The 44179-nt window shown below is 65.2% G+C and carries 42 protein-coding genes; 12 read left to right on the top strand and 30 right to left on the bottom strand.

All coding sequences use genetic code 11. From position 1 onward, the window contains the following. Window positions 1-889, top strand: an 889-nt coding sequence (locus A8G15_RS06340; RefSeq protein ID WP_245687729.1) for an IS30 family transposase, incomplete at its 5' end; no start/stop codon positions are given. Window positions 890-1011: 122 nt separating this feature from the next. Here the strand turns inward: A8G15_RS06340 and A8G15_RS06345 are convergent. The 21 genes from A8G15_RS06345 to A8G15_RS06445 all read right to left on the bottom strand — a co-directional run bounded on the left by A8G15_RS06345 (window position 1012) and on the right by A8G15_RS06445 (window position 21475). Then, entirely contained in the window at window positions 1012-1359 is a 348-nt protein-coding gene (locus A8G15_RS06345) for a hypothetical protein (RefSeq protein WP_068156839.1), read from the bottom strand. Window positions 1360-2000: 641 nt separating this feature from the next. Continuing rightward, complete coding sequence (locus A8G15_RS32210; protein WP_281180601.1) at window positions 2001-2135, bottom strand: hypothetical protein; 135 nt, start codon at window positions 2133-2135, stop codon at window positions 2001-2003. Between the two features lie 90 nt (window positions 2136-2225). Then, the gene (locus A8G15_RS06355; protein ID WP_156665271.1) at window positions 2226-2627 is read right to left on the bottom strand and encodes a hypothetical protein; all 402 of its coding nucleotides are present in this window, start codon (window positions 2625-2627) and stop codon (window positions 2226-2228) included. Between the two features lie 28 nt (window positions 2628-2655). Continuing rightward, window positions 2656-3507 (bottom strand): DUF6884 domain-containing protein, encoded by an 852-nt coding sequence (locus tag A8G15_RS06360; protein WP_245687730.1) that lies wholly within the window; start codon window positions 3505-3507, stop codon window positions 2656-2658. Between the two features lie 415 nt (window positions 3508-3922). Then, window positions 3923-4078 carry a hypothetical protein gene (locus tag A8G15_RS30460; RefSeq protein WP_156665272.1) on the bottom strand — a complete coding sequence of 52 codons (156 nt, stop codon included), beginning with the start codon at window positions 4076-4078 and terminating at the stop codon, window positions 3923-3925. Further along, a complete protein-coding gene (locus tag A8G15_RS06365) occupies window positions 4075-4608 on the bottom strand; it encodes a hypothetical protein (protein ID WP_156665273.1) in 534 nt (177 codons plus the stop codon). The genes A8G15_RS30460 and A8G15_RS06365 overlap by 4 nt, the downstream gene beginning before the upstream one ends. A 351-nt stretch (window positions 4609-4959) precedes the next feature. After that, the gene (locus A8G15_RS30465; protein ID WP_156665274.1) at window positions 4960-5133 is read right to left on the bottom strand and encodes a hypothetical protein; all 174 of its coding nucleotides are present in this window, start codon (window positions 5131-5133) and stop codon (window positions 4960-4962) included. Window positions 5134-5256: 123 nt separating this feature from the next. Next, window positions 5257-5853, bottom strand: coding sequence for a hypothetical protein (locus tag A8G15_RS06370; protein WP_156665275.1), 597 nt, complete (start codon window positions 5851-5853; stop codon window positions 5257-5259). Window positions 5854-5955: 102 nt separating this feature from the next. Further along, the gene (locus A8G15_RS06375; protein WP_068156852.1) at window positions 5956-7047 is read right to left on the bottom strand and encodes an ADP-ribosylglycohydrolase family protein; all 1092 of its coding nucleotides are present in this window, start codon (window positions 7045-7047) and stop codon (window positions 5956-5958) included. After that, window positions 7044-7232: a helix-turn-helix domain-containing protein gene (locus A8G15_RS06380; protein ID WP_012476975.1), complete on the bottom strand. Its 189-nt coding sequence runs from the start codon at window positions 7230-7232 to the stop codon at window positions 7044-7046. The genes A8G15_RS06375 and A8G15_RS06380 overlap by 4 nt, the downstream gene beginning before the upstream one ends. A 54-nt stretch (window positions 7233-7286) precedes the next feature. Continuing rightward, window positions 7287-9290, bottom strand: coding sequence for an ADP-ribosyltransferase (locus A8G15_RS06385; RefSeq protein ID WP_342671553.1), 2004 nt, complete (start codon window positions 9288-9290; stop codon window positions 7287-7289). A 1007-nt stretch (window positions 9291-10297) separates the two neighbouring features. Beyond that, window positions 10298-12289, bottom strand: coding sequence for a cutinase family protein (locus A8G15_RS06390; protein ID WP_068156858.1), 1992 nt, complete (start codon window positions 12287-12289; stop codon window positions 10298-10300). Window positions 12290-12481: 192 nt separating this feature from the next. Beyond that, a complete protein-coding gene (locus A8G15_RS06395) occupies window positions 12482-13276 on the bottom strand; it encodes a hypothetical protein (RefSeq protein WP_068156861.1) in 795 nt (264 codons plus the stop codon). Then, on the bottom strand, window positions 13277-15070 hold the full coding sequence (locus tag A8G15_RS06400) for a hypothetical protein (protein WP_068156864.1): 1794 nt from the start codon (window positions 15068-15070) through the stop codon (window positions 13277-13279). It lies immediately after the preceding gene. After that, window positions 15070-16209: a DUF2637 domain-containing protein gene (locus A8G15_RS06405; protein WP_068156867.1), complete on the bottom strand. Its 1140-nt coding sequence runs from the start codon at window positions 16207-16209 to the stop codon at window positions 15070-15072. The genes A8G15_RS06400 and A8G15_RS06405 overlap by 1 nt, the downstream gene beginning before the upstream one ends. 186 nt (window positions 16210-16395) lie before the next feature. Further along, window positions 16396-16821 carry a hypothetical protein gene (locus tag A8G15_RS31685; protein ID WP_245687732.1) on the bottom strand — a complete coding sequence of 142 codons (426 nt, stop codon included), beginning with the start codon at window positions 16819-16821 and terminating at the stop codon, window positions 16396-16398. Next, window positions 16821-17609 (bottom strand): ParA family protein, encoded by a 789-nt coding sequence (locus tag A8G15_RS06415; protein ID WP_024100448.1) that lies wholly within the window; start codon window positions 17607-17609, stop codon window positions 16821-16823. Before A8G15_RS06415 ends, A8G15_RS31685 begins: the two co-directional genes overlap by 1 nt. Before the next feature lie 332 nt (window positions 17610-17941). After that, a complete protein-coding gene (locus A8G15_RS29695; RefSeq protein ID WP_082899698.1) occupies window positions 17942-18550 on the bottom strand; it encodes a hypothetical protein in 609 nt (202 codons plus the stop codon). A gap of 157 nt (window positions 18551-18707) precedes the next feature. Continuing rightward, the gene (locus A8G15_RS30470; RefSeq protein WP_156665276.1) at window positions 18708-20093 is read right to left on the bottom strand and encodes a replication protein; all 1386 of its coding nucleotides are present in this window, start codon (window positions 20091-20093) and stop codon (window positions 18708-18710) included. Between the two features lie 408 nt (window positions 20094-20501). Beyond that, window positions 20502-20825: a hypothetical protein gene (locus A8G15_RS06440; protein ID WP_068156879.1), complete on the bottom strand. Its 324-nt coding sequence runs from the start codon at window positions 20823-20825 to the stop codon at window positions 20502-20504. Then, window positions 20822-21475, bottom strand: a complete 654-nt coding sequence (locus A8G15_RS06445) for a hypothetical protein (RefSeq protein ID WP_245687733.1) — start codon at window positions 21473-21475, stop codon at window positions 20822-20824. Before A8G15_RS06445 ends, A8G15_RS06440 begins: the two co-directional genes overlap by 4 nt. 411 nt (window positions 21476-21886) lie before the next feature. Between A8G15_RS06445 and A8G15_RS06450 the strand changes: the two genes are divergently transcribed. From A8G15_RS06450 to fabG, 3 genes are all read left to right on the top strand, one after another. Next, on the top strand, window positions 21887-22318 hold the full coding sequence (locus A8G15_RS06450; RefSeq protein ID WP_068156929.1) for a helix-turn-helix transcriptional regulator: 432 nt from the start codon (window positions 21887-21889) through the stop codon (window positions 22316-22318). A gap of 299 nt (window positions 22319-22617) precedes the next feature. Beyond that, entirely contained in the window at window positions 22618-23577 is a 960-nt protein-coding gene (locus tag A8G15_RS06455) for a hypothetical protein (RefSeq protein ID WP_068156883.1), read from the top strand. 53 nt (window positions 23578-23630) lie between these two features. After that, complete coding sequence (fabG, locus tag A8G15_RS06460; protein ID WP_082899697.1) at window positions 23631-24329, top strand: 3-oxoacyl-ACP reductase FabG; 699 nt, start codon at window positions 23631-23633, stop codon at window positions 24327-24329. Window positions 24330-24505: 176 nt separating this feature from the next. On the opposite strand, the gene A8G15_RS06465 is transcribed toward fabG, so the two are convergent. The 8 genes from A8G15_RS06465 to A8G15_RS06500 all read right to left on the bottom strand — a co-directional run bounded on the left by A8G15_RS06465 (window position 24506) and on the right by A8G15_RS06500 (window position 34332). After that, the gene (locus A8G15_RS06465; RefSeq protein WP_068156889.1) at window positions 24506-25099 is read right to left on the bottom strand and encodes a hypothetical protein; all 594 of its coding nucleotides are present in this window, start codon (window positions 25097-25099) and stop codon (window positions 24506-24508) included. A 12-nt stretch (window positions 25100-25111) separates the two neighbouring features. Then, window positions 25112-25468, bottom strand: coding sequence for a hypothetical protein (locus A8G15_RS32345; protein ID WP_342671555.1), 357 nt, complete (start codon window positions 25466-25468; stop codon window positions 25112-25114). 456 nt (window positions 25469-25924) lie between these two features. Then, a complete protein-coding gene (locus A8G15_RS06475; RefSeq protein ID WP_068156894.1) occupies window positions 25925-27523 on the bottom strand; it encodes a peptidoglycan DD-metalloendopeptidase family protein in 1599 nt (532 codons plus the stop codon). Further along, window positions 27520-28362 carry a hypothetical protein gene (locus A8G15_RS06480; protein ID WP_068156897.1) on the bottom strand — a complete coding sequence of 281 codons (843 nt, stop codon included), beginning with the start codon at window positions 28360-28362 and terminating at the stop codon, window positions 27520-27522. The genes A8G15_RS06475 and A8G15_RS06480 overlap by 4 nt, the downstream gene beginning before the upstream one ends. Further along, window positions 28362-30422 carry a hypothetical protein gene (locus A8G15_RS06485; RefSeq protein WP_156665277.1) on the bottom strand — a complete coding sequence of 687 codons (2061 nt, stop codon included), beginning with the start codon at window positions 30420-30422 and terminating at the stop codon, window positions 28362-28364. Before A8G15_RS06485 ends, A8G15_RS06480 begins: the two co-directional genes overlap by 1 nt. 98 nt (window positions 30423-30520) lie before the next feature. Continuing rightward, window positions 30521-33586 carry an ATP-binding protein gene (locus tag A8G15_RS06490; RefSeq protein ID WP_068156902.1) on the bottom strand — a complete coding sequence of 1022 codons (3066 nt, stop codon included), beginning with the start codon at window positions 33584-33586 and terminating at the stop codon, window positions 30521-30523. Further along, complete coding sequence (locus A8G15_RS06495) at window positions 33583-33981, bottom strand: hypothetical protein (RefSeq protein ID WP_068156911.1); 399 nt, start codon at window positions 33979-33981, stop codon at window positions 33583-33585. Before A8G15_RS06495 ends, A8G15_RS06490 begins: the two co-directional genes overlap by 4 nt. Before the next feature lie 42 nt (window positions 33982-34023). Further along, a complete protein-coding gene (locus A8G15_RS06500) occupies window positions 34024-34332 on the bottom strand; it encodes a hypothetical protein (RefSeq protein WP_068156914.1) in 309 nt (102 codons plus the stop codon). A 1111-nt stretch (window positions 34333-35443) separates the two neighbouring features. On the opposite strand from A8G15_RS06500, the gene A8G15_RS06505 reads away from it, so the two are divergent. From A8G15_RS06505 to A8G15_RS06540, 8 genes are all read left to right on the top strand, one after another. Then, window positions 35444-37600, top strand: coding sequence for a type IV secretory system conjugative DNA transfer family protein (locus tag A8G15_RS06505; RefSeq protein ID WP_068156917.1), 2157 nt, complete (start codon window positions 35444-35446; stop codon window positions 37598-37600). 110 nt (window positions 37601-37710) lie between these two features. Then, window positions 37711-38058 (top strand): hypothetical protein, encoded by a 348-nt coding sequence (locus A8G15_RS06510; RefSeq protein ID WP_064257753.1) that lies wholly within the window; start codon window positions 37711-37713, stop codon window positions 38056-38058. A 2-nt stretch (window positions 38059-38060) separates the two neighbouring features. Next, window positions 38061-39449 carry a CpaE/TadZ family protein gene (locus A8G15_RS06515; RefSeq protein ID WP_064257752.1) on the top strand — a complete coding sequence of 463 codons (1389 nt, stop codon included), beginning with the start codon at window positions 38061-38063 and terminating at the stop codon, window positions 39447-39449. A gap of 61 nt (window positions 39450-39510) precedes the next feature. Then, window positions 39511-40812: a hypothetical protein gene (locus A8G15_RS06520; RefSeq protein WP_064257751.1), complete on the top strand. Its 1302-nt coding sequence runs from the start codon at window positions 39511-39513 to the stop codon at window positions 40810-40812. A 24-nt stretch (window positions 40813-40836) separates the two neighbouring features. Then, window positions 40837-41547, top strand: a complete 711-nt coding sequence (locus A8G15_RS06525) for a DUF8176 domain-containing protein (protein WP_064257750.1) — start codon at window positions 40837-40839, stop codon at window positions 41545-41547. A 48-nt stretch (window positions 41548-41595) separates the two neighbouring features. Beyond that, on the top strand, window positions 41596-42117 hold the full coding sequence (locus A8G15_RS06530) for a hypothetical protein (RefSeq protein ID WP_231912158.1): 522 nt from the start codon (window positions 41596-41598) through the stop codon (window positions 42115-42117). A gap of 151 nt (window positions 42118-42268) precedes the next feature. After that, the gene (locus tag A8G15_RS06535; protein WP_068156919.1) at window positions 42269-42742 is read left to right on the top strand and encodes a hypothetical protein; all 474 of its coding nucleotides are present in this window, start codon (window positions 42269-42271) and stop codon (window positions 42740-42742) included. A 3-nt stretch (window positions 42743-42745) separates the two neighbouring features. After that, a complete protein-coding gene (locus tag A8G15_RS06540; protein WP_064257748.1) occupies window positions 42746-43726 on the top strand; it encodes a zeta toxin family protein in 981 nt (326 codons plus the stop codon). Window positions 43727-43865: 139 nt separating this feature from the next. Here the strand turns inward: A8G15_RS06540 and A8G15_RS32460 are convergent, their stop codons facing one another. Continuing rightward, window positions 43866-44132 carry an abortive infection family protein gene (locus A8G15_RS32460; RefSeq protein ID WP_082899699.1) on the bottom strand — a complete coding sequence of 89 codons (267 nt, stop codon included), beginning with the start codon at window positions 44130-44132 and terminating at the stop codon, window positions 43866-43868. Window positions 44133-44179: the final 47 nt, after the last annotated feature.

The raw sequence follows: 44179 nt of genomic DNA on the forward strand, positions 1-44179 counted from the left end.
CACTCTCATCGAGGGAGCGACACGCCGCGGACCTGGCCGGATGCCCTCAGCCGATTCCCACCACTCCCCGGGACTTACCCCCGCAGCCCGGGCGCGGCCCAAGCAGTCCAAACTGGTTCGGAACACGGTCCTGAGGGAAGCGGTCGAGGAAGGCTTGTCCCGGAAGCTGTCGCCGGAGCAGATCTCGCATCGCTTGCGTCGGGACTTCCCCGACGACGAAAGCATGCGGGTGAGCCACGAAACGATCTACCAAGCACTGTATTTCCAGGCCCGTGGAGGATTGAAAAAGGAAGTGCAGCAAGCACTTCGAACCGGACGCGGCAGACGCAAGCAGCAGCGGAAACAGGACGAGCGCACCCACCGGTTCGTCGATCCGATGATCATGATCAGCGACCGTCCCGCCGAGGTCGCCGACCGGGCCGTGCCCGGGCACTGGGAAGGCGATTTGATCACCGGTGAGCTGAACAAGACCGCGATCGGCACCCTCGTCGAACGCAGCACCCGCTACACGATGCTGTTGCACCTGCCGAATGGGCACGACGCCGAATCGGTGCGGGACGCGCTCATCGCCACCATGAGGACCCTTCCGGAGCATCTGCGTGGGTCGCTGACCTGGGATCAGGGTGCCGAGATGGCCCGACACAAGCAGTTCAGCATGGCCACCGACATGGCCGTCTACTTCTGTGACCCGGCCAGCCCTTGGCAGCGGGGCAGCAACGAGAACACCAACGGGCTCCTGCGGCAGTACTTCCCGAAGGGCACCGACCTGAGTGTCTACGGTCCCGAGGATCTCGAGCATGTCGCTCAGGAGCTCAACGGTCGGCCACGCAAAACGCTCGGCTGGGATACCCCAGCCGAGCGTCTGCGTGATCTAATCACCACCAACTAACAGCGGTGTTGCGTCGACCCCTTGAAACCGCCAACTCGTGGGGCCTTCGCTGTGTCTGTATCAGCGGATGCTCTGGTCGCAATGGGCACAGCTGTGAGGCGGCAGGTGGCCCGAGCTAACAGTCAGCGTTTCGTCTGCTGGCCGAGGGCATCCAGGACTGCGTTCAGGTCCACTGCCACAACGAGGGTTGCCCCGTGCTGTCCTGTTACGACAGGAGTCGCGGGAGCGACTGCAACGTCGTCGACGTGAGCGCGGATGGAGACGACGCGATAGGCGCTCGTGTCGGTCAAGCGCGGAGTGATCGCCTCCGGGTGCTCGGCGTTCCACTCTGCCGCGCGTTCGATCGCACGGCGGATTCCACGACGCTCGGCCTGGTCGTAGCCCTTGGGGGCGTCGACAACGATGGTGAAGGTCTGGCTCTTGAACTCGTATCCGGTGCTGGCCTGGATCTCGACAGCGTAGGCGTTCATGCGCCCTCCTCAAGGTAGTCGGATGGATTGATCGGCAGTGTCTGCTCGCCAAGGTGTTTCGGATTCCGAGGCGTAGAACCTCGCGGTGTCGCACCGCCGAACACTCCACAACATTACAATAGGGTTTTGTATAGTTGCAACCCTCATCCAGATACGCACTCTGAACGACGAGTACGCCTTGCCTCCCGTCGCCCCACTTTCACCATTACCGCACCCCGAAAGGCGGCTATCGAAGAAGAACACCGGCGACCACCTGAAATGACCGCGCCCCTGTCATCTGTGGCGGGGTAGGCCAGACAACAGGGGCGACTTACTCACGTAGCCGGGGGGCGCTACGTGCGGTCGATATAGCACCACACGTACTGGGAATCGACCAACTGGGTGAACACTCCGGGGATATCACCGCGTTTCGGGTGTGCACAGATGGAGGACGAGCCAAACCACGGCAGCAACTGTCACGAGCGCGAATGAACCCGCTCCCATTGACAGTTGGTCAGATACTTGAGGAATCGATTCGATCACGAGCACAACAATCGCCAGCGTTGTGGAGGCACTCGCCGGGACGACCCAGGCGCGAAGCGGAGCCGCCAGGGTGTAGTAGTTGTGCCGGCCTTTCATGTGAGCGCGAGCGGCCAGATAGGTCAGCCCGGCAACAGCACGATGACGAGCAGAGCCAGACCGACAGCCAATCTGAGCTGTTCAATATGGCGGACGACGGCCCGCAGCGCGAGGAGCTGAATGAGGCCCGCGGCGGCACCGAGCGCGAAAGACCCCACCCGAATCCCTATGGATGACTCGTCTTCTGCGGCCAGCCACATCGTCACCGCGAATGCCGCGACCGCTACCGCCGTCAAGAGCCTGGAAGATCAGTGGTCGGCGGCGGTGGTGATGGTCACGACGGGCTCCCCCGTGTCGCCGGAGCCGATCTCGACGCCGAGGGTGAGCAGGTCTTCTCCGTCCAGGGCAGGCGCTGGGGTGAAGTTGAACAGCTGGAGTCCGGCGGCGCCGAGGCTCTGCGCGCGCAGGAGCGCTCGAGCGGCGTGGGCCAGGACGGTCCAGGCGCGGCCTGTTTCGCGGCGAAGCGCATCGTCGGCTTCCGGCCACGCGATGGCGTGCTTCCAGGCGCGATCGGTGATTGCGGTGGGCAGCAAGATCCCGAAGCGACGGGCTTCGGAGGTGACGTCACGCAAAGCACCACAGGCGAGAACGCCGGTTCTAGTGCCCTGGGTTGATTCGACTCCGTGGCTTTCTGGCAGCAGTTCGGTCATAGATCCTCCAAGTGTGTCGGTGTGGTGATCAGTGCAGCTGGCCGCATGCGGCGATCTCTGCGAGTCGCTTCTGCTGTTCGCCGATACCCTTCGTGCCTGCCAACGGTGTGTGTGCATGAGGCCAGACCTGCTGCGCGAGCGTGGTGTAGTCGCGACCACCGAACAGCACGACGTTGCGATGGTCGAGGAGCCCCTGGTCGGCGGCCTGCTCCCGGAGTCGTTCTGCTGTGATCGATCCGGGCTGGCCAAGGCGCAGGTTGTACGGCTCGATCAGGTGATGCAGCGGTACCAGACCGAAGCGCGCGGAGAGGATGCGTGTGGCATTCGGGCCCGCGAGCGCGGCGGCCGCACGCAGGCCGAGTCGGTGGTAGGTGCCCGTGTAGCGCTGCCCTGCCGGGATCTTGGAGGGGGTCGGGTCTTTCGTTGCTCCGCAAGGCACGATGACCAGGGGTTCGTCCGCGCGGGCGGCGGCAGCATCGTGTGCGAGATGGTCGGCGACAGTCCATCGCAGCCAGTCCCAGCCGGGACGGTCGGGCAGGTCGAAGCAGTTCTGCGAGTGGGCTGCGACGAGGAACGGGGTGCGCCACAGCCGAAGATCAGTGTTGGGCAACGTGGTTTCGACGCCGTCGTGAGGCCGGAGGAAGCGGGTGTGCAGGGGTCCGATCGAGATCGGGAATCCGATGTATCCGCCGCCGCTCTTCGGACCGATCCCCGGCAAAGACTCGACGAGTCCGATGTCCTCGATCAGGGCACGCCAGGGGCCGGCGGAGTCAGAGTCGGGTCGTCGTAGCGGAAAGTCGGGGTGTAGATCGGCGACATTACGTTGTGCGCTGCTTTCGTCGTTGGAGTTGGGGCGACCGCTCACCAACCAGACCAACATTACATTACATTACTTCTTTGTATTGTTTGGCTCGGGTTCGATTGCACTAGATGATAAGTGACATCAGAAATCGACCAAGGACGGACAGATGGTTCGACGAATCGTCGCCATGTCATCCGAGATCCCCACCGAAGGGACATGCCATCTGGGCGCTCATGGCTGTTGCGGGCGGGTGCGATGATCGCGCCTCGGCCTGATGATGCGATGCCTTTCGGGCAACTCGCCTACAGTTGCGCCCCTTCGCCCGCGGGGAACACGAAGACGGAATCCACCCACCACCACAGCTCGGCGCCGCTGCGGCCGCTGGAGGAGCGTACCGGAAGGCGCACCTGGGCGAGCCAGCGTCCGTCGCAGACCCTGATCCAGGCGTGCAGGGTCGCTCGCATTACCGATTCGAGCCGAATACCCCCGGCCCTCACACGCAGTGGCAGGCCATCGACACGAGTGAATCCTCTGCGGCAGGTAGAGCTCGGGAGACATCGACCATCACCTCGATGGGTTCGGGTGGCCGCCACAGGATCGGCATGCCTGGAAACTGCTCATCCCAGTCGTCGAGTCCGGGACCGGTCACTGCGCAACCTTCAGCATTTCTGGGGCTGCCGGTCGCGAAATCCATCTGAGACCGTCAGAGTGGCCGGTGAGCGTGATGTTCCCTCGTTGCGGCAGCCGTCCCCTGGCACGCGCCTCGACGGTCAGGTCCAGCCCTGTGATGCGGCCACCGTCTCCGCCGCCGAGACCCCGATAGCCGGCCACCCGAGCGTCGAGGTTCAGATCCACAGTCGGCCAACTTCCGTCGGCAACAACGAGTACCGCGCCGTTGTTGCGGGTGCGTGCGGAGACGGCACGTGCACGACTCGGAGGGATGCTGGCACCACCGAGCGAGAGAACAACCAGGTCGAGTCCGTCCAGGAGCACGGCGGCCACGGCGAGGGGGTCTGCACCAGGGTCGGGAACGAGGGCACATCGAGCGAGATCCGCTCCCATTTCCACGCCGGCGAGCAATCCGAGGCTGGGGCTTCCGATCACCCCTGCCCAGCCTCCCGAGCCGGTCACCGAGGCCAGGAGCCCGAGCCGAAGAGCCGTCGCGCCGGTGACGTGCACAGTTGACCCTCGGAGCAGTCCGCCGTGCGGAAGCAGGGGCGCGAGCGGTTCGGGGACAGGGAGGACTCCCCGTGCCGCTCCGAAGGCCGGCGGCCGGGCTGTTTCGGTGTGCGGCCCGCGCGCGGTCGACGACGGACGCAGACGTGGGTCATTCGGCCGGCCGGGAATCGCGGCAATCCGGTTTCGCAGGTGCGCGATCGTGTCGACCTTCGACTCCACAGCTGATCACCCCTTAACTCCGCCCCTTAGCGTAGAACACATGTTCGATAGATTGAGGCATATCCATATGGGAGCTAATACCCCATACGTCTTCGGGATGTGACGTCGCAGCAGGTCAAACACCTTTTCCGATCAGGGCGATGCCAACTCCGACGTGACCCAGCGCTCAGCACGGCGCCGTGCGCCTGGACCGAAGTACATCTGCTCGATCACCGATTGCGCACTGACATGGGCATAGGGAATCACGGCCAAGATCCGGCCGGACTGCACAACCCAGCGGCCGTACTCTGCGCGAGAGAGATTCACGGTTTTCTCCTGCCGCCCGGTTCGACCGCAGACGGTAAGTCTCATCCAGGGGACATCAGACGATCGTCGACACTGAAAGGGGACGTGCCATAACCGCAGTTCAGCGGTCCATTCTTGAGTGTGTCAGGAAACAGAAACCAGCAGCTCGGAGGGTTCGCTGCGCAGACGCCACCAGAGCCACAGCCCCAATGCCGCAGCTACCGGCACGAGAGCGAAGATTCCGGCGGTAATGGCGCTCGCGGCCGTCTGTGACGCCCTGTCGACTTCTTCCTGCGTCTGGAAGCCAAGCATGGCCGCGATCGCCGACGCCACCGCCATTCCGCCCACTACGACGACCAGACCTCCGAGCGCGGCAGTCCACCCGAAGATCGCCCACGGCGACCAGAAGTACCGCGGAGGGACTGCACCTCGGTTTCGGCAATCACGTTGCTGCTCCCGGAACTCCGCACGACGAGTGCGCACGCCTTGAACGAGGAACCACACGCCGGCAGCGAGACCGATGCTGATCACGACCGAACTGACTGCGTCCTGGACCCGCGCAGGCAACCCCAGAATCGAGACGACGGGCAGCGCCCCGAACGCGGCCAGGATCAGCAACCAGGCTCGCCCGTAGAAAACGGCTGCACTGCCGTATCGAGGAGCGACGCGGGGCGCCCAGACGAACCCGCACGCTCCGCCGACGATCATCATCGCGCCCGTTGCTACTGCTTCGACCTGCAATTCGCTCCCTTTCGCTGTGATGCCTCGGGCCCACTCGAACCAAAGAGGGGATGTGCCACCTTGGCAGGACGCAGCGCATTTCACCTACTGGGTGCGCTCAGGTCAGCGCACCACCGAATCCCCGGGAAGGCAGCAGGATGCCGACCCGATCGCAGCGGCGTAGCGCGGCTCGAATCTCGGGGCCAGCCCAGCGAGGCGCCAGTAATCCGGCGTCGTCTGCGCGGCACCGATAAGTGCGCCCGCAATGCAGGCGATCGAGTCCGAGTCCCCATTGCTGGTCGCCGCCCAGGCAAGCGCCTGCGGGCCACCCCAGTTATTCCCGGAGCTGATCTGTCGGTCTTCCGGCAGCGTGGCCAGGTCTGCGACGAGGAGTCCCAGTGCGATCGCGCTGGCTGACTCCCACCCTTCGCCGATGCCCGTGCACGGGTCGCCGTACTCGGTCGTGTCCACCAACGCGAGGCGGTCCAACGTCTCCGCGGCCGTGACGAGGATGTCCACAACATCATCGTTCAACCCCTCGACCAGCACTGATGACACGTCCCCTCGGTAGGGGGCAAGGACATCGGCGAGGTAGGGATCGGACAACCACTCGCTCACACCGTCGAAGATCCGCTCGGCCGCGGTCAGAGCGCGCTCGAGGAATCGGCCGCGGCGTTCGGGAGCGTGCCGGACCGCGTCAGCGAGCAGCAGTGCCGGCACGATCGCGCGAGGGTGCTTGTGGGTGATCACCGCCTGGAGAGCAGTCAGTCCCCGCCAGTACGGCTCGGGAGCGAACGCGGCCGGCACCAAGCGCATCACGGCCCCGCAGCCGGCAGATTCATGTGCACCGTCCTGGTCGTACCAGCGCGCGCCAGCACTCAGGTTCGACAGTGATCCCATGCAGGTGCGGCCTGGGGCGCGATTGTTGTCGGGGTCGAGCTTCCACAGAGTGAAGTGCCGGACGATGGCGGCGGTGACCGCCTCGATGTCGTCGAAGTCGGCGACCTCGGTGAGCGCATCGTGCAGGGCGAGGGTCATCTGGGTGTCGTCGCTGATGATCCACTCCCCCGCAGGCGCCGGCACCGGGTAGGCCGGCATCGAAGCGTAGGAGGAGAACTCGACCTGGTAGCCCCAGGCGTCGCCGGCAGCGAGACCGGTCAGTGCGTTGCTGTACCGCGCGAGCTGAACGGGACGATCGGCAGTAGGTGCGGTCAAGGCTTCTCCCCGTGTTGTTGGTTCTCGTGTTCGAGTTCGTTGGCCGCGGTGCGCACGTACTCGATCTCAATGAGATCGAGGTCGGCGACACGGCCGATGTAGTTTGCGATGTCGTCCGGGCTCATCCCCTGGGCGAGGTATTCACGGATGTCGTCGAGCTGTTCGTCGGTCAACTTCGAGTTCATGATGCCTTCTCTCACGAGGGGGGACGTGCCGTCATCCCAGTTCAATGATGGTTTTTACGCTACTGCCTTGAGCGGCGGATGCGTACCGCCATCGGCTTCGGCAACCAGGTCCTCAGCTACGAGCCACACCGTGGGCATGCCGTGGACACCGTGGTGATCGACGCGTACACAGCGCAGATCGGTGCCTGTGGGCACGATGACCTCGTCTTCGCCGCTGTGCAGCGAGATCGACTTGACCGGCAGCCCAGAGCGGGTACGGATGACCATCATGTACGGCGGATGTCCGGCGAATCCCTTTGCGGTTGCCTGTTTGGTCGTCGTACTGGTGACCTTGCCGATCTGCATCTTCGATCCGACCGTGAACGTGGCATCGATGTACTCGGCGGCTGTCCCCTTCCATCCGCTCGGCACACGGGTGCCCCGCATGACGGTCATCGGCTCGATGTTCGGGTTGTGCTCGTTGAACTTGTCGAACGCCGACTCGATCCCCGACACCGTGGTCTTCGTCGACCCGGAAGGGTTCGGATCACGGCCGGTGATTGCAGCGTTGATCGCGTGGTAACTGCCGCCGGTGTAGGTCGTCAGCGCGCTGCGTTCGGACTTGTCGAGCACCTTGTTCACGAACGTGGCATTGTGCGCCGTCAGTTTGGACAGGTCGGAGGTCTTCACCTTGTCGCCGCTGACCGAGAACCCCCACGCCTTCAGATCGCCGGCACGCTGATGGATCACCGCGTAGTCATCGGCGGTCTCTTTGCCGAAGGCCCTGATTCCACTGCGGTACAGACTCTTGTGCTTCTCCTCCCCCAGGCTCTCCGGCGGAATCTTGTGGTCGAAGTGGGGAACCACTCCGCCACCACGAGTTTCGGTGCCCAGCGCGCGGCGATGCGCACGGACGTATGCCTGCTTGGCCTGCGCCGTGGACTTGCCAGCAGCCAGCGCTTGGGCGTGGGCCTTCTCCCCCGCTGCGATCGCAGCCTGCTCCCGCAGCCGCTTGTTGTGCCGTTTGACGCCGGCGTAGATGTCGGCACGGACCGGGCCGGCTCCGACCGAGTCGGTCAACTTCTCGACAGCGCCGTTGTAGCCGTCGTTGATGATCTTCTGCTGGATCTCGGCGGTGGGGGCTTTGCCGGCGGCCGACTGGCGCGCGACGTTGAGCAGTACGTCGCCGCGAATGGCGTGTGCCTGCCGCTGCATGTCGGTTGCGCCCTCGGGCAACGCGCCGGGGTCGACGAGGATCGGGATGCGATTGGCCTTGGCCAGGGCATCTTGTTTTCCGTTCGCGGTGGCCACCGGGTAATACGCGTCGCCCTTGCGCTGAAGGACGACGAAGTCGCTGTATCCGCGGCGAACGATAGCGGTTCCTCCGTCGAGATAGCGGCCTTCGACCTGTTCAACACCCGATCCGGTTTCCATCGGAATGGTGCCGGCCTTGTAGATGTCGGTGTCACGCGCGACGCCGGTAGGTGCCAGAACCGGTCCCTCGGCGATGGCGGCCGTTGCTTCAGCGGCGTACTTACGGTTGTACGACCGAGTGATCGCGGCGACCTCGTCGCCGGTGAGGATTGCGTAGTACGCGTCGCGCTCTTCGTCGCTGCTCATGTCCTCCCGCATGCCGAACTTCGCGGCCGCCAGATCGTCGCGTGATTCGGCCTGCCGCCGTTGAGCATCGACATATGCGTCCTTGGCCTTATCGAGCAGTTTCTGCTGCTCGGCGACAGCTTCGGCGGTACCTGTTCCTGCCTCCAGCTCCTTCTTCGTTTTGCGGAGTCGGGTCCGGTAGCGGTTGACCGCCTTTCGCGCTTCGTTCTCATCATGATCGGCCGCGGCGACGTTCTCTTCGGCGGCATCGAGAGCAGCCTGAGCCGGGGTGATCTTCAGCGCCGCGAGCTTGTCCCGCTCGGCCTTTGCCTGTGCGATCAGTAGTTTCGCGCTGGGAGGGTTAGCGTGCGTGCTCGGCATGGGCGTCTTGCCCAGGATCTCCGGGTCGATTCCGAGCCCTTCCATGAACTCTTTCAGAACACTCGGCGGCGCAGCCAGAACGGCAGCTGCGGACTCCACCAACCCTTGTTCCTTCAGATGCTCGACGACCTTCCTGCGCGCCTCGCGTGCAAGTCGGCGATTTCCGTTGGCTTTCGCAGCAGCTTTATAGCTCCCGCAACCCGGGCATCGACGGCCTGATCCATGAGATTTAGAGCGGCACATAGCCGGATCGTACTGGGGAGACGGCACGTCCCCCCTACCGGCCTGCATGCGCATTCGGCCGCAGAGGACGGGCGGAAGCCCAGGGAGGAGACGAAGGTTCACCGCGGCACGTGCGCAGCCGGTCATATCGCTCACCTCCCTCCCGTTCGCACCGGCCTCTCGGCCCCGCACGCTTACATGACGTCGACCGATCCACCGGTCCAACTCAACCACAACATTACAATGATTATTTGCATTGTTACAACTCGGTACGCAGTCTTTGCGGGAGCGAAAACCCCTGCATCGGCAGGGCTACCCATCAATCAGACGCTCTATCGGGAAGGCCGCCGAGATCTGCCCCATCGGTCGCGAGCGGAACGGTAACAACCCACACCGGACTCTTGTTTGTGTCCGCATGCCGGCTAGCGGCAGGAGGGAGCTCGTCGACCTTAGTCAGACCCGCGATGAGATCGCCAACGGCCGGCGCGACCTCATTTGCTCCCGCCCCCACCGCTGCTGCATGCGTTGCTTCCGCGCGAGCGGGGGTGCCGACCAGGTCGCCGAGTCCCGCGAAGACCAATGCGCTCAACCCCACGAGCACACCAACGCCCACAGCCTTGGTCACAACGTCACACGCCCCGCCGCAGCGGCCCGCACCGCTTGGGTACGCAGCAAGTCACGGTCTATCTCCCCGCTGCTCAACGCATCAGGACGGTGCCCGACGTGGAAGAGACCATCAACGTGAGGGCACGCGAACACAGCCAGACCCTTCTCCCCCCGGTGACGCCTCCGGACCGCCCGCGCGTCACCGCGGGTGAGATATCCCCGGTGAGCGCATGTAGCGCACCAGGTCCAGCGGGCAGACGGATTGTGGGCACGGGAACTCATACGGCACGTCCGATCTGAAGATTGAGCCAGTCGGAGAGCCACTGGATGGCATTTCGCCCGGCGTTGTCGACCACGAGAGTGTTGTAGTTGGTGTGAGCGCCAGAGGTGAAGAAACTCGCAGCACTGAGCCCTTCACTGACCAACGCGGCGAGATCCTGAGCACCCTGGGATTGCGAGAGCGTGACCAGAGAGTCCGACAGCTGCGGAAGATCCAGGTTCGCGGCCTGGGTGGTGATACTCGTCGATACAGCGTTCGCCTGCTTGCCCAGCAGCTCCGGCGGGGTCTTGGTGGCCTTACCCGAGAGCATGTCAACCGCAACGGATGCCAGGTCCAGCCCCACCGGCAGCAGGCCGCTCATTGCAGCTCCCGCACCGACTGGATCAGGCGCGATTCCCGGCGGCGGGAAGAGTTTTTCGAGAGCTGCCCACGCGATCTCCTGAATCTGACCAACGATGTTGGCCAGTCTGATCACATCGACGTTCGACAAGATCGACGACACGAGGGCAGCGATCTGTGTCGCTCCGGATGGGTCCGGGATGACCGCAAGGATTTGCGAGACCCACCGCATGTCGACCTCCGCCGCCATCTTCACCAACGGCGAGAACTGGTTGTTCAACTCACCTGCGATCTGGTGGGCTTCTTGCGCGTCGAGCGCAGCGACCTTCTGCGGCAGCAGGGCCAGGTTGTTGAGAATGCCGGGCAGGTCCAAGGAAGTCACGCCGGTAGCGACGTTGAGGACCTGGTTGACCACCACGGTCGGTTTGAGCACCGACAGCACACTGGTGGCCGAACTGAGCGCATCAACAGGGGTGGAAACCAGCGGTGCGACCTGGCCGGTCAGCAGGTTCGCATCGTCGGCAAGCGTTTGAATCTCGGGCGCAGAGGACGGGAGACCGGCGGAGGCATCCCCGGTCAGGGTGCTCGCAGTGTCGGCGATCTTGAGGGCCGCACTGAAGGCGCTCTCGAGGTCGGATTGCCCCGCGCGGGTGAGGACTTCACTAGCATTGTGCTCGGCAGTCCCGACCGGTGCGGCGGCGAGCTGACCGTTCGCCGCGGGGCTCGCTGCACCGGAACTGAGGAGATCGGTCAGCGGAGCGAGGGTATTCGCGATGGATCGGGCGGTATCGGCCACCTGGTCGATATCAACAGTGGGTGCCGTCAGCTGCTGCCCGAGAGTGGCGACCTTGGTACCCAGGGCCGGCAGATCCGCATCAGAAAAGTCGGAGGTCAGAGCCGCGGCGAGCTGCGTGTTGCCCCCAGGCTCCGCAGTGGGGACATCACCGACGCTTGAGCTCTTGCTCAGGATCGACCCCAGTGAACCGAGCAACGGGCTCGATCCCTTCTCGATCGAGCAGTACAGATCCCCCGGGTCGCAGATCGAGGCGACGCGGCCGGACAAGGCCCCCATTCCCTGGGGTCGAGGATCAGCGATGCCTTGCCCGGAAGTGCGCGGACCTACAGTCGCTGACCCTTTCGTTCCTGCTCCAGGATCTGCCAACAGACCGACTGCGAGTACACGGCTGGCGTCGATGGGTCCTCTGCCGTTGCCGATGTCGGAGGCGATGTCGCCGGCAGCGTCCGCGCCCTGCGAGTAGCCGATCATCGTGAACTTCGTTCGGGGGCACGAGTTCGCGACGTCGGCGAGAACCTGCTTGGCCTTCGACACCGCGTCGGCCTTGCTGTCGGCGTAGGTATGACCGTTGTCGAAGGCTCTGGCCATGTACGGCAACGTGTAGACCTCGACAGCACTGCCGTGGGTGTTCTCGAGCGCGTCTGCAACCGGCTTGAGCATGCCCACCGGCTGACTGGGATCAGCGTTCTCGTCGGTCTCCCAGGTGCCGGGAATGAAGAGGTTGAATGTCGACGCGCAATGGGTCGGAGCCGCATGTGCAATCGCGGGCACAGTGAGTAGCACCCCCCCGCTTGCGACGGTCGCGGTGGCAACCAGCGCAACAGTGCGGCGGGACCTCCAACGTCTGACAGGCATGGGCACCTCTGATGGCCGAATGGGAATGTGCCTGCATACATTCACCCACAACCGGGATTTTCCCCAACGGGGTGAACCCTTCATCGGACCACATTTGTGCCTCTTGAACTGCGCAAATATCTAGCCTCAATGACATGCACAAAACCGCCGAGGGCCGCCTCGCATAGCGGAGCGGCCCTCGGTGACAGTGCCTCAGTGCCAGGTGACGTCGAGTTTGTCGATAGCATCGAAGTGGAAACCGAACTGATCACCGTAAGCGTCGAAACCCTTGTTCTCCGGATAGTCAAGGGTGGCATGGCGTTCGAGGATTGCCACGACACGCGCCTGATCGTCGTTGGCCAGTGCCGCAGCGAGAGCTTGAGACTCTTCGGCACTGAATGGGACGTCGGAGTTACCGAAGTCCAGCGTGCGGGTGCGGAAGTCGTATCCGGCTTCATCACCATTGCGAACATGCACGCGGCCGGTGACACGGATGGTGGCGATCTTCGGGGTTCCATCCGGCTTGAGAACGCCGGCCTGGTGCATGGTGACCTGAGCCTTTGCGGCCTTGAGCTTGGACTTTGCGTCGTTGCGCAACTCGTTGGTCTTTCCCGACATGTACTTGCGCACCGACGACGGGCTGCGACCGATCTTCTTCGCCACCTCGTTGACCCCGCCGAGCCGCGCGATTGCGGCGCGGCGCTGCGCGAGTTCGGCGATCGACGTGTGAGGAATGCGGTCCTGCTGCGCCCACCGGCGCAGAGTGCGGTCCGACGGAGGCTTAGCCCCGGCATCGATCGCGGCCTGGCGAAGACCGTCGTTGCCGATCTCGCTACGCATCTGTTTGATCGGGACCTTTGCGGTCAGGCCGGCCAGTCCACTACTGGATTCCTGTGCCTTGGCCACCCCCGCCGCCGCGGCCGCGGCGACCTTGACCTTCATGCCGTCGAGACCGACGGCCTTCTGCACCACGGACTTCGATCGGGGCTTGGGAAGATGCAGTGCCATCTAGTCCTCCTCGTCCTGGGAACCGTAGGCCGCAGCGATCGTGAGGCGAACATCGTGGGTGGTCTCGGCCGCGGCGAACGACAGGATCATCTCGTCGGTCAGCTCTACATGCTTCTCCAAAGTCATCTTGCCCAAGGCGTCACTGTCGTCGGCGATATCCTGCCCCTCCCCCACCAGGTAGACCCAGGAGTCGGTCATGGTGCGGATCGGCCAGCGTCCGGTCTCGCGGGCGATGCGCATCGCGACGCGGCGGCCACGCCAGCGGCAGTGCGCCATGATCGCCGCCCGCCACAGCGGTTGATGGTGGTGCTGCATACGGGTGGCGGTCCACATGTCCGGGTTGACCATCCGACCGACGTAGCCCTTGTAGCAGGCACCGAGGAAGCGCTTCATCGCCGCATCATTGGTGTCGACGGCCACCGCGCGGGCCTCGCGGAGCACCTTGGCCCACTTGTCGAGGGCACGGCCTTGTTCTTCGTAGACCCAGGCTTCGGTGATGTCGAGATCGTCGAGGTCCAGGCCCATCCCGCCGTCTGCGATCGGTGCGCACAGCCCGTCGAGGCTGACTGTGGTGATCCAGGTCTGCACGGGCTGGTCGTCGAGCATCGCCGGATGGGGCAGCGGCAGCTTTGTCGGCAATGCGTACTGCCCCGCGGCGGGCAGGGTCACGCGCCAGATCCCGAAGGGGGGCTTGTCGGCTGCGGCCGCGGCCGCGGCGTCGGCGCCGGTGAGGTTGCGAACCCGGCCGTAGCCGAAGGACAGCATGCCGGCGGAGGCCAGGTACGCGGCGCGCTGGTCGATGGTCACCAGTGCCGTGGCACCGTCGAGATCGTCGGTGTCGGGAATGCGGGACCAGCCCGCGGCCGGCTCGAAGTCCCCACGCGGTCCACCGTCGATCGGCGGGATCGGGCCGCCGGCGGTGACGACGATGCCCTTGCCGGTGTGGAGACGTTCGCGGCGGATCTTGTCCAGGACCGCAGCGCCGGTGCGAGCGGGAGTAGGCCCGGGCAGGGTGTCGAGGTGTTTGGCGGACCAGGCCAGGCGGCGGCCGAGCTCGCGGGCGGCGGGCAGGTCGTCGTCGGGCAGATAGGTGCCCACGGTGGGGTTGCCGAGGATGCCCATGTCTCCGACCCGATTGCCCCATCCGAAGTCCTTGTTCCAGTACGTCCACACGTACGGCTCGAGGATCAGGTCGACCATCTGGGTGGCGGTTCCGACCTTGCGGATCAGGTGCACAACGAATCCGGGCTCGCCCCGCAGCTCCCAGCCGGCAGCGATCAGCGGCGGCAGTGTCGCCGCGATGGCTTCGGTGAGTTCGGATGCGGCACGTTGACGGAGCTGTTCGAGGTCGTCGACATCGTCTTCGCTGCCAGGATCGATGGTCCACCCGAGCTGGGCGCAGGAATCGATCCCCACGAACCACACCTGTGCGGTGAGTCCGTGCGGGGTCAGCGCTGCCCAGTGCAGCAGCTTGTCCAGCTTCTCGATCGAGTCGACCGGACCGGTCAGTCGCGCACCGGAGGGGGTGTAGGTGGCTTCGGCAGTGACGATGATTGCGTGGCCGTCGGCATCGGTGGTTACCGGCAGCGATTCCCACGGTCGCGGATTGAGTTCTGGTGCCTCGACTGTGGTGCCGGCCTCTTGTTCCGTGCCGTCTGCGTCGGGCTCGGGGCTTTCTTCCGGCGCCACCGCAGGCTGCATCGTCTCGGGCTCGGGACTCTTGGGTTCTTCGTGATCCCCTTCGTCGGGGAATCCGAAGAGGGCGAACTGTTCTTCTCCCCTGCGGTCGGTCATCAGCTGGTCACCAGCTCGCGTTCTTCGACGTGTTCGCGACCGAGGGAACCTTCGCCCAAGTCAGGCAGCGGCGGCATGGCGAAGCCAGCCTTGAGCGCTGCCTCTTCTGCCTTCTTGTAGCGACGCAATGCGGTGCTGGTTGCGACACCACCGGTTTGCTCGGCGATCGCCGCGAACGTCAAGTCCGGAGTGCTGATCTTCATCCGCGCGGTCTCGCGTACTTCGTCAGAGAGGCCGGGAACCTGGTCGATGAACTCGAGGAGCACGCGGGTGCTCTGCTCAGGCGCCGGTGCTGTTTCGACGATCGCGGCCGTTGCGGTGTCATCCGCAACAACCATCTCGGGAGTCGGCGACGGCGTGCCTTCAGGTGCAACGGATGCAACGTGGTGCGCAACAGGTGCAACGTCGTGCGCAATGAGTGCAACGTCGTGCGCAACAGGCGTCCGCTCGGACGCAGCGGCGGCGTCGCTGCTCCACTCGTCGGTCTTCGTGACGGGTCCAGGTTCGGCGGGTTCCGTTGAAGTCCACGCAATGGTGGGGGCTGACGTTGCAGCGGCACGGGGATCGGCGCCGGAGATGTCGTCAGGTGCCGCAACGGACGTCGACGTTGCATCGGCAGCTTTGACCAGTTCGCTGTACTCGGTGAAGGCCGATCCGATGGCCTTGATGAGGATGCCGATGCCATGTGTGAAGGCCAAGACCAGCAACGGAGGGATCACCGCGATAATCGGCGCAACCGTCGGTGCAAGGGGGTTGAACCCCAGGATGGCGCCTCCAGCGATGGTCTGTGCAGCATCCTGCGCGGCCCGATAGGCGTGATACGCATTGCCTGCAACGCTCACGAACACCACGGCGATCAGAAGGCAGAGGAAGAAGTTGCGCCCCTTTGCGCTCCCGCTGATCTTGCTCAGGACGATCACAGCAATGGTTGCGCCGAGGATTCCGCCGTCAACGATCGCAGGGAAAATCCAGGCGTGCTCAGCGGGGAGCATGCCTTGCACAGCGAGGTCCTTCAGGACGGAGAACGAAAGAATGAATGCGCCGGTGGTGATCCCAGCGGCGAGCAGTGCCGCGAGGAGCACCGCTGCAAGAAGTCCGTACAGCTGAAGTCGCGCCGCGCGGAGATTAAAGTCGGTCATAGATCGGGGTTCCTTCCACGGTGGTCCCGGTCGCAGAGGCCCTGCCGGGTACCAGCCGGCGGGGTCTCATTGCATAGTGGCTGCTGGAGGATTCGGGGTTGCGCAATTGCGCAACGGCGCTGGTCGAGGTGTTGCACCACGTGCAACGCCCATACTTGTACCCATATCCCCTATGCCCCATATGGGCTATAGGTTGACTCCCTGCGCCGGAGGCGGGAATGCCTCGCCGTTGTTGAAGTCGGACTCCAGACGCTTGCACAGCTGCTCGATCGCAATGCGGATGAACTGCTGCTGGCTGGTGATGCCGGTGCGCGGGCGTGTGTGCTCCAGCGTTGCAACCATGCGCTCCTTCAGCTCCTCCGACACCGAAAGCAGGATGTCGGTGGTGGCGACCTTCCGCTTTTTCGGAGCGGGTGCTGCCGGTTGCGCAACGGAGGCCGGCGTTGCAGCAGCCTGTTGCGCAACGGGGGCCGGCGTTGCAGCAGCCTGTTGCGCAACGGGGGCCGGCGTTGCGGAGATTGCGTCGTCGGCCGCGAGGGATTCCCTGGCTTGTGCAAACGTGTTGCGCGCCCTGCGAGGCGTCGGTCGCGTGGGTTCTGGGATGCCACTCATCAGGAAGCCACCTTCTCGAGGATCTCGGTAAATGTCGCGTGGAGGTTGCGCGCCCAGGCCGGCGACTTGGGATGTTGATCGAATCCCATGCCGACGTTCGTGAGCTTGGAGATGTCGGCGAGTTGCGGGATGAGGTCGCCGAGAATCGCAATGCCGTCCTCGGCCGCGTACTGCTTGAGGTATTCGATCGACTTGGCATGGTCGCCGCGACGGCCGTCGACCCGGTTGACGACCACGCCTGCAAGCGGGAGCACTTTGTCCATGTACTCGGCGATGTCGTCGAGAGCGTCCCGGATTGCGTCGAATCCGTCGAGAGCATCCTGCTCGGGCTGCACGACGACCAGGACGTTGTCCGCGGCGTACAACGCACTGCGCGAGACCAGATCGATCGCAGGGCGGCAGTCGATCAAGATGTGGTCGTAGTCGCCGGAGATCTTCTTCAGCGCCCGAGCGAACGCCATCTCCCCGCCCGGCTTGGTGCCGAGCTGGTCGCTGACCGCCTGCAAATCGCCGAACCCGCTGGGAAGCACATGGATCGCTTCCCTGCGCGCAGGAATGATCGCCTCCCGGGCCGGAAGGTCCACATTGCGATCCAGAACATCAGCGAGCGATTTCGGTGAAGGTTCGGTCGCCGAGTACCCGGTGAGATGCTTCGTTGAGTTTCCTTGCATGTCCGCATCGATCAACAGACATGACTTTCCGGCCGCGGCCGCGGCGTGGGCCAACCCATTGGCGACGGTCGTCTTGCCCACCCCGCCCTTGAGGTTGGCGATCGCGGTGATCGTCATTCCCTCCCCTTTCGTTTCCCATATGGGTACTAATATTAGCTTATATATACTCTATGTACTACAGGATAGCTGAACTTGTCTTAGAGAACATGGTATGCCTCCAGCACAGCACAGATCACCTATCGGAAGTTTCTATCTGGTTCGCATAGGTATGGTGTGCTCAATTTATCTACCGAAGTCTGTCATTGCAGCAGCTCATGTGCGCTTTTATCTGCTCAGGCAACGTTTGATGAGGCATGATCCCCAGCACTCCCGATAGCGCCGGTGCGCCGATTGACTCCGCAGCTGACAGCCCGCTCCCCTATAGGGGAGCGGGCTGTCAGCGGGGCTGGCTACGTGAGTAGGCCAGAGGAAGCGACGTGAACGTTGGCGCGAGCGGGGCCTGTGACTTTCACGCCGCGCGCGACAGCGGCGCTGGCATCTCCAGAAAGACGCACGGAGGAAGAGTCGGCCGCGGTGACTCGAGCACGATCGCTGGCGTCCACCCGTGCATGGTCGTACGCAGCGATCTCGGTGTCGTCTACCGCAACGACGACGACCGAGTCGCAGGCACTGACTGCGGCGTAATTCCACGCGTGAACGGTGCATTGATCGAATGCGTGAACAGTGGCATGGGTGTAGGCATGCACTGTTACTCGTCCAGTGACCTCTACGAAGGATCTTCCGGTCGCAACGATCTGCGCGGTGGCCGGCAGGGGAGTGGAGAGGTGGATTCGGACCTTCGACGTGCCCACGATCCGCAGCGTCCACTCATGCTTCGCCCGCAGTTCCTTTTCGGACAGGTCGATGACCCGATCGCCACTGTCGACCACGATCAGCTGCGCGCCATTCCGAAGCCGTTCTCTCACTGAGTCCGCGTTGCGAGAGACCTTCCGCCTCTCGTCTACCGATCGGCTGACCAGGACACGGGGATGCGAACGGGGGGCCTGCTTACTGCTCATGGTCACTTCCGTCCTCCTGCTCGCTCCAGGCTCACGCGACTCGTTTCGTAGCCTATGCACTCGTTGCCTTCAGGCCAGCGCTTTTGGCCCGGCGTGGCCCATTTCCCGAACGCCGTGACGCGCTGAGCAGGTCCGATGGCACGTCCCCCTTGCGTAGTCATCCGACACGTACCGAGGCCATAGCGCGGGCCGCCTTCTTCGCTGCCAGGTCAGCTGTCAACTGCTCGCGAATCGCTCGTCGATGCTCGTCAGAGGCCGGAGGTGCCAGCTTTGCCGAGACGGCCGCGCGAGTCCGTCGGTGGGCCTTGACCAGGCGGTAGGCCGCCTCGGCCGGGCATTCTCCGGCCAGTTCGCGGCCGTGGATCTTGCGCTCGGTCAGGGACGGGCTGCTCCAGTCGAGCTGGGAGAGCCGGAACGCGAGCAACCTCAGCGGGGAAGTCATCGTCTCGGCTGCCGGCCACAGCCAGCCCCGGGCCGCACCATCGTGGTTCAGGGCCTGTGCGATGTCGGCACCTGTCCAGCGAGTTGTGTCGATTCCCGATTCGACGAGCAGGTCGCAGACCGATCCGATGTGGCCTCGACGCTTCCCGGTCGCCTCATCGAGGCCGACGACGGCACGCAGTGCTGGGACGCGTTCGACCAACTCCGCTGCTGCACGCTGGAGCGTCAGAGGACGAATCCTGGTCGGTGTTGAGTGTTCTTCGCCTGCGCGCTCGTGCGCTTGGTGATCTTTCCTAACGGAAAGACACACGAGAAAAGAACCCCTAGAAGATTGGGGTGCGGAACGCGGTGACCTGCGCGGGACCGACGAAACCGGGCGGAAAGTGGACGCTCCCGTCTTCCGTGCTCGCCGCGCCGATCGGCGCTGTGACCGCCTCTTGGGCTTCTCCGGGGCGGGCATAGCCTCCACTGCCCAGAGCGGCGCAGACAGCGCCCACACGCTCGCCGCGCCGCTCTGGAGCCGTGTCGGGGCCTGTCCGTGGGCCTGGGCGTAGAGACGCGCCGCAGCCTCTCGTTCGTGGCCGTTGAGCTTCTTCCCGCGGGCGAGTTCTACGCCGAGCTCGAGCGTCTTGAGGACACGGCGGCCGCGCTTGAGTTGGTCGGTCGACAGCTTCGACCGACTGGCAAGGGTGGCGAGGGTGGCTGCTACGTCACGGCCGGTGGGGGAGTCTGCGTACTCGGCATGAGCCGCGCAGACCTTCAGGAACGTCTTTGAGGCGATGCCGTGGTGCTTGAGAGCGGTCTTCCCGCGGTCGGTGTTGGCAGCGATCCACTCGCACAGCGTCAGCCAGTACCGGCGGCTGTGCCAGGTCGGGGTTCGAGCGCAGGCGCCTGCGGGAACAGGCAGCGTCAGTGCGGCGCGCGCGCCGGCTGGCTGGGCTTCGAGCAGGTCCTGGACGGCTGCCTCGGCAGGGTCGTCCTGGTCCTGAGCAGCTTCGATTGCAGCGACGTTCGCTACCGCGGCAGCAACGATCGCTTCCCATTCCTCGTCAGCGAAAGGCTGGGGGAGGGGGAAGTCGACATCACTGACTTCGGGCGACACGCCGGGGGTCGTAGAAAACTGAACGGTTGAGCCTGTTTCAGGGTGTGCGCTACCCTGAGACGTACCGGTCAAGGTAAGTCCCTTCGGGGAAGCAGTAACGAGTATCTGAAGCGCCAACTTCGGACACTCACCCAGAGCGTGATCGTCCTGCCAGACGATCTCCCTCAAGTGGTGAAGGATCTTCCAAATCCTTCGGCGGATCTCCTCCTGAAACCCACCCCCACCTGGGGGCTTCTCTTTTTTGGGCTATATCACTGCACTGTTTAGTTGCTGGGCCTTTCCGTTGGATCACTCAGTCATCGGTGTACCTCCTGTGTTTTCGACCCACTACAGCACCCCATATCTCACCATGCGCAGGACTCTCCGAAGCGGAGGCACGCATGGGATTGGTGAGACGCATGTAATCGGTCATGCGCTCTGTCGACCTTGCGGCAGGAGGATCGACTGAGCGAATACGGCGACCTGCCGGATCTGTTCGATCGAGGCTGTTTCCGGATCGGACGCCACGAGGCCGACAGTGTCGGCAATCGCAGCGAACCCGCCGGTGACAGTGAGCCGAGGAGAGGACAGGACCAACGGTCCGTGCATCTCCACCAGCTCGTCGAGGTCGCAGAGGATGGCAGCTGCGCCTTCTCGGGCGAGACGACCTTTCATCCGGCCATCAAGAGCGAAGAGCGTCCATTCACGGCCGTCTCGATCGACAGCAGCCTGATTGCTTGCCCCGGGCTTCATGCGGCAGCCGACCCGAAGAGCGTCAGCTGATCACTCGCAGCGGGCATCGGAGCAGTCGCCGTGCAACCAGCCGCGCGGCGCCGAGCACGGCTGTTCCGGCCCTTGGTCTTCACCCCGCGCCGGTCTGCGTACTTGTCGAACCCCTCGATATCGATCTCGGCGCCCTGAGTGGAGAACAGCCGGCCGGCCAGAATCTGGTCACTGATCTTCTCACCGTTGGAGAGCCTGCGTTCCAACTCCGTGGCGCACTGGGCCAGCAACGGGCACTGTGCACACGCGGCGACGGCCTGTCGCCACGGGGCGGACTCGTTGCCCGTGACAGTCCACGCAGTCCCTTTTCCGGAGCACAGGCCCTTGCCCGCCTTGATCTCACTGATGGGGGCTTTGAACCGGGTTTCGAGCTCCAGGGCGATACGGCGCGAGGTGGGGCACAGCCGCACGCTCGGGGTGTAGACGAAGCCACACCGGCGGCAGCGACCGGTGCCGCAGTGCTCTCGCTGCATCGAGCGGAGCTGGGTCGTCGAGTAGTTGCTGAGGGACTTGGTGGGCGCACTCGTCGCCATCTTGCGCAGTGCCTCGGCGACGGGCGGGCACAGCGGCTGTTCCTTGGAATAAACGAAGTGGCAGGTCGTGCACGCGGTCTCGGTCATGTTCGGCAGGTGCCGAGCAAGGATGTGGCGCGGATCTTTGCTGCTAGAAGGTGCGCTCCGGGTCCCTTGGCGAAGGGGGGCCGGGCGGGCCGTCACTAGGCGTAAGGGCCCAGTGCCAACTAACGTGTTCATCGCAGGCTCCATATCTGCAATCGAGGTCGCGGGGGGCTAACCCGCGTTCCTCTGGCTTGTCCGACTGCGTCAACAGTCGGCTTGCACTCTGAACGGTCCCTCAGCTGCGTCAACAGCTGGGGGACCGTTCCTTTTCTGTGTTCAATTCCACCACCCCGCTACCCTTATTCTATTCAGCCATAATTCTCTGCCCGTATGCGCACATCGTATCGAGAGGGTTGCACAGTGTCTAGCGATGACCACTTCACGAGGAGGACGCGCACGGTGAGCCGTCGAGTCATACGGGGGTTCAGCCCGGACGCATTGCGCCAAGCGCGGCTTGAGGCGGGTTTTGTGCAGACAGAAACTGCGCGACTGGCCAAGGTCGGCACCGAGACTCTTCGTCGCTGGGAGAGCGGTGCCGCTTCTCCCCAGGTGGACCTGCTCGCACGCGTTGTCGAGGTGCTGGGCGTGACGATCGCCGACGTCGTGTTGGTCCCGGAGGACGATCGCTACCCGGGAGACTTCCGCGTGCTGCTTGGCCTGACGCAGCCTCAGCTCGGCGCCAAGGCTGGCCTCCCCACTCAGACGGTGAGTTCGGTGGAGCGTGGCGTGGTTTCGCTCTCGGATTCTGCGGCGCAAAAACTGTCCGCAGCCCTCGGGATCTCGGAAGACGAGCTGCGTGCGGCCCATGAGCGTGCTCGGAATAGGCCGCCGGGAGCGCCTGCGTAATTGTCCTGCTCGTGAAGCCGTGGCGCGTCTCTCGATCCTGGTGCTCGCTCTGTGCATGCCGTCCTCCGATTCCTGGTAGCTGGAAGCAGGCCTCACGATTTTTCGTGGGCCTTCTGCTTCCAGACGGGAATCACTCACCGACTGGCGCGAGCACGAAGGAGACACTCCCCCGAGCAGAAGGGAACATACCCAGAGAAATTGGACAATGCAACATTGTGACATACATCACTGTAACGATCACCCGTATCAGATATATGGCGGCTGATAGGCCATATGGCGCGTCCCATAACCTGACCTGCATGGCACTTTCGGGGACATGGATTGCCGTCGACATCATCGGCAGCCAACTAGGTAACGACATCTTCGTGCACTCGGCCGCGGGGGAGCGCGTCGCTCGGCCCTTGCACAGGGCGAAATCGCTCGGCTTGGACAAGACCGGCGAAGCAGTAGTGAGGTCGGTCCTTTCCGCAGCCCTCGAAGGCCGTTCGATCCCACAAGTCGACGGCATGCACATCGAAACCCACCAGGTAGATGCCTCGGACGGAACACCGGTTGGCCTGATCGCCTGGATCGGGACCGACAAGCCCGGCCCGCGGCCGACCTACAACGCGTGGATTCTCGACATGGCAGCGATGACCACCCGGACCACTGGCGACAACCCATCGCTCATCGGCGATGGCCGCGAAGCCAACGAGGAACGCCACGTCCAGTACCTGTTCACCTACCTGAACCCAGAAGACGCCTGGAACATGGTCGGTGGCTACTACGACGCGCTGACCGGCGAAGACGGATTGCTCATCGATTCCTACTGGAGCCTGCGGCCCGGTGGCACCTGGGTGCACTTCTGGTCCAGCTGCCGGCTGCGAGTACGTGAGAACGACCAGCGCCTCCTCTACGGCCTCACCATGCAGCTCGACAAGCGAGAGATGCTCGAAGCGAACATTTCCTCGCTCGTCCGATACAGCAATGCGACGCTGCTGCTCGTGGAAGCCCGCCACACGATCCCGATCACCACCGTCGGAAGGCACGCCCCACTGGGAGAAAGTCGCATCTCTCAAGTCCTCGAGCAGGTCGACCTTGCCGAGCTGGCCAGGCCGGACGCTCCAGAAGATGCAGAGCAGAAGATCACGATCGACGGTGTTCCGTTCCTCGCGGCATCCTTTCCGCTGCATTCGACCCGTGAACGGCACGGCGACCCTGTGGCAATCATCCTCCTGGTCGAAGAACGGCACGCTGCTCTCGAAGAACAGCTCGCCTGACCTACCACCCACCAACCACCATCTACGAATCGTCAACTCGGAAGGAACTATCAGTGCGCGTTCTCGTCACCGGTGCAACACGCGGCATCGGCGCGGCCATCGCCAGCCAGCTCGTCAAGGAAGGACACACGGTATGGGGAACGCACCGCGGCTCATCCGTCCCTGACGGTGTACGCGCCATCGAATGCGATGTCACCGACGATGCATCGGTCGATGCGGCCTTCACGCACATCGAGACCGAAGACGGCCCCGTCGAAGGTCTGGTGGCCAACGCCGGTATCAACGACGACACCCTGCTGATGCGCATGAACACCGAGAACTTCTCGCGCGTTGTCGACACCAACCTGACCGGTGTCTTTCGCGTCGTGCAGCGCTCAACCCGAAACATGCTCAAGGCACGTTCCGGACGCATCGTGATCATCGGCTCGGTCAGCGGTCTGTCCGGATCGGCGGGTCAGGTCAACTACGCCGCCGCCAAGGCCGGTGTGGTCGGTATTGCGCGCTCGGTGGCCCGCGAACTCGGCTCCCGTTCGATCACCTGCAACGTCCTTGCACCCGGATTCACCGAGACCGACATGACCGACGCTCTCGGCGAGAAGAACATCGAGCTCGCCAAGCAGCACATCCCGTTGGGCCGATTCGGCAAGCCCGAAGAGATCGCAGCTACGGCGGCGTTCCTCTTCAGCCCGGGTGCCGCGTACATCACCGGAAGCGTCATCAACGTCGACGGCGGTATCGGCATGGGACATTGATGAATCGATTGGGGTCTTCTACCGGCTAGAACGCCGCGCCCCCTGCGATTCCGAACGAGGCCGGAACGGGAACGAGGTGCCGGGCCGGCCTCGTTTATGAGACGGGAGAGTAGCTGCCAGCCGCAGGGCGGCGACGAAAATGCCTCCTACCTGGGGTGACAGCACGTCCCCAACGTTTACTGCTCGCCGCGCAACTCTGCATACGCGGCCTCGGCGACAGGCTGTGCCTTGGCGTACTCCGAAATGGCAGTTTCGTCGTTCACGAAGAAACGCTCGTCTTCGATGTATCCGCGCTCATCGGACTGCTGTACCGCCAGCGCGTACGCTGCCGGGTCGCTCGGATCGGCCTTCACAGCTGCGGCGTTATCCAGGAACGTGTACGTCGCGACGCGCACCGCGTCCGTGGAATCGGCACCGATGTTGTACGTGAATCGCCATCCGTAGATGTCCGCGATTGCGGTCGCAGGCGGCGGCAGGGACAACCCGGACCTCCAGCCCGTTTCGGCCTGACCGGCAAGAAGAGCAGCTATGGCCTGTTCCGGCGTGCCTCCGCGTTCCTCCACCGCTTCGATGATCGCGACGGCGTTCCGCTGATGGATCTTGAAGAGGATGTCGGTGCTGTCTTCGCCGAAGACCGATACCGCCGGTGCTGCGGTCGTGCTCGGAACCTCAGTGCCGGCAGGAGCCTGCGGCTCGTCGCTGCCGCATGACACCAGAGCGGTCGCGAAAGCGGCGGTGATCAGGGCAGCAGCAAGGTTCTTCAGCTTCACAGGTCCTCCAGGTCAGTAGCGGATCTCGTCGATGAGCCAGCGGTCGCCTTCTCGCACGATCGTGACCCACACCGTGGTGTCGGGATCGACGGTATCGGTGCCGCTGCCGGACACCGCGGTCTGCTTGATGGTGGCCACGCGATGAACGACGGTGTCGGTGTCCTCGGGGCACCCGGAGCACTCGATACTGACGTCGGCGATGACCTTCGCTTGTTCCTCGGCCCACTGAGCCCACTGCACGCTGGGCCCACGCTCGGTGCTGGCGTCGACGATCATGCGCTCGGTAAGGGAATCGGTCAGCCAGTCCCTGGCCCGGCCGTAGGCATCGTTCTGGGTGCTGTCGGTGGCCGGATACCACGTGAACGCCACGGTCAGTCCCTGCTTGGCCGCATCCTCGGCTGCCCGAGCCGGGGGCGCTGGAGTCGTGATCTCCGCAGTTGTAGAAGGCCGGGGCGTCGTGCTGGGCATGGTGGGCGACGACGAACTGGTCGTTGAGCCGGCGCTCGCAGATCCCTCGACTTTGTTGGGGCGAGCCGTGCACGAATACGCGGCCCAGCCGATCACTGCGAGGACCAGCAACGCCACGACAAGTTTCCGTGCCTTCAAAAGGCCCTCCGATCCGGACAGAAAATGCAGATGAGCAGCATGAACGACACGTCCCCTTGCGCCGAATGGGTGAAACCCGCACCCATCAATCGCATGTCGCGGTGACGTTCATAGGTGTCGGGCGCCCAAGGGCGGAAGGGATTGCAGTTCCGGCCGGGGGCGCGAAGAACTTCTCCACTATCGAAAATAGGTCTCTGAGCAGCAAATATGGCACGTCCCCTACATCACTCGGCGGGCTTTCATTCCTGGTTTGAGCCGTGCTTCCGTGACGACATCGCCGGTAGTGGGTGCATGGACCATCTGGCCGTTGCCCGAGTAGATCCCTACATGGCCAGGCCCGGCCGGGCCCCAGCTGCCGAAGACGAGGTCACCCGGCTGCGCTTTCTCGATCGGCACCTCGACCCCGACGGTCCACTGCTGCTCGGACGTCCGGGGGAGCGAGACCTTGCCGGCACTGGCCGCATGGACCGCGAACGAGGTCAGGCCCGAGCAGTCGAACCCACCGCCGGAGGGCCCGCCAATGCCCCCGCCTCCCCAGACGTACGGCGTGCCCAAATACTCGCGCGCCGCCGCAACGACCTGCCCATTGCCGTCCGAGGCATTCGGCATGAACCGGCCCCGCGAGTTCGGGTTGGTGAAGGCCGCGCGCGCTGCGGTGATCTTGGCGACGTAGTTCTGTGTTTCCGCATAAGGCGGGATGCCTCGATGCAGCAGCACCGCTCCCGGCCCTGCGTTGTAGGCCGCCAGGGTCAGCTCGATCGGATCTCCCGGTACTTCGGAAATGTCCTGGTAGAGCGCGCACATGAAGTGTGCTTGCGAGATCACGGCATCACCGATCGAGTTCGGGTCCGCTGTTCCGTCACCATCGTGGTCCTTGCCCCAGGTAGCCCAGGTACCAGGCATGAACTGCGCCGGTCCCACCGCGCCGGCAGGTGAGACGGGAGCGTTCGGCCCGTGACGGAAGTTGTTCTCCTGCTGGAGCTGCGCGGCCAGGAGAGCCGAGTCGATCTCCGGGCACACCGCGCCTGCGCGACGCAGCCACGGCTCGAACTCGGCCGGTACGGCTCCGAAGGCGAGATTGCCGCCGCCGGCCATACCGAATCCCGAACAGTCGGCGGTCGAATGGGAGGCGGCGACGAGCTGCACGTCGCTGCTTCGCTCGCTGTCACTGGTGTGAGGGTCATCGGCGATCAGTGCAGCTCCGCCGTTTTGCTGCGCAATCTCGGGCAGCACGGTCACCGGGTCGATCGGTGTGCCGCCCTGCAACCGGCCGCCCTGCCAGTACTCGAAGTGCAGGTGTGGTCCGGTGCTGCTGCCAGCGTTTCCGATGTCGGCGATGTGCTCGCCCGCGGTAACTCGCTGGCCGGCGGTCACATGGATGCCATCGGCGAACATGTGCCCGTAGACAGTGCTCACGGGGGAGCCGTCGACGTTCGAGTCGATGATCACCCAGTTCTCGAAGCCGACCCCTGGCCCTTCCCCCGAGGACCCGGCGGCGACGACCACCCCGTCGAGTGCAGCGAGAATCGGCGTGCCAACCGGACCTGCCAGGTCATCGCCTTGATGCTGCCCACCCCAACGCGGACCGAATCCGGAGGTGTGAGTGGTTGTTCCGGGACGAACCGGCAACTGGATCGGGCCGGAGACCGGCACGGACGCGCCTGGTGCAGTCTCCGCGGAACCGCTGGTATCGGTCGGCAGGACCCGGCACGGATCGCGCGGGATCACCGGCGCACCCACCGAGCACGCGGACGTGCCAATGACTACGGCAGCCGCCCCACCGAGCAGCAGCGCCTTTCCTGCGCGGCGGACGCTCACAGCTGCCCCGGAATAGGAGTGTCGAGTTCCGGAATCGGAATCGGGCCCGGAACCGGTACGGGAGTGGGATCGACGGTGCGACTCGGTGTCACCTCGGAGTCGTCGCGATCGAGCGTCGGCTCAGAGGTCGTCGTCGGTGAGGGCGGAGAAGGTTTGGTCGTAGGGGTGGGCAGTGCAGATGCGTCGTCGTCCGTCGACGTCTGGGGCGTGGGGGTTGTCGTGGCCGGTCTTATGGCGTCTTCGACCTCGGACAGTTCCAACGTCGGCAGCGGAGTGGTGACCGCCCACTGCTGGGTGCTATCCGACAGTTCCTCGACGACGACCGAGACGAACAGATCTCCCGCCTGCGTCGGGACGCTCACCTGCGCGGCCGGAGCCTCTGTATCGCCGATCACCGAGGTGCTTGTCGTGGGGCCGGTGATGACGATCGGAGTCCGCGGCCGTGCGGCCACTGTGGCTGGACCGGGCGTATCCACGGTGTAGCGGCTCAGCGCGCGGGTCCACTCGGCGTCGGAAAGTGCCGTGTCGACGAAGACGTGCGCGTAGGCCATTGCGGTCGCGGGTGCGCTGGAAGCGATCCAGGACGCCGACTTGGCGACCACCACGGACTCGGTGACCTCGTCGAGGTTGTACTCGATTGCTGTCGTGGGCGGCGCGCTCTCAACAGCTTCTATCGCGGTGCTGTCTACGGACCGAGGCTGCGGATCTTCTCCGAAGATCATTCCGACCAGCCACAACACAGCGAGGCTAGAACCCACCGAGATCGCCAGGTTGGTACGTGAGTAGAGCACCCACCGTCGGATCGGTGCGAGCACGGGGTTGGGGCCGGACCTCGTCATCAGGCGTACCTATCCGTCGACTTGGGGCCGGACGGTGCAGGTGCATTCCGGACCCGTGCCCGGGAAGCGGTGGTCACCGTCGATCTGGCGGAGTTGAGTGCCAGGTGACGGGGGGGTCGACTCGGCTCGCGATTGCCGGTAGGGGTGTAGACCTTCATCGGTGCGATGGCCGAGCGATCCCCGCCGTCCCAGCGCTGCCCGACGCTCGCTGTCAGCATCTCCTTGCGAGCTTGCCGATCTCGGCGGCGGTTCTCGACCTCGTCCTTGTCCAGACGCTTCCACGCTGCGGCGCCGGATGCTGCGGCCCGCTCGGTGTCCTTGCGCTCCACGGGATTGTCTCCTCGGACCATGTCCCGGCTGGCGACAGCGGCGATGCTGGTGATACGTGCGTCGCGCTCGGCAATCCGATCGGTGCCCTGACCCAGACGTTCGATGCGGCTCTTTCGAGCGTCTGACCGTGCCTGTGTCAGTGCCTGCTGCCTGCGGTTGTTGAGGCCGCGGCCTTCGGGTCTGGCTACGAAGGCTGCCTTGGCCTCGCCGTCACCGGCGATGTCGTCTTCGTGAGCCCGTCGAGCGAAGCGTTCGCCGGCCTTGGCTGCGATTGCCCCACCGGGCCCGCCGATTGCTGCGCCTGCTGCGGCGAATGCCTTGGTCTTGAGGGAGCGTTTCGCCTCGCGGGCCTTGCGATTGACCATGCTCGTGTTGTTCTGGGTGAAGGTCTGGGTCATTCGCTTGAACGGACGCATGATCGCCCAGCACACAATGGTCAACAGGATCATGAACCACAGTCGCCAGGACCCGTCGACCTGACCGTTGTCGACGCCGTACAGCTGCACGAGGGCCATCAGGTACAGCGCGACGATGACCGCACCGGCTACGCCCCACATGTAGGCGGTGGCGAGCATCCGCATGATGCGGGCCAGCCAGCCACCGCCGGCAAGTGCGAGCGGCACCCACAGCGGCGCGAACAGGATGGCGAAGCGGATCGCGAGCAGTGCGGTGATTTTGAGCAGTGAGGCGCCGATCCAGAGCACTGACGGCATGGCCAGTTTGAGCATGCCGAGGAACCCGGTCGAGGTACGTCCGGAGTCTTTGCCCTGGAATTGGTAGTAGGACAACTGATGGTCGGATTCCAGCGATGCGACGATCTCGCGGAACTTGTCGGACTTTTGCTCGGCGAGCTCGGCCTGGGCGTCCGGATCGTTCTTGACGCGCTCCTGCTCTTCGTACGAGAAGGCCAGCGAATCGCGCAGCTTCGGCCCCAGTCCGGCAACGTCCGTCTGGTCGTAGTTGGTTCCGAACCAGCCTTTGCGCCAATCCTCAAGAAACACCCGATCGATCAGCACATTCTTCGGATCAGTCGGGCCACTCGTGAGGGTGCCACCGCCGGGGCCGTCGCCGAACTGGACCGAGAAGATCTGGTCCTGGGTCTCGGTGATTAGGGCGCCGAACGTCTCGTCGGCGACTTGGACCGCTTTCTGCGGTGCGCCGACGAACAGCGCTCCGAGCATCAGTCCGGCCGCGGCGATCGCCGAGGTCTTCGTGACGCCGGCGGCGTCGGCCTTGAGCGACTTCCACAGCACGGTCGCGGCGACGATGGTCAGCGCGATCATCAGCCACTCCACGTAGACGCCGCGCAGGCCATCCGAGATGGAATAGACGATGCGGTCGAACTGAGCCAGGGCGGGCTCAACACCTGCCTTGAGAGCGTCCTGCCCCGTGTTGGTTTGGTCGTCGAGCCAGAAGGCTGCGGCCGCGAGCGATTTGCCGATCGTCAGGAAGGTGTTGCCCAGCGTGGTGTCGGCGACCGCGCCGGGCGCCTTGACCAGATCCTCGCCGCAGCCGAGATCGTAGGTGTGCCACTTCAGTCCGGCCCACCCGTAACTCTCGTAGCCGGTGCCACCTCCCCCTTCCCGAGGTGCCCGGTGGGCGCTGGACGAGTCGAAGGTCGTCTCGATGACCTCGTTGGGGAACTCCGCGGTCGGCACCTCTGTGCAGTCGAATCCGCCCGCGACCGCTGCACCGGTGCCCGCTGCGACGAACGAGATGCCCGCGAGCATCAACACGGTCAGAAACCGCGCCAGCAGCCCCGTACGCCACCCGAAACGGCGCGGGGAAGGGCAACGGCCGGTCGAGTCGGCTCGGAACGGCTGCGGGCTCATGAGGCGCCGCCCATCGCCGCGCGGGTCGCCCGCGAGTCCAGCGCCTCGAACACGTGCGCCAGGTGGACGAAGTGGGTCCAGTCCGAGCGGATCAGTTCGATGTCGTCAGCCATCTTCACGATGAACCGGCGGGCCTGATCGAAGTGCTCGGTGTCGGTGTCCGGATCGAAGGTGTCCTCGCCGCCGCCTCCGAGGTCGGCCAGCAGTGCTTCGTAGCCTTCTCCGGACGGTAGGTTCAGCAATTTCAGAGCGCCGTCGATGGCGTGAGCGTTACCGCCGAGATCGCCGATGATCACCTCGTAGGTCAGAGCCGACTTGTCGTCGCTGCCGTCGACGCCGAGATAGTCATCGGGCAGCTGGGAGCACACGAGCGCGCGGACTTTGTACTTGCGCGAGTCACGCGCGATGCGCAGGTTCAGGGTGCGGCCGGCACCGGTCTGCTCAAGGTATTTGTTCTCGTCGAGGAACAGCACCTTGCGCTCGTAGCGCGGCAGTTCGTAGACGAGCCGGTTCGCCAGCCACGCGGCCATGTGCATCAGCGGGCCGGCCATGCGCTGCTGCGGGGTCCACTGCGACGGGTCGGTACCAGTGGGAGGCAGTTGCAGTCCGGGCATCGTCAGCACCGTCAACCGGATGTTGTCGTTGACGATGTCGTCCGCGTCTCCTGTGGTTCCGCGCTCGGGGAAGAGCACTCGGGCCTCGGCGAGATCGGCCATCATCGTCAGGTCCTGGTGCACGCTGCGCGCGCAGGTGCGCAGATCGACGTTCTCGTCGTCGTTACCGAGCGCGGCGATCGCGTCGAGGACTTCACGCAGGTTGTGGTGACGTTCGCCGCCGACGGTGTTTGCCGCGGTCTGCAGGACGGTTTCGGTCCACTCGTGTTCGAGGCGGGCGGGGGTCAACATCATCTTGAGTACCGACACCGCCACCGAGATCCGCTCGGCCTGCGCGGCGCGTACGTCGGCTTCGTACTGGGAGTGGGCGGCGGCGACAGGATCGGCGTCGTCGGCGTAATCCGGGTTGGCGGGGTCGTACTCGGGGTCGTCGCGGCGCGGGTCGACGATCACCCGGTACGGGTTCAGCGAACCGGGCCGGGAGGTGCGTCCGGTCAACGCTTGGACATCGGCGATACCCCGGAACTCGGGGAGCTGCGCGAGTTTCTTGAGCGGTCCGGACGGGTCGAGCACCACCCCGTAGGCCCCGGCGCGCACCGCTTGGTAGACGAGCATCCCGGCGAGGAAGGTCTTGCCCGAGCCGGGCACCGCGACGATCGGTGTCAGGCCGGACTTGTGCTTCTTCTCGTGCGCGGCGAACAGGTCCCACACCGCCGGCCGCGGGGCGATCGAGGCGGTCTCGCCGACCACCACACCGTTGCGGTCCCCGATACGGTCACCGACGGCGGCCATGCCGGCGGAGACGGCTTCGACACTCATGCGCCGGCAGTGCGCGATGTTGGCGAGCGGTTCGCCCGGGAGGAACTCGCGCAGCAATTGGTACTGCCCGTGCTCCTGCTCGAGGCGGATGCGCGGCGCATACATCTCCTGGAGCATCGAGACCTTTTCCTTCGCTTCGTCCGGGGTGGAGCCGACGACGAGCACCCGGTACCAGCCCTCGGTGCGCACCGACAGCCCGGAGTGGTCGTCTTCGATGTCGGAGATCACCCGCTGTGCGAGCGCGTGCTGTTCGGCGAGTTCCTGCGGCGGGACCTGGTCGTGTTCGACGGTGTAGTGGTCGAACTGTGCCTCGATGCGCGAGGTCAACCGGCGCAGCTGGTAGATGGACTGGCTCTTGGTCTTCAGACGGATGCGCTCGGACCATTCGAGCGGTTCACCGGACGAGTCACCGAGGACCTGCCAGGGCAGCATCTTCTCCGGGATCGGCAGCGGTGCCATGCGCCCGACCGTGAGGACGATGGCGTAGCCGGTGTAGTCGCGGCCGCCGACCTGACCGCGCACGGTGGTGTACCCGTCGCCGGGGGTCAGTTCGAGGTCGGTGAGGTCTTCGAGCGCAGCGACATCGGAGTGTTCCCAGTTACCGCCACCGGAGATCACACCTTCGGCATCGAGAGGCAATCCGAGCGAGGCCGAGCGCAGCAACAGATAGTCCATCAACGCACCCGTTGCGGGCTTGGCGCGCACCCCCTGCCCGGACAGGATGCGTTCGATCGTGGCGAGGTGATCGGCGAGCGCCTTCTGCTCGTTGAGGAACGCCGTGCGCGCCCAGGACCGGACCAGCTTCGCGACTCGGCCCAGTAGTGGCACATCGATCACAGGGAGCAGCCATTCGGAGACGGTGTCGAGTCCGACCGCCAGCGCGGGCCGCGGCGGTAGCTCCACGCCCCAGTAGCGGCCTTTCTGGGTCGAGTTGCCCCACAGCATCGCGTGCTGCTGACCGCGCAGATAGTCCGACCACGACAACGCACCGGGAACGTCGGGGATGGGTTCGGCCCACGCGTCGTGTGCTTGCGCCCATTGGCGCACGGGCCACGGGGTGCGCACCAGCCGGCGGTGCAGACCGGTGACGCCGGCGTCGGCGAGGTTCGCCAGCACCAGCGCTTCGTTTTGGATGTAGCGGCGCTGCCGGGCTACCGGGCGCATGTTCCACGGTCCGGGCTCTTGGATGAACCATGCGGTCGACTGGGTGCGGGTGCGGGTGATGTTGCCTTCCACGCCGACCAGTTGCAGGCGTACCGCTTTGCGGGCGCGATCGGCGCGCTTGGCGGCGGCCTTGGACTGGCGGGCGAACTCGGCGTCGGTGTCGGTCTTCTTGCCGCGCTTCGTGCGTCCACGCCTGCGCTTGCTGTCCGTCCGGTCCGCCTCGACAGTGATGGGTGGAACGCTCACATCCGCGGGGGAGGCGATGCTGCTGTCGGGGACCTGGGACCACGCCAATTCCGACTCTGCGACCCGCGCAGGTGCAGGCGGCGGGGGAGCGGTTCTACTCGCTGCCATCGCTGCGGCCCAGGACGGGGGCAGCGCGCCGGGCGGCACGACTGCCGGTTCGGGCTCGTCGAAGTTCGGATCGAACAGCGACGCGATGTCGTTGTCGGGCTGCAAAGTCATCGGGAGAGGTTCCCTTCGTTCGACACGGTGTCCTGCGCGCTACGCGGGGTGTGGAAGGCGGCAGGGATGCGGAGCACGACGGTCTGGCCGACCTTGGGCGGGCGTGGGGCGTTCAGGTCGTTCCATGCGGCTTTGAGCACCGACCGCAGTGGGCGATCGGCGTTGACGTATTTCGTGACCTTCGAGGTGAGCACGACACCGAGCGCGAGGATGATCACGATCGACTGGAAGTTGATCGGGACGTGCACGATCGCGCGGGCGATGATGAAGATCGCCACGGGGATGACGAAGCCGATTCCGACCGCTCCGTAGCGCACTCGGAACGGCAGTGTGAAGCCGGTCGGGCCGAGATAGTGCCGGTCCACGCGGTGCAGCATGTCGTCGTTGTCGATCACGGTCGTGCCCTTCAGTCGTCGGCCGGTGGTTGCAGGTAGCGGTCAGACCTGGATGCCGACCAGACCGAGGAGCCAGTTGCCGATCCCGGTCGCCGCGTTGGGGTTCGTCGCGACGCCCAGATACGCCATGCCTGCCAGCGACAGGCCGCCGACGGTGACGACCTTCGACAGGTTGCCGCGCAGGCCACCCATCAGCACCACGCACGCGATGAGAATGAGGATCGTGAAGACGATGTTGTCTTCGATCCATGCGCGCACCCCCGTGGTGCTGACCTCGGTGGTCTGGGCGAGTGCGTCGCCGGTGGGGATCGTTGTGATCGCCAGTTCGGCCAAGCTTGACGCGAGAGACATGAGCGCTCCATTGATGGTTCGGTCGATACACCCGAGTTGGGATGGGCGAGACCGTAAAACGGCGAGACGTTTTTCCCCAACAGGGTGACCGCACCTATCGCGTGTGTCCGCAGAGGTCGACAAGCAGATCGAACGAGACGGACACGCACCGCCGAGCGCCCCCGAAATGCGGTGCAGACATGACGCATCCGACGGTGGGCCGTAGCAGTGTCCACGAGCTCGCTCTCAGCGTCCACGCAACGATGCGCTCGTCGATGCCTATGGGGCGGTAGCAGTTATAGCTCTCATATGGGTACCCAGTACGCCTATCCCAGCGCCACTCTCGCGCGATGCGGCAGTGGTGGTCGCCCGGCGGTGATCGAGCACGGGAGAAGGGCGGCGCGGGTCAGACGTACGCGCACGGGGGGAAGAGCGCTCGTGTGAGCGCATGAAATCAGCGGTGGATTGGGGGATCGATTCGAGCGGTGGATTCGACCGCTCGAAAAAGCGCTCGTAGCGCCTACCTCTCCGGGGTCACTCCCCCCCGGCGTTCCTTGGGGGGGAGTGTAACTCAGAATTCCGCCGAGCGCCAACGCTATTCGCGACCGCCCATGTCGAACGCTATTTCAAGCGCTCGATGCACTGGTCGTACACACGCGCAGCGGCGGTGACGTCCAACGCTGTCGTGACCGCTCATCGGAGCGATCGTGAAGGCGGGGCGACTCGCACGATCGAGCACTCTTTCGCGCGGCGCGCGACCACTCCAGCGAGCGCTCGAAGAGCGCGACGCACGTGCATCGACGACCGCCATGTCGAGCGCTCGGCAAAGCGATGCGCACACAGGTTTTCGACCGCTGATTCGAGCGCTCCAAACAGCGGCGCCCAGCCGAGTGGAAGAGCGCTCGATGCAGCGATCGAACGAACAGGGGACGTACGCGCCTTAAGCGTCTGCCGAACATGTTGGAGAGCACGTCAATCGGCGGCCGGCGTCCCGATGCGACATGCCATCGCTCGAAAGGGCGGAAGGTGTCCACCCTGTTGGTGAAAACAGCACCCCTCTGTAACTCTGCTCGCACCCACCGAACAGCAGCCACATCGTCAGCGACGTCGACACGAGCGAAAGGCACAGGCAGTGAGCGGAACTCCAGACCCACTCAAAGACTGGTTGGTCGCTGTGTGGCGCGACACGGTCGGAGACAGTGGCGATGCTCGCGGCCCCCGGATCGGTGACGATGGCCGCCCCACCGGAGTCTCGCGCTTCGTGCCGTTCTCACCGTTCACTGCGGTACCTGCCGCAACGGCCTTCGCCAGCTCCCATCTCATTGCCTCCGCAGCCGGCAACCAGGCTGCGATCGACGTGCTGACTCAGCTGCACGACTACCGGTGGCCGCTGGCGGTAGCGACCGCACCGCTGATCGGTCTCGACCTTGTCCGTCACCGTGCCCGCCGGTGGTCGCAGATGCTCGAATCGATGGTCCGGCAGAGCACCGGTCACCTGCCCACGAAGGTGACTGTTCCGCTGTCCGCTGGTCGGCGCACGATGCGCCGCGCGACGATCAAGCTGCCGCGTGGTGCGGTGATCCGACCCAAGCAGTTCGAGGAATTCTCCCAAGCGGTCGAGTCGGCATTCGGTGGCAACGACTCGTGGGCGATGACGGTGCGGCACGACGCGCACCGCGACCGACTCGTCCTCACCCGCACATCGATCGCCCCGGACACCCGCAGCGAACGGCAGAAGGCTCTTCAGGACGCGCTCGATGCGGCGTCGATCTTCTCCGACCCCAAGGTCACCGTTGAAACGATCGATGAGAACGGCATCGAGACCGGCTATCGGATCACCTTCGACAAGTCGATGAATACCGGCTCGCCCGGCTTCCAAATGAAAGTCGAGGAAGCGCTCGCCTCGTTGGCGGGGGAGCACGAGTCAGGCCGCAATTGGACCACTGATTGGTATCCGAGCAGAGGATTCCTCGTGATGCGTTTGGTCACTGCCATGCCCACGCGTGTGGACCACCCCCTCGAATTGGTCGACGAGAACCTGCGGCACCTGCCCTATGCGACCGGTGCCGCGGACCGGATCATGTTCTGGGATGTGTCCACCAGCTCGAACAAGCCGCACTGCCTGATCGTCGGCCCCACCGGCGGTGGCAAGACCTCCGTGATCCGCACGCTGCTCACCGAAGCGGCGCGGCGCGGGATCCCGTTCGTCGGGGTCGATCCGAAGATGATCGAACTCGACGGCCTCGAGGGCTACCCGGGGTGCGGGGCGATCATCTACGACGCGCTGCGCGCGGCGATGTTCGTGCGCGCCCTGCACACCGAAATGATGGCGCGCAACGCCTACATCCATCAGATGAAGATCGAAGGCTCGCAGCTGCCGCTGATGATCGCGGTGCTCGACGAGTTCTTCATCCTCTCCGGCAAGTGGCAGCGCCTGGCCAAGACCGGCGACGACGAAACCAAGACGCAGCTCAAGGAACTCGATCCGCTCGGCGCGTGGGCGGATCTGGCGGTGCTCGCGCGCTCGGCCGGCATCCGACTGTTGCTCGGGGTGCAGCGCCCGGATGCGTCCCTGTTCGGCGGCGCCTCGGGTAATGCGCGCGACAACTTCGGCACCCGCATTTCCCTCGGCAATCTCTCGCAGGACGGCGCGCTGATGATGTGGGGCGACTCCACCGTCGGGCGGGAGGTCGACACCTCGGTCAAAGGCCGCGGGATCGCCCTCGGCGACGACGGTAATCCGGTCGATGCGCAGATGTGGTGGACCCCGAACGTCGACAAGCACCCGAACAAGTGGAACCAGCTCTCGGAGAGCGAGAAGGCGATCATCGACGGGTTGGTGCCGGCGGAGGCGCCGCAGTTCACCTGTTACTCGTCGGAGTTGGCCGAATTCATCGAATCCGAGCGGGCGCTGGCGAAGCGGGCCCGCAGCCACGGCAGCGTGCCCGAGCCGGTCGTCATCGGGGCGGGTCGTTCCGACGATGCCGCGGTGTCGATGGTCAAGGCAGAGCCCGAGTCGGCCTCGGAACCGGAGGTGGAAGACGACGACTTCGCCGATGCCATTCCGGCGTCGAGTGTGCAGGCCGGTCAGACGGTGCTTCTCGACGACTCCGGCGGCGAGCTGGTGCCGGTCACCGTCGACGACGTCGAGGTGCGCCGCAACAAGAAGGGCGAGGTCAGCTCGACCGTTCTGATCGTGGGCACCGGCCGCGTCAAGACCCGCATCACCTTCGATGCGACCGGCGTCGTAGCCCTGCCCGATCCCGACTCCGTAGGAGCGCCCGTATGACCTTGTGACCGTGCCGCATCGCACCGATGGGCCGACCTTGATCAGTGGCTCTCGTGCCGAGAGTCCATCCGCTACCGCAACACCGGAAAAACACCCTCGAAAGGATCACCATGACCCGCCGTATCTCCCAGTCGATCACCCCCACCACCGAGGACGTCGTCGCGCTGCGCGGACCGTTCATCTCCAAGGGCGCCAACGATCCGGTCATCGCCGCGCTGCGTGAATACTTCAAGGCATCGGTGCCTGCGTGGCTGCCCAAGCTCGACGAGAAGCAGGAACTGACCCGCGAACGTCTCGCCGAGATCCGCGACGCTTCGACCAAACGCCGCGCGGTCATCGAGGCGTTGCCCGAGGGCAAGGCCCGCGAGCAGGCGTTGGCCGAGTTGGAGCAGACCGAGGCCGTCGTCGAGGACATGGACACCGCGCTGGCCGGCGCCGGTGCCTTCGGCGGGAACTGACGATGACGCCGACCGTAGAAATCGAGGCGACCTCTGCGACGACAGCGCGCGCACAGCTCGCCGGTGCCGACGTGCCGCCGATGGAACTGGCTGCGACCGAGTTCAAGAATCTGGCAGCTGTCGTGCACGAGTTCGTGCGCACCATCGCGGTGGAGCAACAGGCGGCGGTCGAAGTCGTCTATCGGACGGGCAAAGACACTCGTTTTCTCACGGTCGGCCCTGACGGTAAGCTCACCGAGAACGCCCCGAGCGTGCCCATCCCGGTCGTGGCGACCGATCCGGAACCGGCGGCCGCGGAGCCTGCCTCCCCGCCGCCGGCCGGACCGGTGACCGTGGCCGCCGAATCGATCCCGTACGAGGCGCCCGCTCAGCCTGTCGAGCCGCCCGTGCGGCCCGCGCACACGGCTGCACCCACCGCGGGGCTTGTCCGGCCCGTAGACGCGGCCACAGGCCCGATCGGGGTGGTGCCGGCACTGTCGGCACCGGGCGTGAATCCCGCGGCGAGCCTGCCCGCCCGGATCGGTATGCGGGGCCGTCTCAATGCGATGCTCGGCCTGGCCTTGGCCCCGAAGGCGGACTCGCTCGAGATGCGGCTGCGCGAGGCACAGGCAGCGATCGCGGGCCCGCTGCCGGAGGGCGCGGTGATCACCTTCGCCAACCTCAAAGGTGGCGTCGGCAAAACGCCGATGTCGATCGCCCTGGCCGAGACGATTGCCGAGTACCGCGGCCCCGCCACGGCCGCGTGCTTGGACCTCGGGGAAATCGGCGGCAGTTTCGCCGACCGGGTCGCGGTCCCCCCGGCAGCAGGACACGATGCGGTCAGCGTCCTCGCGGACCTCGGCCAGACGCCACACCAGGTACGCCCGTCCACCCTGGCGCGCTATCTGACCCGCCAGCCGAACGGCTCCTACGCCCTGGCAGGACCGGCTGGAGCCGAAGCGCCACTGAGCTTCGACGATGCCGCCACACTCGGGACGATCCTCGAACGGCACTACGACCTGCTGCTCGCGGACACCGGAAACTCGAGTCACTCGGGCAGCTGGCAGTGGGCGATCACCGCCGCGAACACCGTGGTGGTGCCCGTTCCGCTGCGCCGCGACGCCGCGGTGGCCGCGCAGCGCACCCTCACTGCGATCTCCGCGGTCCGCCCGAATGTGCTTGCGCGCACCGTCGTCGTCATCACTGACGGACCGGGGGATGCGCCGATGGTCGAGACCGAGGCCGTCGAGGCGTTCACCGCGCTCGGGGTGTCGGTGTGCCGGATGCCGTTCGAGCCGGTCTTCGCGTCCGGGGAACGGATCGTGCTGTCACAACTGCGCCGCGAGACCTGCGATGCGCTGACCGTGCTCGCGGCGACCGTCACCCGGATCGGCAGTGATGCCGCTGGCTGAGTCGTTGCCCCCGCTGCGCGGTGGGCCCGTTTTCTTCACCTACTTTCACCGAGAGGTACAGATGAGCATCGACACCACTATCGGAAACCGCGCCGCGCGCCGCGCACAGGGACGGCATCGTCGTCGGTCGGCGAGAAGCACTGCGACGGCGCTGGCGGTGGCCTCCGCTGCGTTCGGGATGTCCGCGATGGTGGCAGGCCCGGCGTCGGCCGAACCGATTCAGGGCGGGGTGACCGGCGGCACCACGCAGGAAGGTGTGACCAGCGGCGCGCAGACCGGCGGCACCACCGCGGCCGAGACGCCTGCGCCGAGCGCCGCGGAGCCGAAGGCCGACAGCAGTTTCTGGGTCGCGCCGCCGGCACAGTACAACCAGGGCACGCGTGCCTACGACCCGCAGACCGGTGGCGGGGTGACCGTCGTGGACTACTCGACCGACTATTTGACCGACTACTCCGGTGGGGGTGGATACGGCGGCGACAGCGGTTACGGCCACTCGGGTGAGGCGACGCCGGCTGTGGACTGGAGCCAGCTGCGTGCCCCGACCCCGGTGATCGACCCGACCGTGCCGATCGAGGCACCCAAGGACACGATGCGCATGGGCCGCGTGGTGTTCGACCAGCCCAACTGGGTCTCCGACATCGACGCCGAACGCACCAACAACACCACCGCAGTGATCGAAGCTCAGGTCACCGATGCGTGGCGCTCGGTCGGCCTCGATACCACCGAAGCCGAACGTGTCGCCTCGGCGCAGGTCGCCGGCGCTGCGCTCGGTGCCGGTGCCGGTGCGGCTGCCGGGTGCGCAGCGGTCGGTGTCCCGGCCAGCCTCGTGGTCAGCACGGTCGCCGGTATCGGCGGCGCGATGGCCGGAACGATGGTGCCGCTTCCGATCCCCGGCGTTGCTCCGGTCACCAGCGGTGTGGCCGCGACAGCGGTCGGTGCGGCCGGCGGTCTGGGTGTCGGGTGCGCGATCGGCGGCGGTATCGGCGCTGCTGTCGGTGGTGCTGCCGGCCTTGCTGCCGGCACGGCCTACGGCGCCGGTGAGAACGCCACGCCGATCGAGGCTGAGGTTCCCGACGTCGAGGCCGAGACCGTCGGCGAGCAGGTCGACGCCACGCTCGAACAGTGGTCACAGGACCCGGTCGGTCAGGTCGTCGTCGACGCTGTGCAGACCTTCACCACCGACACGGCCCCGGCGATCGACACGCAGGCCCGCGATTTCGTGCAGGCACAGCCGGGCGGTGAGCAGATCATCGAACAGGTCGACCAGACCCTCGAGACGTTCTTCAACGACGCCACCCCGGGCCTGGCCGGAAACCTGATCACCAACGCCATCGGCGACGGAATCACCCAGTTCGGTATCTGAGTCGAGATGAAAGTGGGCAGCGTCATGAGGAAGCCGAACATCAAGCGGCGGACCCCTCGCCATCCCGCGGTGGTCGACCTTCTCGGTGGTGCACCCACCTCATCTGCGGCGACGCCGTCGACCCCGACCGCTTCGGCGGCACCGGGACCGGCGGCGTCGCCGCGCGCGGGTGGCCGTCGGCGAGTCGGCCGCACTGCCGCTGTCGTTGTGGTGGCCGCGGCCGTCGTGGCAGGCGCGATCGCCGTCGCCGGACAGTTCACCGCAGGTCACAGCGCCGCCGAATCAGCCGCGTCGACAGAGGCTTCGGACCCGGCATTCGCCCCGGTCGACGACAACGGTCTGCCGGTGCTCAATCTGCCAGAGGACACCGAGCCGGCCGCTGCCCCCGCCGATCCGGAGGTCAGCGATGAATGCCGCGCCGATCGCGGTGATCAGCGCAGTGGGCAGGGCGTGATCGCCGCGTTCAACTACGCGTACTACAACCGCCGCGATGGGGTCGCCGCCCGCGCCCTGGCCACCCCGACCTCGACGGTCACGCCCGCCCCGGAGTTGCAGACCTTCATCGACAAGCTCCCGCAGGGCACCAACTACTGCCTGCGCACCGTCGAGCTGTCGGCCGGGGTGTTCCTCGTCGACCTGTCGGTCATGCGACCCGGTGAGCCGGTCGAGCGCGGCACTCAGACCGTGACCACCGCAAAGATCGACGGCCTCTGGTACGTCGACGTGTTCAAGTGACCGGGCCCCGCGCCGCCGTCCCTGCTGTTCCGAAAGGACCACCCGGAGATGTTTGTGACCGACCAGCTGCGCCGCGCGGCGCTCGCGGGGGCGGCCCTCGCGAGCGGACTTGCCGTGTTGACCGGATGTGGCGACCAGCCGCGCGCCGCTGCGGCAGTGTCCACGTCGTTCAGTGGCCAGGTTGTCACCGGTACCAGCACCGATCTGGGAAGCATCGTCTTCGGCTGGGGAGATACGCACTCGGACACCGAGATCACTACACCTCGACCGGACGAGGTCACCGCCCGGTGCACCGGCCACGGCCACGACTTGGCCGTCGAGATCACTGCTGCGCACGGGTGGACGATTCGCGCTGCGTACGGCTCACCGGTGCTGACGGTGGCCAACACCGACCAGCAGCTGCCGGCCGCCGAGATCGACACCACCACCGCGTTGATCGCTGCGCCCGAGCCGGTGGACTGGTCCGAACCCGACCAGCTCGATATCGCCGTGGCCGCCGACCGCCCGGACGAGTGGAGCAGCGAGCACAGCGGTCGGGTGTATGTCTCGGTGCACGTGGACTGCCGCTGACCGGTGTCACATCACGTCCTTGGTGGACGTTGCTGGCGCACGTACACGACTGAGGTTCGTACTACGTGAACAGCGTTTATAAGTTTTCCTATATGCAGGTATGCTGGTGGGTGCGATCTCAGACAAGTGCGACGCCAGCAGGAGGTGCGCCATGACGACGATGATGAAGCCCGATGAGCAACTCATCGCGGATCTGGGCCGGGAGAAAGCCCGGGAAACCGCTGCGCATATCGCGTATCTGCGGCATCTGCGTCAGCTCCACGAGCGTGGTTTCATCCAGGTGCGCTTGGCCAAGATCGTCGGCGTGAGTCAGCCGACGATCAGTGACATGCTGCGCCGCGCTCGTGTCGATGCTCCTGATGTGCGGCCCGGTACGCACGGGGGGACCGCCTACGAGATCGCCGCCCGCTATGCCGCTGGTGAGATCTCGCGCACTGCCATGTTGCGTGAGCTGACCGGATGGAAGTACGAACGCCCTGCCGAGCCCAATCCCTTCGAGTGGGCCGAGGACGGAAACCCTGCCACAGAAGGAAGTTTCACCGTGCAGGTCGGGCGTGCTCTGCGTGACGGGTTCCTCACAGACGAGGACTACGATGCCCTGCTCGAGGCGCTGGCAGACCGCTGACCTGTGCTCACACCCGCCGACATCGACGCCCGCCGTAGTTTCCTCACCTCCCTCTCCGCAGGGGAGGGACCGCTCCAGCCTGATGCGCCCCATGCCACGGTCAACAATCGCCGCTGGTTCCGGCGGATCGACGGCGCCCCGGTGCCCACCAGCGCGCGCCGACGACTGCACGAGCAGATCCTCGAGCGGTGGCGCGCCGCGAACCCGCATGTTGCCCGCGAACGCTCGGCCATCGTGATGGCCGGCCCACCCGGTGCGGGCAAGTCCTCGTCCCACGATCAGCTGTTTCGGGGCCGTGATCGGCGTCGATGGCGCGAACTCGACGCCGATGTGTTCAAGCGCTACCTGCTCGAAGCGGCTCTCGCCGACGGCACCCTCGAGGAAATGTTGCCGCCGGAATTGCGCGCAGCACAGGGAGAGGACAGTCGGTTCTATCCTTTCGAGTTGTCGGCGCTGGTCCATCGTGAATCGACCGATGTTCTGTTCGCTGCTGCCGAACGCGATGCTATCGCGGACGGGGAGAACCTGATCATCGATGGCACTCTCGCGTGGAAAGCCCACGCCGAGCGGCTCCTGCGTCACTTGCAGCAGGCCGGTTACACGATCCACGTCGTCGATGTCGAAGCGCCGCAGCACGTGGCCGCCGAGCGGATCGTGACCCGCTGGCGTCAGGGGCTGCTGCGGGCGTTGAGCGAGCCTGCCGATCCCGTCGCACGTCTCGGTGGCCGTTGGGTGCCGGCCACCGCGGTCGACGCGCTGTTCACCGAGTTTCGCCAGCCCGATCATTTGCCGCTGCGCGGCCGGTCGGTCACGCAGGTCAATGCGCTCGAGGTGAGTGAGGCGAACACCGCGGTCGGGTGCTACGACCTGTATCGCACCGACGATGCGAGCCGCGGTGCTGAGCACATCGAACGTCGTGAGCGGTCGACCGAGGGTGGGGAACTACATCTGACATGGACGGCGGCTTCGACGCCGGTCGAATGAACAAGGCGCCGAAATCGCGAGAGTGCGTTGAGGTTCTCTCACGCCAGTGCATGTGATGTCGAAGATGCTCACCCGTGACAACAGTGAGGGGGTTCAGGAACGTGGGGTACGCGTAATCTCGCCGGGAAAGGGCGACGATCTACAGTTTTCGCCAGGGGGCTCTCGGGTCCGCGAGTGTGTCGAGCATGAGCTGGCACCAAAGGTAGGCGGCGTTCACAGCCAGGTGTCCATGACGTGGACCGAGACCTGTAGGTCTCCGATCGCGACCGTGGCCGGTGCCGTAGGCGTTGCGCAGTTCGGCGACGCCTATCGCGATGCTGAGCGCCCCGCCTAAAGATGTTTCGGTAATAGGGCGTGTCGTTGCACGTGATTCGCGCCGTGCTGCTTGATCATTGACGAATGGCAGGGAAGAAGACCGGTTCCGGCGAGGAACCCGACCCCCGGAAAGTCAAG

The organism is Rhodococcus phenolicus, from assembly GCF_001646785.1.
Lineage (GTDB): Bacteria > Actinomycetota > Actinomycetes > Mycobacteriales > Mycobacteriaceae > Rhodococcus > Rhodococcus phenolicus.

Coding starts and splice junctions, on each gene's coding strand:
- A8G15_RS06345 (WP_068156839.1), bottom strand. CDS start 1,359: ATGAACGCCTACGCTGTCGAGATCCAGGCCAGCACCGGATACGAGTTC.
- A8G15_RS06355 (WP_156665271.1), bottom strand. CDS start 2,627: ATGACCGAACTGCTGCCAGAAAGCCACGGAGTCGAATCAACCCAGGGC.
- A8G15_RS06360 (WP_245687730.1), bottom strand. CDS start 3,507: ATGTTGGTCTGGTTGGTGAGCGGTCGCCCCAACTCCAACGACGAAAGC.
- A8G15_RS06380 (WP_012476975.1), bottom strand. CDS start 7,232: ATGAACTCGAAGTTGACCGACGAACAGCTCGACGACATCCGTGAATAC.
- A8G15_RS06390 (WP_068156858.1), bottom strand. CDS start 12,289: ATGCCTGTCAGACGTTGGAGGTCCCGCCGCACTGTTGCGCTGGTTGCC.
- A8G15_RS06395 (WP_068156861.1), bottom strand. CDS start 13,276: ATGGCACTGCATCTTCCCAAGCCCCGATCGAAGTCCGTGGTGCAGAAG.
- A8G15_RS06400 (WP_068156864.1), bottom strand. CDS start 15,070: ATGACCGACCGCAGGGGAGAAGAACAGTTCGCCCTCTTCGGATTCCCC.
- A8G15_RS06405 (WP_068156867.1), bottom strand. CDS start 16,209: ATGACCGACTTTAATCTCCGCGCGGCGCGACTTCAGCTGTACGGACTT.
- A8G15_RS31685 (WP_245687732.1), bottom strand. CDS start 16,821: ATGAGTGGCATCCCAGAACCCACGCGACCGACGCCTCGCAGGGCGCGC.
- A8G15_RS06415 (WP_024100448.1), bottom strand. CDS start 17,609: ATGACGATCACCGCGATCGCCAACCTCAAGGGCGGGGTGGGCAAGACG.
- A8G15_RS29695 (WP_082899698.1), bottom strand. CDS start 18,550: ATGAGCAGTAAGCAGGCCCCCCGTTCGCATCCCCGTGTCCTGGTCAGC.
- A8G15_RS06440 (WP_068156879.1), bottom strand. CDS start 20,825: ATGAAGCCCGGGGCAAGCAATCAGGCTGCTGTCGATCGAGACGGCCGT.
- A8G15_RS06445 (WP_245687733.1), bottom strand. CDS start 21,475: ATGACCGAGACCGCGTGCACGACCTGCCACTTCGTTTATTCCAAGGAA.
- A8G15_RS06455 (WP_068156883.1), top strand. CDS start 22,618: ATGGCACTTTCGGGGACATGGATTGCCGTCGACATCATCGGCAGCCAA.
- A8G15_RS06480 (WP_068156897.1), bottom strand. CDS start 28,362: ATGACGAGGTCCGGCCCCAACCCCGTGCTCGCACCGATCCGACGGTGG.
- A8G15_RS06485 (WP_156665277.1), bottom strand. CDS start 30,422: ATGCTCGCGGGCATCTCGTTCGTCGCAGCGGGCACCGGTGCAGCGGTC.
- A8G15_RS06490 (WP_068156902.1), bottom strand. CDS start 33,586: ATGACTTTGCAGCCCGACAACGACATCGCGTCGCTGTTCGATCCGAAC.
- A8G15_RS06500 (WP_068156914.1), bottom strand. CDS start 34,332: ATGTCTCTCGCGTCAAGCTTGGCCGAACTGGCGATCACAACGATCCCC.
- A8G15_RS06510 (WP_064257753.1), top strand. CDS start 37,711: ATGACCCGCCGTATCTCCCAGTCGATCACCCCCACCACCGAGGACGTC.
- A8G15_RS06515 (WP_064257752.1), top strand. CDS start 38,061: ATGACGCCGACCGTAGAAATCGAGGCGACCTCTGCGACGACAGCGCGC.
- A8G15_RS06520 (WP_064257751.1), top strand. CDS start 39,511: ATGAGCATCGACACCACTATCGGAAACCGCGCCGCGCGCCGCGCACAG.
- A8G15_RS06525 (WP_064257750.1), top strand. CDS start 40,837: ATGAGGAAGCCGAACATCAAGCGGCGGACCCCTCGCCATCCCGCGGTG.
- A8G15_RS06530 (WP_231912158.1), top strand. CDS start 41,596: ATGTTTGTGACCGACCAGCTGCGCCGCGCGGCGCTCGCGGGGGCGGCC.
- A8G15_RS06535 (WP_068156919.1), top strand. CDS start 42,269: ATGACGACGATGATGAAGCCCGATGAGCAACTCATCGCGGATCTGGGC.